Origin of the sequence: Streptomyces corchorusii, from assembly GCF_001514055.1 — a bacterium.
GTDB lineage: Bacteria > Actinomycetota > Actinomycetes > Streptomycetales > Streptomycetaceae > Streptomyces > Streptomyces olivaceoviridis.
Genome location: NZ_KQ948377.1, coordinates 56666 through 109059 on the forward strand (window position 1 = coordinate 56666; position 52394 = coordinate 109059).

A 52394-nucleotide genomic window follows, 5' to 3' on the forward strand; every position below is an offset into this window, starting at 1 on the left:
GAGGCACGGAACCGCGACGAGGAGTCGGCCGGGGATCCGGAGAAGCGCGAACCGGCTGGTGAAGGAGCCGGCGGGGCGCCCAGCCATGCCGCCGGGGTACGCACTGAAGTGGGCGGGGTACGCACCGAAGCCGCCGCGGCAGGTACGGAGGCCGCCGAGGCACGCACGGAAGCCGCCGAGGCAGGTACGGAAGCCGGCGAGGAAGCCACCGAAGCTGCCGGCGGCCCCGCCCATGCCGCTGAAGAAGGCGCCGAAGCCCCCGCGGAACCGGCTCCGGACGCCTCCTGGCTGGACACCGAGACCGCTCTCACCCTGCTCACCTCGCCGCTCGCCGGGATGGACGCCGCCGACCTGCGCCGCCTCGGGCGTGCCCTGCGCGAGGAGGAACGGGCCGCCGGGAACCCCCTGCCGCCCCCGTCCGACGTACTCCTCGCGCGGGCGCTCGCCGAGCCCGAGCGCCTGGCCGTGCACGACCCGGCGTACGCGCGCGGGGCGCAGCGTCTCGGCGCGCTGCTCCGCAAGGCACGTGAGCGCCTCGCCGGCGGCGGTACGGCCGAGGAGGCGCTGTGGGACCTGTGGCAGGGCACACCGTGGCCCGGGCGCCTGGAGCGGGCCGCCCGGCGCGGTGGCGCGGCCGGCCGGAACGCCGACCGGGACTTGGACGCCGTGTGCGCGCTGTTCGCCACCGCCGCGCGCGCGGAGGAGCGCTTCGGAGGCCGCGGCGCGCTGAACTTCCTGGAGCAGATCGAGGCCGAGGACATAGCCGCCGACACGCTCGCCCGCCGCGCGGTACGCCCGGACGCCGTCCGCGTCATGACCGCGCACCGCGCCAAGGGCCTGGAGTGGCGGCTGGTCGTCGTCGCCGGCGTCCAGGAGGGACTCTGGCCCGACCTGCGGCGCCGCGGCTCGCTGCTGGAGGCCGACCGCATCGGCCGCGACGGACTCGCCGAGCCGCTCACCCCGGGCGCGCTGCTCGCCGAGGAGCGCCGTCTGTTCTACGTCGCCGCCACGCGCGCGCGTGACCGCCTCGTCGTCACCGCGGTGAAGGCACCGGCCGACGACGGCGACCAGCCGTCCCGGTTCCTCACCGAACTGGGCGTCGAGCCGAGGGACGTCACCGGGCGCCCGCGCCGGCCGCTGTCCGTCGCCGCGCTCGTCGCCGAACTGCGCGCGACCACGGTCGACCCGCGCGCGTCGGCCGTGCTGCGGGAGGCCGCCGCCCGCCGGCTCGCCCGGCTCGCCGCGCTCGCCGACGAGGACGGCCGCCCGCTGGCCCCGTCCGCACACCCCTACCGCTGGTGGGGCATGTTCGATCCGACCGAGAGCAAGGTGCCGCTGCGCCACAAGGACCAGCCCGTGGTGCTCTCCGGCAGCGCCCTCGACCAGCTCGCCAACACCTGCGCGTTGCAGTGGTTCCTGGGCCGCGAGGTGAAGGCGGACGCCCCCGCCACCACCGCGCAGGGCTTCGGCAACGTCGTCCACGTCCTCGCCGACGAGGTCGCCTCCGGCCGCACCCCCGCCGACCTCGACGTCCTCATGGAACGCCTGGACTCCGTGTGGAACGCGCTGGCCTTCGACGCGCCGTGGAAGTCGCGGCAGGAGAAGGACAACGCGCGCGTGGCGCTCGAACGCTTCCTGAACTGGCACGTGCTGGCCCGCGCGGGCCGGACCCCGGTGGCGAGCGAGCACGACTTCGACGTCACCCTCGAAGCGGGCGACTACCAGGTCCGCATCCGCGGCCAGATGGACCGCGTGGAGACGGACGCCGAGGGCCGCGCCTACGTGGTCGACTTCAAGACCGGCAAGCAGGCGCCCACCGCGGGCGAGGTGGAGCGCCACCCCCAGCTCGCCGTCTACCAGCTCGCCGTCCGCGAAGGCGCCGTCGACACGGCCTTCGACGGCGTACGCCCCGAGCCGGGCGGCGCGGAGCTGGTCCACCTCAGACAGGGCGCCGCCAAGCGGGACGGGGGCGACAGCCTGCCCAAGGTGCAGACCCAGGAGCCGCCCACGGGGGAGTGGGTCGGCGAGCTGCTGGCCACCGCCGCAGGAAAGGTCCTCGACGAGCGGTTCACGCCGAGCGCCGGCCAGCACTGCGCGCACTGCGCGTTCCGGGCGTCGTGCAGCGCGCGCCCGGAGGGACGGCACGTGGTCGAGTGACGTGACCCGCGACATGGGTGACGTACGGCACCACAGGGGCTGACCTGCGCTTCTTCCGCCCCGGCCGACCGACCCGGTCTCGATTGTCAGTCCCCGCCGCTAGCCTCTTTCGACATGCCCGCCCGTATCACCGACCCCGAGCAGCTCAAGGAGCTCCTCGGCATCCCGTTCACCCCGGAGCAGACGGCCTGCATCATCGCGCCGCCCGCCCCGCAGGTGATCGTGGCCGGTGCCGGGTCGGGCAAGACTACCGTGATGGCGGCCCGCGTGGTCTGGCTGGTCGGCACCGGGCAGGTGGCCCCCGAACAGGTCCTCGGCCTGACCTTCACCAACAAGGCCGCCGGTGAGCTGGCCGAACGCGTCCGCAAGGCCCTGATCAAGGCCGGCGTCACCGACCCCGATGTCATTGACCCCGACAACCCTCCGGGCGAGCCGGTCATCTCGACGTACCACTCCTTCGCCGGCCGCCTGCTCACCGACCACGGCCTGCGGCTCGGCCTGGAGCCCAGCTCGCGCCTCCTGGCCGACGCCACCCGCTACCAGCTCGCCGCGCGCGTGCTGCGCGAGGCCCCGGGCCCGTACCCGGCACTGACCCGCTCCTTCGCCGACCTCGTCAGCGACCTGCTCGCGCTCGACTCCGAACTCGCCGAACACCTCGTCGACCCCGAGGAACTGCGCGCCTGGGACACGGGCCTGCTGCGCACCCTGGAAGGGGCCAAGCTCACCAACGCCGACCTGCGCAAGGTCCCGGAGACCGCAGCGGCCCGCCGGGAACTCGCCGAGCTCGTCCAGCGCTACCGGGCCGCCAAGCGCGCGCGGGACCTGCTCGACTTCGGCGACCAGATCGCCCTGTCGGCCCGCCTCGCCCGCATCCCCGAGGTGGGCCGCCTGCTGCGCGAGGAGTTCCGCGTGGTGCTCCTGGACGAGTACCAGGACACCTCCGTGGCCCAGCGCGTCCTGCTCGCCGGCCTGTTCGGCGGCGGCACCGGTCACCCGGTGACCGCCGTCGGCGACCCCTGCCAGGCCATCTACGGCTGGCGCGGCGCCTCCGTCGCCAACCTGGACGACTTCCCCGACCACTTCGCGCACGCCGACGGCAGGCCCGCCACCCGGCAGGCGCTCAGCGAGAACCGCCGCAGCGGCGGGCGCCTGCTCGACCTCGCCAACGGCCTCGCCGCCCCCCTGCGCGCCCTGCACGCGGGCGTGGAGGCACTCCGCCCGGCCCCGGGCGCCGAGTACGACGGCACGGTCCGCTGCGCCCTGCTGCCCACCCACGCCGAGGAGATCGACTGGATCGCCGACTCCCTCGCCCACCTCGTGCGCACCGGCACCCCGCCCGGCGAGATCGCCGTACTGTGCCGGACCGCGACCGACTTCGCCGAGATCCAGGGCGCCCTCGTCGCCCGCGACATCCCCGTCGAGGTCGTCGGCCTCTCCGGCCTGCTCCACCTGCCGGAGATCGCCGACCTCGTCGCCGTCTGCGAGGTCCTCCAGGACCCCGGCGCCAACGCCGCCCTGGTGCGCCTGCTGACCGGACCGCGCTGGCGCATCGGCCCCCGCGACCTCGCCCTGCTGGGCCGCCGCGCCCGGCTGCTGGTCGCCCACGCGCGCGTGGACGGCACCGACGACCCGGACCGCCGGCTCGCGAAGGCCGTGGAAGGCGTCGACCCGTCCGAGGTGATCTCGCTCGCGGACGCCCTGGACACCTTCCTGGAAGCGCCCACGGAGGAGGGCGACGACGCCGGGCTGCCGTTCTCCCCGGACGCGCGCGTGCGCTTCGCCCGGCTCGCCGCCGAGCTGCGCGACCTGCGCCGCTCGCTGTCCGACCCGCTGATGGACGTCCTGCACCGCGTCCTCGCCGTCACCGGCCTGGAGGTGGAGCTGTCGGCGTCCCCGCACGCGCTCGCCGCCCGCCGCCGCGAGACCCTGTCCAACTTCCTGGACATCGCCGCCTCCTTCGCCGCGAGCGACAGCGAGGCCACCCTGCTGGCCTTCCTCGGCTTCCTGCGCACCGCCGCCCAGTACGAGAAGGGCCTCGACAACGCCCTGCCCGGCGGCGAGAACACCGTCAAGGTGCTCACCGCGCACAAGTCCAAGGGCCTGGAGTGGGACGTCGTGGCCGTCCCCGGACTCGTGACCGGCACGTTCCCCAGCGCCCAGGGCCGCGAGAAGTGGACCGCGCAGGCCAAGGTGCTGCCGCACGCCCTGCGCGGCGACACCGACACCCTGCCCGACGTGCACTCCTGGGACTCGCGCGGCATGAAGGCCTTCCACGAGGCCATGAAGGAGCACCAGCACACCGAGGAGCTCCGACTCGGCTACGTCACCTTCACCCGGCCGCGCTCACTCCTGCTCGGCTCCGGCCACTGGTGGGGGCCCAGCCAGAAGAAGCCGCGCGGCCCGTCGGACTTCCTCACGGCCCTGTACGACCACTGCGCCGCCGGGTACGGCGAGATCGAGGTGTGGGCGGACCCGCCCGCCGAGGACGAGAAGAACCCGGCCCTGCACGCGGCCACCGCCGACCAGGTGTGGCCGCTCCCGCTGGACGACGCCGCCCTGGCCCGTCGCCGCGCCGCCGCGGAGACCGTCTTCGCCCACCTGGACGCCCTCGCCGCCAAGCCTGCCGACGGGCGCCGGCCGGCCCTGCACGACCCCGCCGGCGCCGAGGACCCGGACTGGCCCGCCCCCCCGGACGACGAACCGTATGACGCCGAGCCGTACGGCGACGACCCGTACGACGAGGAGCCGTACGCGGACCCGCCCCAGGAAGAGGATCTTCCGCACGACGATCCGTTCGGCGACGATCCCCTGTACGCCGAACCCCTCGACGACGACCCGTTCGACCAGGACGCCTGGGGTGCCGAACGGCCCACGGTCCCGCACCAGGCGCCCGCCCCGCAGGACGGCCCCCGTGCCGCCGAACCGCGGCTCACCGCCGCCCTCACCCCGGAGGAGGCCCGCACCATCGCCTCCTGGGACCGTGACCTGGACGCGCTCACCGGAGAGCTGCTGCGCGCCCGGCAGACCGTCACCGAGGTCCCCCTGCCCACCACGCTCACCGCCACCCAGCTGCTGCGGCTCGCCGAGGACCCGGACGGGCTCGCACAGGAACTCGCGCGCCCCATGCCGCGCCCCCCGCAACCGGCCGCACGCCGGGGCACCCGGTTCCACGCCTGGGTGGAGACCCGCTTCGAGGAGCTGGCCCTGCCCCTGCTGGAACCGGACGAGCTGCCCGGCGGCGACGCCGAGATCGCCGACGAACGCGACCTGGAAGCCCTCAAGGACGCCTTCGAACGCACCGAGTACGCCCGGCGCACCCCGTACCGGGTCGAGGCCCCCTTCCAGCTCACCCTCGCCGGCCGTGTCGTCCGGGGCCGCATCGACGCCGTCTACCGGCACGGCGACGGCGACGGGGCGACGTACGAGATCGTCGACTGGAAGACCGGCCGCACCGGCACCGCCGACCCGCTCCAACTCGCCGTGTACCGGCTGGCCTGGGCCGAGCAGCAGGGCATACCGCCCGAGTCCGTCACCGCCACGTTCCTGTACGTACGCAGCGGCGAGGTCGTACGCCCCCAGGGCCTGCCGGACCGGGCCGCGCTGGAGCGGCTGCTCACGGGTGAGACGGAGGGCACACCCAAGGCGAGCTGAGTGTGACGAACCGCCCGCCGAGGATGCCGGCGCGGGCCGATAGGCTCGGGAGCATGAGCCTGACCCCGGACAGTGCCGTCCGCACGTACATCGAGCAGCACCGCGCCGCCTTCCTCGACGACCTCGCCGCATGGCTGCGCATCCCCTCCGTGTCGGCCCAGCCCGACCACGCTCCCGACGTACGGCACAGCGCGGACTGGCTCGCCGCCAAGCTGTCGGAGATCGGCTTCCCGACCGCCGAGGTCTGGCAGACCCCCGGGGCCCCCGCCGTCTTCGCCGAGTGGCCGTCCGGCGATCCCGAGGCACCCACGGTCCTGGTCTACGGTCACCACGACGTGCAGCCCGCCGCCCGCGAGGACGGCTGGGACAGCGACCCCTTCGAGCCGGTCGTCCGCGAGAACCGCCTCTACGCGCGCGGGGCGGCCGACGACAAGGGCCAGGTGTTCTTCCACACACTCGGCGTCCGCGCCCACCTCGCCGCGACCGGCCGCACCGCGCCGGCCGTCAACCTCAAGCTGCTGATCGAGGGCGAGGAGGAGTCCGGCTCCCCGCACTTCCGGGCCCTGGTGGAACAGCGCGCCGGGCGCCTCGCCGCCGACGCCGTGATCGTCTCCGACACCGGCATGTGGTCCGAGGACACCCCGACCGTGTGCACCGGCATGCGCGGTCTCGCCGAGTGCGAGATCCGGCTGTACGGCCCGGACCAGGACATCCACTCCGGCTCCTTCGGCGGCGCCGTGCCCAACCCTGCCACCGCCGCAGCCCGCCTGGTCGCCGCCCTCCACGACGAGCACGCGCGCGTGGCGATACCCGGCTTCTACGACGGCATCGTCGAGCTGACCGACCGCGAGCGCGAACTCTTCGCCGAGCTGCCCTTCGACGAGGAGCGCTGGCTGCGCACCGCCAAGTCCTCCGCCCTCCACGGCGAGGCCGGCTACTCGACCCTGGAGCGCCTCTGGGCCCGCCCGACCGCCGAGGTCAACGGCATGGGCGGCGGCTACCAGGGCCCCGGCAGCAAGACGATCATCCCCGCGACGGCCATGGTGAAGCTGTCCTTCCGGCTGGTCGCCGGCCAGGACCCCGACCACATCGAGAAGGCCGTCCGTGCCTGGGCCGCCGAGCAGGTGCCCGCCGGGATCCGGTACGAGATCGACTTCGGCCCGGCCACGCGCCCGTGCCTGACCCCGCTCGACCACCCCGCGCTCCAGTCCGTGGCCCGCGCCATGGGCCGCGCCTTCCAGGAGCCGGTCCGCTTCACCCGGGAGGGCGGCTCCGGACCCGCCGCCGACCTCCAGGAAGTCCTCGGCGCCCCCGTGCTCTTCCTGGGCATCTCCGTCCCGTCCGACGGCTGGCACGCACCCAACGAGAAGGTCGAGCTGGACCTCCTCCTCAAGGGCGTCGAGACCAGCGCCTACCTGTGGGGTGACCTGGCCCGGAACTGGCGTACCGCATCCTGACCGGCCGGCGCCGTACGGCGGGGCACCGTGCGCGGGGCACACTGGAGGGACCGCCCCGACCGTCCCGCCGCCCCGGCCGCACCCGGCCCGGTGCCCTCCCGCCCTAACGTCCCGCCGAACCGCCCGCCGAAAGAACCGCCGCACTGGGGGAGTTGGAAGCACCCGTGACCATCTGGACCGACCACACAGCCGACCGACCCATCTCACTGACCGCCCCGAGCGGCATCGACCGCGCCGCCCACCACCGGCTGGACGAGGCCTGGCTCGCGGCGGCGTGGAGCCACCCCACGACCCGCTGTTTCGTGGTCTCCGGCGGCCAGGTGCTCATCGACGAGACCCCGGACGGCCGCACCGAACTCGTCATGACGCCGTCCTTCGAGGCCCCGCTCACCGAGGCGCACCGCTACTTCCTCGGCATCGACGAGGACGGTGTCAGCTACTTCGCGCTCCAGAAGGACGCGCTGCCCGGCCGCATCGACCAGTCCGCGCGCCCGGCGGGGCTGCGGGAGGCCGGCCTGCTGCTGTCGCCGCGCGACGTCGGGCTCATGGTGCACGCGGTCGGCCTGGAGAACTGGCAGCGCACCCATCGCTTCTGCTCCCGCTGCGGCGAGCGCACGGTCATCGCGGCGGCCGGCCACATCCGCCGCTGCCCGGCCTGCGGCGCCGAGCACTACCCGCGCACCGACCCCGCCGTGATCATGGCGGTGACCGACGAGGACGACCGCATCCTGCTCGGCCGCCAGGTCCACTGGCCCGAAGGCCGCTTCTCCACGCTCGCCGGGTTCGTGGAGCCCGGCGAGTCCATCGAGCAGGCGGTGCGCCGCGAGGTGTGCGAGGAGGTCGGCGTCACCGTCGGCCCGGTCGAGTACGTCGCCAGCCAGCCCTGGCCCTTCCCGTCCAGCCTGATGCTCGGCTTCATGGCCCGCGCCACCTCCACCGAGATCGACGTCGACGGGGACGAGATCCACGAGGCCCGCTGGTTCTCCCGCGAGGAACTGCGCGCGGCCTTCGAGGCCGGCGAGGTGCTGCCGCCCTACGGCATCTCCATCGCGGCCCGCCTGATCGAGATGTGGTACGGCAAGCCCCTGCCGACCCGCAGCTTCGTCTGAGACGGCGAACGGCGGCTCCCGATCCGGTTCCGGACTCGGGAGCCGCCGTTCGGTGCGGCCCGCGCTTACGCGGCGAGCTTCTGCTTGACCTGGGCCAGCGACGGGTTCGTCAGCGTGGAGCCGTCCGCGAAGAGCACGGTCGGGACGGTCTGGTTTCCACCGTTCGCCTTCTCCACGAAGGCCGCGGAGTCGGGGTCCTGCTCGATGTTGATCTCGGTGTAGGCGATGCCCTCCCGGTCCAGCTGGCTCTTCAGCCGCCGGCAGTAGCCGCACCAAGTCGTGCTGTACATCGTCACAGTGCCCTGCATGTCTCTCGCGCTCCTCAGGCAGCTCGGAAAATGTCGTCCAGGGAGAGAACGTAAGGGACCGGCCCGCCATTCCCGCGCGACTGGGCCGCCGTTCCCGCGCGACTGGGCCACCGTTCCCGCGCGACAGCCTCGTCAGTCAAGCGTGGCGGGGCCGCCGTTCCCGGACGGCCGGTCCGCCGTTCCTCGGACGACCGGTCGGCCCGCCATTCCGGGAGACCAGCCCGCCGGTCCCGGTACGCGCTCCCGGCTGTGACGCCTGCCGCATTAGTACGACTGCGAGCCCCCGCCTGTGGACAACCGGCACAGCCGTCCCGGGCGACCTGGCAGCATGGCGGTGTGACAGCAGCAACGCATTCCACCCTTTTCCCGCAGGGCACCGGTGGCTCCCCCTACGCGGCTCCGCCGAGCGGGGCCGACGCGGTGCTCGAAGGGCTCGACCCCGAGCAGCGCGAGGTGGCCACCTCCCTGCACGGTCCGGTGTGCGTGCTGGCCGGAGCGGGCACCGGCAAGACCCGGGCGATCACCCACCGCATCGCCTACGGGGTACGCGCCGGCATCCTCCAGCCGTCCAGCGTGCTCGCCGTCACCTTCACCAACCGCGCCGCCGGAGAGATGCGCGGCCGACTGCGCCAGCTCGGCGCCCAGGGTGTACAGGCCCGCACCTTCCACTCCGCCGCCCTGCGCCAGCTCCAGTACTTCTGGCCCAAGGCGATCGGAGGGTCCATGCCCCGGCTCGTCGACCGCAAGATCCAGCTCGTCGCCGACGCGGCCGCCGCCCTCGGCACCCGGCTCGACCGCAACGAGCTGCGGGACGTGACCGCGGAGATCGAATGGTCCAAGGTCACCCAGACCGTTCCCGGCGACTACCCGTACGCGGCTGCGAAGGCCGGCCGGGAGGCCCCCCGCGACCCGGCCGAGATCGCCCACCTCTACGCCGCCTACGAGGACCTCAAGCGCGACCGCGCGGTCATCGACTTCGAGGACGTCCTGCTTCTCACCGTCGCCATCCTCCAGGACCGGCACGACATCGCCGAACAGGTCCGCGCGCAGTACCAGCACTTCGTCGTGGACGAGTACCAGGACGTCAGCCCCCTCCAGCAGCGGCTGCTGGACCTGTGGCTCGGCGACCGTGACAACCTGTGCGTCGTCGGGGACGCCAGCCAGACCATCTACTCGTTCACGGGAGCAACGCCCGACCACCTGCTCGACTTCCGCGTCCGCCACCCCGGCGCCACCGTCGTCAAACTGGTCCGCGACTACCGCTCCAGCCCCCAGATCGTCCGCCTCGCCAACGGCCTGCTCGCCCAGGCCCGGGGCCGCGCCGCCGACCACCGGCTGGAACTCGTCTCCCAGCGCCCCTCGGGGCCCGAGCCCGTCCACACCGAGTACACCGACGAGCCCGCCGAGGCCGAGGGCGCCGCCCGCCGTATCCGCGAGCTGATCGACGTGGGCGTCCCGGCCGCCGAGATCGCCGTCCTGTTCCGCACCAATTCCCAGTCCGAGACCTACGAGCAGGCGCTCGCCGACGCCGGGGTGCCCTACCAGCTCCGCGGCGCCGAGCGCTTCTTCGACCGCCCCGAGGTCCGCAAGGCCGGCATCGCCCTGCGCGGCGCGGCCCGCTTCGGCGGCAACGACTCCCTCCTCGACGAGGCCGTGGACCTGCCCTCCCAGGTGCGCGCCGTCCTGTCCGGCGAGGGCTGGACCAGCGAACCCCCGGCCGGCTCCGGCGCCGTCAGGGAGCGCTGGGAATCCCTGGCCGCCCTGGTCAACCTCGCCCACGACCTCGCCGCGGCCCGACCCGGAGTCACCCTCGCCGACTTCGTGGCGGAACTGGACGAACGGGCGAACGCCCAGCACGCCCCCACCGTCCAAGGCGTCACGCTGGCCTCCCTGCACGCCGCCAAGGGCCTGGAGTGGGACGTCGTCTTCCTGGTCGGCGTCGCCGAGGGCATGCTGCCCATCACCTACGCCCGCACCGACGAGCAGATCGAGGAGGAACGCCGACTGCTCTACGTCGGCGTGACCCGCGCCCGGGAACGCCTCCATCTGTCCTGGGCCTTGTCCCGCTCGCCCGGCGGACGCCCCAACCGACGGCCGAGCCGCTTCCTCGACGGGCTGCGCCCCGGCACCACCCCCACCGTCGGCCGCACCGGCGCCGGCGCGGGCGCGGGCGTCGAACGCGGCACCCCGGCGAGCGCCGCCCTCGCCCCCCGGCGCACCCAGCGCACCCCCGCCCGTTGCCGGGTCTGCGGCCGCACGCTCACCGACGCGGGCGAGATGAAGCTGATGCGCTGCGCGGACTGCCCCTCGGACATGGACGAGGGGCTCTACGAACGGCTCAGGGAATGGCGGGCGGTACAGGCCGAGCGCAGCGGCCAGCCGGACTTCTGCGTCTTCACCGACCGGACGCTGATGGCCATCGCGGAGACATGCCCGGAGAGTCCCGCCGAACTCGCCCGCATCCCCGGTGTCCTCAATCGCAAGCTGCGCAGCTACGGAGCCGACGTTCTGGCCATATGCGCAGGTCAAGAACCTGGTGGAGACGACAGCGGCGACTGATGCCAACTCGTCGAAAAAATAGTTTGCGCATGCCCCGCGAATCCCCATAGGTTCTAGGCACGGAAGCAGCGGCCTTCTCCAAGGCGCGGGTTCCGTGATGTACTTGCATATCCGAACGGGACCGGTTCACCCCGGTCCCTTGAGACGCCGAGAGGAGGCGAGTCCAGTGATCAGCATCACCACCAGCACCACCGTCAGCACGGCCAAACTGACCGATCGCTCGACCGTCTCCACCTGCATGCTCGGCGCCTCGAACCAGGGCACCGGTCTGTCCGGCATTCGTGCCGTGCGTCCGGCGTCCTCCCCTGCCCTCGCGGGTCTTCCCGTCCGTGAGCGCAATGAGCGACCGACCAAGGCACTGGAAGCGGTAGTGGCACAGGCGCACGCCTATGCCTTTGCGGCGGCCGGTGCCGGATTCCGGAAGCAGACGACGCAGCACCACCTGATGTGGGCCTTCCGTGGGCCAGAACCCTGGAGTGATCCAGCCTGATCGCCGATCAGGCCGGCGCCTTCAGGGCCGCGGAACCCCATCCGGGATCCGCGGCCCTTCTGTTTTCCCCGAACGGGGACGACGGAGCGAAGGGGCCTCGGGACAGGAAGAGAACCCGGTACCCAGCCGACACCCGGTCAACCGGCCGGACCGACCAGACGAGGAAGACCACCCGTGCAACTCGAAGCGCACGCCCCGTCCGTACCGCCTTCGCAAACCATCCCCCCGCCCGGCCTCACGGAGGACTCCGCCTTGACCCCCCTCACCGCGCTCACCGCGCTCGACGACGCCATCGAGAACCTCGGCGTACCCGTCCCCTGCCGCTCTTACGACCCGGAGGTCTTCTTCGCCGAGTCTCCGGCGGACGTGGAGTACGCCAAGTCCCTCTGCCGCACCTGCCCGCTGATGGAGGCCTGCCTCGCCGGCGCCAAGGAGCGGCGCGAGCCCTGGGGCGTCTGGGGTGGCGAGCTGTTCGTCCAGGGAGTCGTCGTCGCCCGGAAGCGGCCCCGTGGCCGCCCGCGGAAGAACCCGGTCACGGCATGAACACCGCAGGAACGATCGATCGCCCCCTCACGCACGACCCCAAGAAGCAGGCCCCGATGAAGCCGTCCACCAGCGAGCCCGCCGGCTCCGCGACCACAGACTTCACCACCACCGGCGCGACCGAAGCGCGCCAGAACAGGAACCGTGAGATGCAACTCATGCAAGAAGCCCTGGCTCGTGCGCATATGCACGAGCGACTCCATGACGCCGCGCGTGAACGCCGGGCCGTGCGCCTGGCGGTCGCGCAGCGGATGCAGCGGCGAGCCGAGCGCGCCTCGCTGCGCGCCCGCCGCGCGCTCGCCATGGCCGTCATGCAGTAACGAACACACCTGAGCAGCGGTGGCCTCCCGGAACAGGGAGGCGAAGCCTCCCCGCGGGGGCCGGTCCGGCCGAACGGACCGGCCCCCGCGGTGCGTTGCGCACGCCGATCGGCCGGTCACGGGGTTATCGTCACCGGGTGACGAGTCTTCCCGGCGGAAGTGATCAGGGCGGCTCCACCGCGGAGCGCCGCCGCCTGGTGTGCGCCCGCTGCGGCACCCCCGCCGACGGCCCCCAGCCGGCCACCTGGACCTGCTCCGTGGAGAACGGCGTCCGCCAGTACTTCTGTGACGCCTGCTCCCGGGAGAACCTCCGGGCGATCGAGGGACGGCTGGACTCGGCCTGGTGGTGAGATCCCTTCTCCGGGGGGGCCTCCCCCCCCGCCCCCGCCCCCTCCCCCCACCCCCCAGAACTCAGGGCACGCCGATCACGCCCCCTCCGCCGACTCCTCCTCGTCGGTGCCGGTCTCCTCGGGCGCGTCGGCGGCGAAGCCCGGGAGCCATTCCTCCAGTTCGTCGCGGAGGCGTACGTCGGCGCCCAGTTGGCACAGGACCCCGATCGTGCTGAGCGTCACCCGGTGTATCAGCAGATAGGCCGGGGGCAGGTTGAGCTGCTTGCCGAGCTGGTAGGCGGGGGAGCGGGGGTCGGCGATGCGGGCGGCCTGGCTGCGCATCCAGGAGCGGGTGAAGGTGAACGCCTCCACGCGGGCCGGCTCGATGATCGGCAGCAGGTAGTCGAGGACGGCGTCCGGGTCCAGCTCGACGGTCTCCTTCACGAAGCCCTCGGCGCACAGCAGCTCGTAGACCGTCTCCGCCTCCCCGTCCAGCGTCATCCGCAGCGAGATGCCGATCGGGGCCGGCAGGCCGCCGGGGAGCCGGTCGACGGTGCCGAAGTCCAGCACGCCCAGGCGCCAGTCGTCCGGGCCGTCCGGGCCGCCGGGCAGCAGACGGAAGTTGCCCGGATGGGGGTCGGCGTGCAGCAGGCCGGTGCGGGCCGGGCCGGAGAAGAGGAAGCGGGCCAGGAGCTGGCCGGCCCGGTCGCGCTGCTCCTGGGTGCCGTCCGCGATGACCTCGGACAGCGGGATGCCGTCGATCCACTCGGTCACCAGCACCTGGTCGCACTGGTGCACCACCGCCGGGACGACCACGTCCGGGTCGTCCGCGAACTCCTGCGCGTGGACGCTCTGCGCCTGGGCCTCCAGCCCGTAGTCCAGTTCCTCCGAGACGCGGTCCCTCAGCTCCGCGATCAGCGGCTTGATGTCCATGCCCGGGATGAGCGGACCCAACAGCCGGGCGAACCGGCTCAGTTGACCGAGGTCGGAGAGCAGTGCCTCACCCGCGCCCGGGTACTGCACCTTGACCGCGACCTCGCGGCCGTCGTGCCACACCGCCCGGTGCACCTGGCCGATCGAGGCCGCGGCGGCCGGCTTGTCCTCGAACTCCTCGAAGAGGTCGCGCCAGTCCGGCCCGAGCCGTTCCTGGAGCACCGCGTGCACGGTGCGGGTCGGCATCGGCGGGGCGGCCTCCTGGAGCTTGGTCAGGGCCGCGCGGTAGGGGCCGGCGATCTCCTCCGGCAGCGCCGACTCGAAGACGGACAGCGCCTGCCCGAACTTCATCGCGCCGCCCTTGAGCTCGCCCAGCACCTTGAACAGTTGCTCCGCCGTGCGCTGTTGCAGCTCGCGGCCGACGATCTCCGCGGACTCGCCCACGATCCGCTTGCCCAGCCCCCAGGTCGCCCGGCCGGCGAAGCCGAGCGGGAGCGCGGCGAGCTTGGCGGTACGGGTGACCGCCTTCCGGGGAAGATCAGACATGCGCCCTCCAGGTCCCAGTCGGCCGTGCCGCGCCTGCTTCGCGTCGCCGCTTCGTCGACGGCCGTTGCACCGCCATTGTCGCGCGTGTCCCGCCATCGGCTGCGGAGTGCTCCCGTTTCTCTTTGCCGGCCGCCCCGCAGGCGCATTCCGGATGCGGCCGGACCGGTCGGGCGCGCCAGTCCAGACCGGGCAGGGACACCTCCCAGCGAGTGCCGGCGGCGGACGGTGACCCCCCGTCGAGGAAGGTCAGGGCGTGCGCCGCGGCGAGACCGGCCACCGCCGTGGCCAGGGCCAGGTCGCAGGCCCCGACGCGGCGGGACCTTCCGGACCGCCACTGGGTGACCAGCCGGGGCCAGGCCGGGTCCTTGTCCGTGCGGTCGCGGTCCAGGCAGCCGGCGCAGCCCGTCTCGCCGGGCAGGACGAGCGGGCCGACGACACCCGTGCCCTCCACGACCCCGGCGTAGAGATGAGGGGTGCCGGAGGCCATCAGCGGTTCGGCGGTGAACGGGTCCGGGGCGTGCACGGCGACATCGTCGCGGGGCGCGAAGACCACCAGGGAGAGGCCGGGCTCCTCGGCGCCGGAACCCGGGGAGTGGGCGTGGCGCGGTGGACGGTCCGGTGCGGCGCGGCGGACGGCGGACCGGGCCGCCGCGTCCCGGCGGTCGCCCAGCGACTCGGCGGTCAGCCCGCCCGGCGCCACGTCCCACGGCTCCACCCGGCCCACGTCGCACACGTCGACCTCGCCGACGCCGGCGCCCGAGAGCACCGACGCGAGCAGGGCGCCGACCCGGCCCGCGCCGCGCACCCGGACGCGCAGCGCGCGCCGGGCCGCGAGCCGGGCCAGCGCGCCGCCCGGCTCGGCTGTGAGGAGGGACAGTGAGGCGAGGTCGGGGCGCAGCCGTTCGAGGACGTCCGTCTTCTCCCGCAGTGCGTCCGCGGCCGGTCCGCCGCCGCGTGTGTCGTCGAGGAGGCCCGCGTGGGCCAGCCGTTCCACCAGTGCGTCGACGTGGTCGGCCGGCACGTCCGCCCGGCGGCCCTCCTCGCGCAGCAGCGGCAGCCCGCGCGTGCCGTCGAGCAGGTCCAGGAAGCTGCCGGTCGCCGTGGCGACCGGGCCCAGGGTCAGGGCGTGCGCCGGGGTCATCCCGAACTGCACGGTGTTGCGGTCGCGCCAGCCGCGCCGCAGCGCGGGTTTCACCATCGGATGCATGACCGGCCCCCCGTGTCCGTGAATGCGTGTCTGCGCCAGCATGCCCGTGCCGTTGTCCGGGCATCGGGAGTTATCCACAGGCTGGGGGTGTTCTTCATATCAATCAGACGGGGTGAAGTGGTGCAAAAGGGATGCATGGATCGGTCGTACGAATCAAACACATGGTGGGGGATCCGGGGTGAACCGTCCCCGGGCCGGGACTTTGCCCCCGCCCAGCGGGTAACGTCGGGGCGTGCCCGCCGACCCACTGCACCGCGCCGGTGAACCACAGCGCAGCACGACGAGCCAGCCGCCCCGCGGCTCGGGGACGAGCGCGATCGAGGTCCGCAGGAGCGCCCGGCGCCGCCGGACGGTCTCCGCGTACCGCGAGGGCGACCGCACCGTCGTACTGATCCCCGCCCGGATGTCGAAGGCGGAGGAGCAGCGCTGGGTCACCGTCATGCTCGACAAGCTCGCCGCCCAGGAGAGCAAGCGGGTGCTGGGCGACGCCGCGCTGACCGAGCGTGCCGAGCGGCTGTCCGCCCAGTACTTCGACGGCCGGGCCCGGCCCGCCTCCGTGCGCTGGGTCACCAACCAGAACACCCGCTGGGGTTCGTGCACCCCGGCCGAGGGCAGCATCAGGCTGTCGCACCGGTTGCAGGGGATGCCGGAGTACGTCGTCGACTACGTGCTCTGCCACGAGCTGGCGCATCTGCTCGTCCCGGGCCACGGTCCCGACTTCTGGCGGCTGCTGGAGGCCTACCCGCGCACCGAGCGGGCCCGCGGCTACCTCGAAGGAGTGGTCGCCGCCGCCCGGCTGCCGCATGTGCCGGGCGTGCGCGAGGAGCAGGAGACCTGAGCGGACTTCGGGCATCCGGCGTTTCCCCGGGGTGACCGGGAGCCGTCCCGCGAGCCGAGCGCCTTCCTGTGAGCGGCCGGGTGCGGTTGTGTACCGGGTCTGTACCGACCAGCACCCTCGGGGGTCGCTGTCGGTCTTTGCCGTTAGCCTGGCGCGACGCACTCACATTCGGGATGGGGGACGGTCGTAACGCATGGCCAGGGAATTCCAACGCGGCCACAAGGCCAGGATCAGTGACCTCACCGCGGGCACGGATCTGTACGTAGGCGTGCAGATCTCCGGCCCCGGACTGACCTTCGACATCAGCTGCTTCGGTCTGGACGCCGACGAGCGTCTCTCGGACGACCGGTACTTCGTCTTCTTCAACCAGCCGAAGTCCCCGGAGGAGTCCATCCAGCTGCTGGGCGCCCAGGCGGGTGACACGGAGTCGTTCCGGGTCACGCTTGACCGGATCCCCTCGCACATCCGCAAGCTGTCCTTCACGGCGACCATCGACGGCGCCGGACAGATGTCCCAGATCGCTCCCGGATACCTGCGCATCGTGGCGGGCGGCGAGGAGGTCGCGCGGTACTCCTTCAGCGGCGCGGAGTTCTCCACCGAGCGGGCCGTGATGCTCGGTGACTTCTACTTCAAGGACGGGTGGCGGTTCGCCGCCGTCGGACAGGGCTTCGACGGCGGTCTGGAGGCGCTGCTGAGGAACTTCGGCGGCGAGGTGCTGGAGGAGGAGGCGCCCGCCGCCCCGCAGCAGCCCCAGTCCGGCGCGGCAGCACCCGGCTTCGCCCCGCCCGCCCAGACCACGCCCCCACCCGCGTTCGGCGCCCCGGCCCCCGCACCAGCCCCCGTACCCGCTCCGGCCCCCGCACCCGCTCCGGCCCCCGCACCGCAGGGCTTCGCCCCGCCGCCCGGCCACACCCCGCCCCCGGCCCCGGCGCCCGGTCCGAACGTGCACGCCGCGCCGACGGTCGTCGCACCCCTCACCCCGCCCGGGGCCGGCACCGTCCCGCCGCCGGCCCCCGCCCCCGCGCCCTACGGCCAGCCGCCGCAGCAGCCGTCGTACGGCGGCCGGCCCGGCGCGCCGATGCCCCCCGGATACGGTCAGCAGCCCGCCCCCTACGGCGATCAGCCGGCCCCGCCCATGCCCCCGGGCTACGGACAGGTCCCCGGCCCTCAGCCCGCCGCGTACGGAGTGCCGCAGGGCGCGCCCCAGGGCGGTGCCGGGGTGACGGCGGCGCTCCAGGCGTTCAAGGAGACGCCGACCGGGCAGCGCTGGACCCAGCAGAACAAGAAGCTGATCCGCGTCGACCTCGGCATCGGCGGCCAGCCCGTGCTGGCCAAGCAGGGCAGCATGGTGCTCTACCAGGGCAAGGTCGACTTCAGCTACAAGGGCGCCGGGCTCGCCGGGCGGATCGTCGGCAACGCCACCGGCCAGGAGATGCAGCTCATGCGCTGCACCGGTCAGGGCCAGGTGTTCCTCGCCGAGAACTCCACCCATCTGCACCCCGTCGAGCTCCAGGGCGACGCCATCTGCGTGTCCGCGGAGAACGTCCTCGCGTTCGACGAGAGCCTCCAGTACGAGGTCCGCCGCATCGAGGGCCACGGCATCCCCGGCGGCGCGCTGTTCACCATGCAGTTCCAGGGCACCGGCACGATCGTCGTCAAGACGCACGGCACGCCCGTGGTGCTGCCGGTCACGCCGACCACCTTCGCCGACTGCAACGCCGTCGTCGCGTGGTCGGCCGCCTCGCAGGTCATCGTCTCCAGCCAGGTCCGCATGCGCCGCAACGCCTACCCGGGCGACACCGGAGAGAGCGTCAACCTCCAGTTCCGGGGCGCGCCCGGCAACTTCATCGTCGTCCAGCCCTACGAGGTCTAGAGGGAGCCCGTCATGAACCAGCCGCTCGCGGGCTTCGCCCCCGCACCCGTCACCGCCCGCATGGAGAACCACGGCAACCACATGCTGAAGGTCGCCCTCCAGACCGGGAACGACCTCCTCGCGCGCGTGGGGTCGATGGTCGCCTACGAAGGCTTCATCCAGTACGAGCCCAACCCGCCCGCCGTCCGCCAGATCGCCCGCGACTGGGTCACCGGCGAGGGCGCGCCGCTGATGAAGTGCTCCGGCGACGGCCTGCTCTACCTCGCCGACTACGGCGCCGACGTCGTCGTGATCAACCTCGACGGCGACGGCATCTCCGTCAACGCCACCAACCTGCTCGCCTTCGACGCGCACCTCACCTGGGGCGTGGAGCGGGTGAAGGGGCTCGCGAAGTTCGCCGGCCAGGGCCTGTGGAACACGAAGATCTCCGGGCAGGGCTGGGTCGCGCTGACCTCCCGGGGCAAGCCGATCGTCGTGGACTGCGGCGGCGGCGAGGACGAGACGTACGTCGACCCGGACGCGCTCGTCGCCTGGTCGCCGAACCTGAAGGTGAAGGGCAAGCGCAGCTTCAAGGCCCAGTCGCTGATCGGCCGGGGCAGCGGAGAGGCCTACCAGATGGCCTTCTCCGGCCAGGGCATCGTCGTCGTCCAGCCCAGCGAGGACAGCACCGACCGCCTCCGGTTCCGGGGCTGAGGGGGAGCCAGAACACCATGCAGAGCCCGCTTTTCGCGCACAACGACATCCAGACGCAGGAGCGCTGGAGCCTGCAGAACGCGCAGATGCTCCGGGTCACCCTGGAGGGCCACGACGACCTGCTCGCACGCAAGGGCACCATGGTCGCCTACCAGGGCCTGGTCGAGTTCGACGCCGAGTACCGCAGCAACGGCCAGGCACGCGCGCGTGCGCACACCGGCGAGGGCCTGGACCTGATGCGCTGTCACGGACAGGGCACCGTCTACCTGGCGAACCTCGCCCAGCACGTCCACATCATGGACGTCGAGCAGGACGGGGTGACCGTCGACAGCTCCTACGTCCTCGCCATGGACTCCTCGCTGCACCACGAGGTCATCGCCGTCGACAGCCTCTACGGCATCTCCGGCTCCGGGAAGTACCAGCTCAACATCACCGGGCGCGGCCGGGTCGCCCTCATGACCTCCGGGGCGCCGCTGCTGATGCAGGTCACGCCCGACCGGTACGTCAACTGCGACGCCGACGCGATCGTGGCCTGGTCCACCGGGCTGCGCGTGCAGATGCAGGCCCAGACGCACTCCTCCGGCGTGTGGCGCCGGCGCGGCAACACCGGTGAGGGCTGGGAGCTGAGCTTCATGGGCACCGGCTTCGCGCTGGTGCAGCCCAGTGAGCTGCTGCCGCCGCAGAACGCGGTGATCGGGCAGGGCCTCGCCGCCCAGTTCGGCATGGGGCAGCAGGGAGCGCGCGGACAGAACCAGGGGAACGTCTGGAGCTGAGCTGCGACAAAGAGACGAGGGGTGACCGCCTGGGCGGCCACCCCTCGCACGCTCAGAGCCGGGCGCGCGTGGCGTCCAGCAGGCGTACGACCGACGCGTCGGCCACGCCCGCCACCTCGTCGTAGGCGTACCAGCGCAGGTCGAGCGACTCGTCGCTGATCTCGTGCACCGCGCCGGGCGGGGCCAGGACCGCGTACTGGACGTCGAAGTGCCAGTGGCACGGCGGCGGCAGCGGATGCCGGTCCAGCCGCACCGGGCCGCCGGGAAGCAGCGTCAGCCCGGTGATCCCGGACTCCTCGGTCGCCTCCCGCAGGGCCGCCGCCTCAAGCGTGGGGTCGTCCGGCTCGCAGTGGCCGCCCATCTGGAGCCACATCCGCAGCTTCCGGTGCAGCGTCAGCAGCACCCGGCCGCGCTCGGGGTCGACCACCAGGGCGCTGGCCGTGAGGTGACCCGCGTGACAGGCCTTCCACAGGCCGTCCGGGTGGGCCGCCAGATGGTCCAGGTAGGCCTGGCGCAGCTCTTCCTGGCCCTCGTACCCCTTCAGGACGAGGACCGCGTCGTCGTACAGGCTCACTCGGCGTCGTCGCCCTTGCCGTCGTCGCCCTTCTCGCCTTCGCCTTCCCTCTTGCTCAGGTCGGGCTTGCCCGCGGAGCCGCCCGCCGCCTCGCCGAGCATCTTGTCCAGCTCGGAGAAGTCCAGCTGCTCGCGGTGGACGAAGCCGTCCGGGTCGTCCAGGTCGGTCGCGGTCGGCAGCATGTCCGGGTGGGCCCACAGACCGTCCCGGCCGTCGACCCCGCGCGCGTCCGTGAGCGAGGCCCACAGCCGGGAGGCGTCGCGCAGCCGGCGCGGGCGCAGCTCCAGGCCGATCAGCGTGGCGAACGTCTGCTCCGCCGGGCCACCGGTCGCACGGCGGCGGCGCAGCGTCTCGCGCAGGGCGTCGGCGGACGACAGGCGCGGCTTCGCGGCGGCGTGGACCACCGCGTCCACCCAGCCCTCCACGAGCGCCAGAGCGGTCTCCAGACGGGCCAGGGCGGCCTTCTGCTCGGGCGTGTCCTCCGGCTGGAACATGCCCTGCTGGAGCGCGTCCTGCAACTGCTCGGGGTTCTGCGGGTCGAACTGGCCGACCACGTCCTCCAGCTTGGCCGTGTCGACCTTGATGCCGCGCGCGTAGCCGTCGACCGCGCCGAACAGGTGCGAGCGCAGCCACGGCACGTGCGCGAACAGCCGCTGGTGCGCGGCCTCGCGCAGCGCCAGGTACAGCCGCACCTCCTCCCGCGGAACGCCCAGGTCCTTGCCGAACGCCTCCACGTTGGCCGGGAGCAGCGCGGCCTTGCCGGCCGGGCCCAGCGGCAGGCCGATGTCGGTCGAGCCGACGACCTCGCCCGCGAGCACGCCCACGGCCTGCCCGATCTGGGTGCCGAACATGGCGCCGCCCATCGAACGCATCATGCCGATCAGCGGGCCCGCCATGGCCTGCATCTCCTCCGGCAGCACGTCGCCCATGGCCGCGCCGACCCGCTCGGCGACCGGGTCGACCAGCTCCTGCCAGGCGGGCAGGGTCGCCTCGACCCACTCCGCGCGCGACCAGGCCACCGCCGAGCCGGAGCCCGACGGCAGGGACGTCGCGTCGTCCAGCCACAGGTCGGCGAGGCGGACGGCCTCCTCCACCGCCTTGCGCTCGGCGGGGCCGACGCTCGCGTCCTTCGTGCCGTCCGACGTGCCCTGGGCGACCGTCTGGCGGGCGATCTGCTTGGCCATGTCCCAGTTCACCGGGCCGCCCTCGTACGAGAGCATCTGGCCGAGCTGCTGGAACGCGGCGCCCAGGTCGGTGGGGTTCAGGGAACCGAACATGGCAGCGAGCGGGTTGTCGGAGCCGGGGCCGCCAAAGCCGCCGGCTCCGGGCAGGCCGCCGAAACCGAACGGATTGGCCGGTCCCTGCCCACCACCGCTCTGCTGGTCCTTCTTCTTGCCCTCGTCGCCGTCTTCCGGCTCCTCCGGCGGAAGGCCGAAACCGAATGGGGTGTCACTCACGGGATTCCTCGGCTGGTAAGGCCACCGGTTTCGCTCCGGCGGCGCGGCTGCCCGACAACACCACCCAGCGTAGACACCTCGACCCGATCGGGCCTCGGTGCTTCGCCCACGGAACGCCTGCGGCAGGATGGATGCACCTGGTACGTACGCGTCACTCGCGCCCGTACTGAAGACAACCGCTGGAGACGCCCGGTGAGTTCCCCAGATCCGCAGGTTCGCGCAGCGCGAAACCGCTCAACCTCTCCCGCCGTGCGCGGGCCCGTCGTCGCGGTGACCGGCGCCGCCACCGGGGTCGGCGCCCTGCTCACCGAGCGACTCGCCGCGTCGGACGAGATCAGACAGGTACTCGCCATCGACGAACGGCGCGGCGAGTGCGCCGACGCGCAGTGGCACATCCTCGACGTCCGCGACCCCGCCATCGCGGACAAGCTGCGGGGCGCCGACGTCGTCGTCCACCTCGCGCTCGACCTCGACCTGGAGACCGATCCGGCGGCGCGCACCGCTTACAACGTCCGGGGGACCCAGACCGTCCTGACCGCCGCCGCGGCGGCCGGCGTGCACCGGGTGGTGCTGTGCACCTCCGCGATGGTCTACGGCGCGCTGCCCGACAACGAGCTGCCGCTGTCGGAGGACGCCGAGCTGCGCGCCACCGCCGAGGCGACCGGCGTCGGGGACCTGCTGGAGATCGAACGCCTGGCGCGGCGGGCCCCGCGCGCGCATCCGGGCCTGAACGTCACCGTGGTGCGGCCGGCCGTCCTGGTCGGCGGCACGGACACCGCGCTGACCAGGTACTTCGAGTCGCCGCGGCTGCTGGTCGTGGCCGGGTCGCGGCCCGCGTGGCAGTTCTGCCACGTCGAGGACCTGTGCGGCGCCCTGGAGTACGCCGTGCTGGAGAAGGTCGACGGGGAGCTGGCCGTCGGCTGCGACGGGTGGCTGGAGCAGGAGGAGGTCGAGGAGCTGAGCGGCATCCGGCGGATGGAGCTGCCCTCGGCGGTCGCGCTCGGCGCGGCGGCCCGGCTGCACCGGATCGGGCTCACCCCGTCCCCGGCGGGGGACCTCGCCTACACGATGTACCCCTGGGTGGTCAGCGGAAGCCGGCTGCACGATGCGGGCTGGCGGCCGAAGTGGACCAACGAGGAGGTGCTCGCCGAACTGCTGGAGGAGGTGTCCGGCCGGCACACGGTGGCCGGGCGGCGGCTGGGGCGGAAGGACGCGACGGCCGCCGGTGCGGCGGGGGCGACGGTGGCCCTGCTGGGCGCGGCGGCTGTCGTACGGCGGGCCCGGAAGGCCCGGCGACGCGTCTGACCTGCGGGAGCGGCCGATGCGGAGGCCGTGCTGTAGGAGCCTCCAAGCTTCCCACGCGCGTGCCTGCGGAAACTCGTATTCCGCGTTGTCACACCCGTGGGGCACGATGGGGGCATGGCGCATACGAACGATCACCCCGGTGAGCAGGCGGCTCAGGACCCCATCAAGCTGATCGGCATCCGGGAGACCCCGCTCTCCGTGGACGAGGTGTTCCAGGCCGTCGGGGACGACGCGGCCGGGGGCGTCGCGCTGTTCGTGGGGACCGTGCGGAACCACGACGGGGGTGCCGACGTGGACGCGCTCGGGTACTCCTGCCACCCGAGTGCCGAGGCCGAGATGCGGCGGATCGCCGAGAAGGTCGTCGCGGACCACCCCGTGCGGGCGCTGGCCGCCGTCCACCGGGTGGGGGACCTCCGGGTCGGGGATCTGGCCGTCGTCGTCGCCGTGGCCTGCCCGCACCGCGCGGAGGCCTTCGACGCCTGCCGCAAGCTGATCGACGACCTCAAGCACGAGGTGCCCATATGGAAGCACCAGAAGTTCTCGGACGGCACGGAGGAGTGGGTCGGCGCCTGCTGACTGGGGGCGACGCCTGTTGACGGGGGCACGAGCCTGCTGACGGGGGCACGAGCCTGCTGACTGGGGGCCCGCGCCTGTTCACGGGCGGGCCGACGCCCGCTGGCTCCCTGACCGCCGCCCGCATCCCGGCGCGGGCGCCTGCTGATCCGGCCGGAGCCCGGATGCCGCCTGCCGATCCGGGCTCGGCGTCCCCTGACTCCCGGCCGGCGCGCCCTGGCGCCTCCCGGCTGCGGCCCGGCGCCCGCTGGTGCCAGCCCGTACAACCTCGGCCCGACACGCGCGGCCCCTGCCCGACAAGCGCGGCCTCCGCCCGACGCCCGCGGCCCCCCCCCGACGCCCACGGCCCCCTGCCCGCAGCCCAGCTCCCGGCCACTCGCCAACCCCGCCCGGTGCCCTCCAGCCCCGCACCGCCCCCGTCCGCTGATCCGCCTGGTCTTCGGGGGGTCCCCCGAAGGAGTCACAGCCGGCACACGCTTCCCTCCGGTTGCGTAACCGGCCCCCTAGCGTGAGCGTTGTCCGTGCAGGCGGTTAATCTGCTGATCAGTCATTTGCGGACGCTCATGGCGTATGGGAGGTCGGCATGGGGGTGCTTGTCTGGCTGCTGATCCCGCTGGTGGCCGCGATCGGCGGTGGGCTGTGGGGGACGTGGGCCAATAGGACCCGCAAGACGCGGGGTGACGGCCCTGAGCTGGACGGATACGCCCGGTTCCGCGAGGCCATGGAGAAGTCCCACACGGGTGCCCGCGGCGCCTGACGGGGGTGCCCTGACGGTGTGCTGACAGAGGCGTCCCGTACTGTCGTGGCATGCCACGCCGCACCGCGACGATGCTCGCCTCGACCCTGATGCTGATCGCGCTCCTGTGCGCGGGAGTCCTCATCCCCGTGCCGTACGCGGAGATGTCTCCCGGCCCGACCGTGAACACGCTCGGGGAGCACGACGGCGAGCCGGTGTTGCAGATCTCGGGGCACAAGACCTATCCGGCGGACGGCCATCTGAACATGACCACCGTCCGGGTCACCAGCGCCGACTACCGGATGAACCTGGTGGAGGCCGTCTACGGCTGGCTCGCCCACGACAGCAAGATCGTCCCGCACGACACGCTGTACCCGGACGGCAAGACGGAGGAGCAGTCCACCCAGGAGAACGCCGAGGAGTTCAGCCAGTCCCAGGAGAGCGCCAAGGTCGCCGCCCTGAAGGAGCTGGGCGTCCCGGTGAAGTCCTGGGTGATCGTCTCCACGGTCGTCAAGGGTTCCCCGGCCGAGGGCAGGCTGCACGCCGGTGACGTCATCAAGGCCGTCGACGGCACGGCGGTCAAGCAGCCGTCCGACGTCGCCAAGCTGGTCACCAAGCACAAGCCGGGGCAGAAGGCCGTCTTCACCGTCGTGCCCGCCAAGGAGCAGGCCGCAGCCGAGAAGGCGAACACGGCGGCGACCAGGACGCAGGACGTCACGATCACGACGGCGACCTCCCACGACACCGGGGCCCGGCGGGCCGTCGTCGGCATCTCCGCCGGGACCGACCACACCTTCCCGTTCACCATCGACATCAAGCTCGCCGACGTCGGTGGTCCCAGCGCCGGCCTGATGTTCGCCCTCGGCATCTACGACAAGCTCACCCCGGGCAGCCTCACCGGCGGGAAGTTCGTCGCCGGCACCGGCACCATCGACGACAACGGCACGGTCGGCCCGATCGGCGGCGTCGAGATGAAGACGGTCGGCGCGCGCGACCGCGGCGCCCGGTACTTCCTGACCCCCGCCGACAACTGCGCGGCGGCTGCCAAGGACACCCCGGGCGGGCTCACCCTGGTCAAGGTCAAGACCATCGGCGACGCGCTCGACGCGCTGAAGGACATCCGCAGCGGGGACACCGCCGCCCTGCCGAAGTGCACCACCAAGGGCTGAACGGACCGTGACACGGCTGGGGGCGCCCCTGACCGGCAGGGGCACCCCCAGCGCCGTACCCCCCGAGGGGAGGGATCAGTCCGCGAACGTCGCCGCCAGCGCGTCCGCCAGGCCCGGCACCAGGTCGGGGCCGGTCAGGACCTCCGTCGAGGAGTCCTTCTCCCGCAGCCGCAGCGCCGACTCGCGGCTGCCGTCGCGCAGCACGGCCACCGTCATCCGGACCTCCTGGCGCTCGGGGTGCTCGGCTACCCACCTGGCCAGCCCGGCCTCGTCGAGACCGGAGGGGACCTGGGCCTCGGCGGACGGCGGCAGCATCAGGCGCTCCACCGCGAGCGCGCAGCCGGTCACCGCGTCGGGCCAGGCGATGGTGCCGAGGAACTCGTCGAGGGGCTTGCCGGACGGGAGCTCGTCCTGCTCGATCGGGGTGAGACCGACGGTCTCGGACTCGTCCTGCAGGCCGAGCTGGGCCGCGAGCGAGGGTTCCTGAGCCCGCAGCCGTGCGGTGTCTACGAGGGCGAAGAGGCGAGCGGGCTGGTCCCAGCCGAGGCCGGAGACGTACTCGTCGATTTCGAGTACGGCCCGGGTGAGCGGGCTCGCTGCCATGGGAGTGTTGGACATGGTCACAATCCTGCCTCGTTCAGGGCCGGAATCGGGAACCGAGTAAACCGTGAGTAAGTTGCATAGGTGTGGGCCCGCGATCACGGGGGGCCACGGCGGGCCCGCGAACCCGAGGGTCTGACGGATCGACAGCGAACTTCGAGGTGCGCACCTTGGCTTTCCAGATGCCGGACCGCGGCGGAGGCCCGACGGGGCCACGGATCAGAGCGGGCCGCCCGTCCCGGAGGGTGAGGGCCCTGCTCGTGACACTGGGCGTCCTCGCCGTGCTCGGCATGGCGTTCACCATGTTCGCGGGCTTCTGGACGGACTGGCTGTGGTACCGGTCGGTGCACTACTCGTCCGTGTTCACCACGACCCTGTCGACCAAGATCGGGCTCTTCTTCGTCTTCGGTCTGCTGATGGCGGTCGCGGTCGGTCTCAACATCTGGCTCGCGCACCGGCTGCGGCCCCCGCTCAGCGCCATGTCCATGGAGCAGCAGAGCCTCGACCGCTACCGCATGGCCATCGCGCCGTACAAGAAGTGGCTGCTGCTCGCCGTCACCGCCCTGGTCGGGTTGATCGCGGGCGCCTCCGCGTCGAGCCAGTGGCGGACCTGGCTGATGTGGGTGAACGGCGTGCCCTTCCACCAGAAGGACCCGCAGTTCCACCTCGACGTCTCCTTCTACGCCTTCGACCTGCCCTGGTACCGCTTCCTGCTGGGCTTCGGCTTCGCCGCCGCCATCCTGTGCCTGATCGCCGCCGCGCTCACGCACTACCTGTACGGCGGGCTGCGCGTCACCAGCCCGGGCGCGCGCGCCACCGCCGCCGCGACCGGACACCTGTCGGTGCTGCTCGGCATCTTCGTCGCCCTCAAGGCGGTGGCCTACTGGCTCGACCGGTACGGCCTCGCGGTCAAGTCCAGCGACTTCAAGGCGACCGGCAACTGGACCGGCCTGCGCTACGTCGACGCCAACGCCTATCTGCCGGCCAAGACGATCCTGTTCTGCATCGCCGTCATCTGCGCGCTGCTGTTCTTCGCCACCCTGTGGCGGCGCACCTGGCAGCTGCCGGTCATCGGCTTCGGCCTGATGGTGCTGTCGGCGATCCTGATCGGCGGCCTGTACCCGGCGATCGTGCAGAAGTTCCAGGTCCAGCCGAACGAGCAGGCCAAGGAGGCGCCGTACGTCCAGAAGAACCTGAAGGCGACCCGCGAGGCGTACGGCATCGACCAGGCCAAGGTGACCGAGTACCCGGGCAAGTCCACGACCCCGGACAAGACGAAGCTGCGCGACCAGGTCGACGCCACGGCCAGCATCCGCATCATGGACCCGAACGTCGTCTCGCCGACGTTCCAGCAGCTCCAGCAGATCAAGGCCTACTACGGATTCCCGACCAACCTCGACGTCGACCGGTACCCCAAGGACGGCAAGGAGCAGGACACCGTCATCGGTCTGCGCGAACTGAACCTGGACGGCATCCCGAAGAACAACTGGATCAACGACCACTTCCGCTACACGCACGGTTTCGGAGTGGTGGCCGCCAAGGGCACCGAGGCCGACTCCGAGGGCCGGCCGGTCTTCACGGAGAAGAACCTGCCGTCCCAGGGCGACCTCGGGACGTACGAGCAGCGGATCTACTACGGCGAGAAGACCACCACGTACTCGATCGTCGGAGGCCCCCAGAAGGAGGTCGACTACTCCGACAACGAGCGTGAGATGACCACCAGCTACCAGGGCAGGAGCGGGGTCAACCTCGACAACCCGGTCAACCGGGCCGCGTACGCGGTGGCGTTCAACGAGCCGCAGATCCTGTACTCGGGCGCGATCGGCAAGGGCTCGCGGATCCTGTACAACCGCACGCCCAAGGAGCGCGTGGAGGCGGTCGCCCCCTGGCTGACCATCGACGGCGACGCGTACCCGGCGGTCGTGAAGGGCCGCATCCAGTGGATCGTCGACGCGTACACGACGTCGAACGGCTACCCGTACGCCTCCCGTACGACCCTCGGTGACACGACGGCCGACTCGCTGACCGCGACGAACAACTCGCGCGCGGTGGTGGCCCAGCAGAACCAGGTCAACTACATCCGCAACTCGGTGAAGGCGACCGTCGACGCGTACACCGGCGAGGTCAAGCTGTACCAGTGGGACACCCGGGACCCGGTGCTGAAGACCTGGATGAAGGCCTTCCCCGACACGGTGGAGCCGCGCAGCGCGATCTCCCCGGAGCTGATGGACCACCTGCGCTACCCGCAGGACCTGTTCAAGGTGCAGCGCGAGCTGCTCACCCGCTACCACGTGACGGACGCGCAGACCTTCCTCACCGGCAGCGAGGTGTGGGAGGTCCCGGACGACCCGACGAACAACTCGGGCAGCGCGGTGCCGCCGTACTACCTGAGCATGAAGATGCCCGGCCAGAGCGCGCAGGCGTTCTCGCTGACGACGACGTTCACGCCCAACGGGCGGGACAACCTCAGCGCCTTCATGGCCGTCGACTCCGATCCGCGCACCAGCGACTACGGCAAGATCAGAGTCCTGAAGCTGCCGACGAACACGACCGTCGACGGCCCCAAGCAGGTCCAGAGCCAGTTCAACTCCGAATCGGCCATCGCCGAGACCATCAGCCTCCTCAGCCGCGGGCACTCGAAGGTCGAGTACGGCAATCTGCTGACCGTGCCGCTGGACGGGGGCCTGCTGTACGCGGAGCCCGTCTACGTCCGCGGTGGCTCGCTCAAGTACCCGTTGCTGCGGAAGGTTCTGGTCACCTACGAGGGCAAGACCGCCTTCAAGAACACCCTGGACGAGGCCCTCGACGAGGTGTTCGGGGTGAAGGGTTCGACCAGACCGCCGGAGACCGGCGGCACCACCCCGCCCAGCACCGGCAACCCGACGGTCAAGCAGGCGCTGGAAGACGCGCAGAAGGCGTTCGACGCCGGGCAGCAGGCGCTGAAGAACGGACCGGACTGGGATGCGTACGCCAAGGCGCAGAAGGACCTCCAGGACGCGCTGAAGCGGGCCGATGCGGCCCAGTCCAAGACGGACGGCACCGGCGGCAAGAACGGGGACAAGAGCAGCGACACGAGCGCTGGCAAGAACAGCGACGAGAAGCGGAGTTGATCAAGAACCCCTCGCGCCGTGGTACGGTTGACACACAACGGCGCGGGGTGGAGCAGCTCGGTAGCTCGCTGGGCTCATAACCCAGAGGTCGCAGGTTCAAATCCTGTCCCCGCTACTGAAGTCGAAGGCCCGGATCCAAAACGGATCCGGGCCTTCGTGGTGTGCGAACTCATGTACTGAGGGGAGGGACCGGCCGCGCCGCCGTGGGGAGTTGGGCGGTGTGTGTTTGACTTGTCTCTCTGTGGGCATGTCGACAAAACGCTCAAGTGACCTCACGGGCTGCGGTATACCGGGTGTACCCAGGTTGCAGGTGGTGCGACGATGGACGTTATGGGGGACAAGGCAACTCTGTTCGAGTCAGGGCGATTTGTGCAGCCTTACGACGCGGAGCCGGCCCGCGACGAGTTGGCGGACATGGGGGAAGCCGGCGAGGAGACGCGCCTCGCGCTCGCCGCGCAGAGCGGTGACGCCGAGGCGGCGAGCGTCCTCGGGGCCATGCTGCTGCGCCGCGGCGACCTCGACGGAGCCGAACCCCACCTGCGCGCGGCCACCGCGGCCGGTGACCGGGCCGCCGCCAACAACCTGGGCGTCCTGCTGCACCAGCGGGGCTACCCCGAGGAGGCGGCCGGCTGGTGGCGGATCGCCGCCGTCGCCGGTTCCGCCGCCGCCGCGCACGCGCTCGGCCGCCACCACCGGGAGCGCGGGGACGAGCCGGCCGCCGAGTACTGGCTGCGCCAGTCCGCCGAGCAGGGTCATGTCCTCGGCGCCTACGCGCTCGCCGACCTGTTGGAGCACCGCGGGGACGTCGGCGCCGAGCACTGGATGCGGGCCGCGGCCGAGCGCGGGCACCGGGAGGCCGCCTACCGGCTGGCACGCGCGCTCGACCGCGCGGCCGGACACGGGGAGGAGGCCGGGGGGGACAGCGGTGCCGCCGAGGCCGAGCAGTGGTACCGGCAGGCCGCCGCGCGCGGACACCGGCGGGCCGCGCTCCAGCTCGGGGCGATCCTGGAGAAGCGGGGCGAGCTGAAGGAGGCCGGGCGCTGGTACCTGACCTCCGCCAAGGACGGCGAGCCGCGGGCCGCCTGCGCGCTCGGCTTCCTGCTGCGCGACGCCGGCGACAGCGAGAGCGCGGCCGTGTGGTGGCTGCGCGCCGCCCAGGACGGCGACGGCAACGCGGCCAACGCGCTGGGCGCGCTGCACGCCGAGCGCGGCGAGCCCCAGACCGCCGAGCGGTGGTACCGGGCCGCGCTGGCCGCCGGTGACGACAACGGCGCCTACAACCTCGGGCTGCTCTGCGCCGAGCAGGGCCGCACCGCGCAGGCCGAGCAGTGGTACCGGCGGGCCGCGTACGCCGGGCACCGCGAGGCCGCGAACGCGCTGGCCATCCTGCTGCTCCAGAACGGCGACACGAGCGGGGCCGAGCCGTGGTTCTCCAAGGCCGCCGAGGCCGGAAGCGTGGACGCCGCGTTCAACCTCGGCATCCTCTATGCCGGGCGCGGCGAGGAGGAGATGGCGCTGCGCTGGTACGAGCGGGCGGCGGCGGCCGGGCACGCCGAGGCCGCGCTCCAGGTCGGGATCGCCCGGCTGCGCGAGGGCGACGAGCAGGAGGCCGAACGGCATCTGCGCTGTGCGGCGGGCGGCGGCAGCGCGGAGGGCGCGTACCGGCTGGCCGCCCTGCTCGACGCGCGCCGGCCGCCGGAGCCCGCGCACGAGCTGGGGGAGATCGTGCAGGAGAAGACCGAGTGCGAGGAGTGGTACGAGCGTGCCGCCTCGCAGGGGCACCGGCGGGCGCAGGTGCGGGTCGGCATGCTCGCGGCGGCGCGGGGCGATGTGGTGGAGGCGGCGCGGTGGTACCGGGCGGCGGCCGAGGCCGGGTCGCGCAACGGCGCCTTCAACCTGGGGCTGCTGCTCGCCCGCGAGGGGAGCGAGCCCGAGGCGGCGGTGTGGTGGGCCCGGGCCGCCGATGCCGGGCACGGGCGGGCGGCGCTGCGGCTGGCCCTCGTCTACGCGCGTCGCGGCGAGCTGGCGGAGGGGCAGCGGTGGGCCGACAGGGCGGTGGCGCTGGGGCCGGCGGAGGTGTCCGAGCGGGCGGGACGGCTGCGGGACGCGCTGCGGGAGGAGCTCTCGGCGTGACGCCGGACACTCCGGCTCCTACTGATTTGCTTCTCGATGCTCCCCTCACGTAGTGTCGTGTTCACCGACGCGGGGTGGAGCAGCTCGGTAGCTCGCTGGGCTCATAACCCAGAGGTCGCAGGTTCAAATCCTGTCCCCGCTACTGAAGGCCGAGGGCCGGAATCCAGAGATGGGTTCCGGCCCTCGGCGTTTTCGCGCATGGTGCCGTACACGGCAACGGTCGTGCGCGAAGAGCCCCGGCGGATGCCGGGGCTCAGGGAAGCGGGTGGGTCCTACGCGCCCGCGCAGTCCGGGCACAGCCCCCGGTACGTCACCTCGACGTCCGACACCGTGAAGCCGAAGCGCTCGGTGTCGGGGAGGTCGGCGAGGGGGTTGCCGGTCGGGTGCACGTCGCGGATCGCTCCGCACCGGGCGCAGACCAGGTGGTGGTGCGGCTGGTGCGCGTTCGGGTCGTACCGCTTGGCGCGCTTGTCCGTCGTGACTTCCAGCACCTCGCCGAGCGAGACCAGTTCGCCCAGCGTGTTGTAGACGGTCGCCCGGGAGATCTCGGGCAGCCTGGCGACAGCCCGTGCGTGGACCTCGTCGGCCGTCAGATGGACGTGCTCGCCGTTCAGGACCTCGGCCACCACGCGTCGCTGCGCGGTCATCCGCCATCCGCGTCCACGCAGCCGTTCCAGAAGGTCGCTCATGGCCACCAGCCTAGCAGGAGGAGTCCCCAGATCGGGAACAGGTGTGATTTTGGATCGTCAGTTGACTTAGACAATGTCCATTGTAGGATCGGGACCGGCTTTGGCCACAGGACAGGACTAGTCAGTGATGACGCAGGAGGCGTACGTGACGCAGGGACCGCTCACCACGGAGGCCGGTGCCCCGGTCGCCGACAACCAGAACAGCGAGACGGCGGGCGTCGGCGGGCCGGTCCTCGTCCAAGACCAGCTCCTGCTGGAGAAGCTGGCGCACTTCAACCGCGAGCGCATCCCGGAGCGCGTGGTGCACGCCCGTGGCGCCGGCGCGTACGGCACCTTCACCGTGACCGCCGACGTCACGCCGTACACCCGCGCCGCGTTCCTCTCCGAGGCCGGCAAGCAGACCGAGGTCTTCCTGCGCTTCTCGACCGTGGCCGGCAACCTCGGCGCGGCGGACGCCGTCCGCGACCCGCGCGGCTTCGCGCTGAAGTTCTACACCGAGGAGGGCAACTACGACCTCGTCGGCAACAACACCCCGGTCTTCTTCATCCGGGACGCGATCAAGTTCCCGGACTTCATCCACACCCAGAAGCGCGACCCGTACACCGGCAGCACCGAGGCCGACAACGTGTGGGACTTCTGGTCGCTCTCCCCGGAGTCGACCCACCAGGTGACCTGGCTGTTCGGCGACCGCGGCATCCCGGCGTCGTACCGGCACATGGACGGCTTCGGCTCGCACACCTACCAGTGGAACAACGCGGCCGGCGAGGTCTTCTGGGTCAAGTACCACTTCAAGACCGACCAGGGGATCAAGAACCTCACCGCCGAGGAGGCGGAGGTCCTCGCGGGCAAGGACCCCGACTCGCACCAGCGCGACCTGCGTGAGGCGATCGAGCGCGGGGAGTTCCCGAGCTGGACCGTGGGCGTGCAGATCATGCCCGCGGCGGACGCGGCGACGTACCGCTTCAACCCGTTCGACCTGACCAAGGTGTGGCCGCACGCGGACTACCCGGTCATCGAGATCGGCAAGCTGGAGCTGAACCGCAACCCGCAGAACATCTTCGCCGAGGTCGAGCAGTCGATCTTCTCGCCGGCGCACTTCGTGCCCGGTATCGGCCCCTCGCCCGACAAGATGCTCCAGGGCCGGCTCTTCGCCTACGGCGACGCCCACCGCTACCGCGTCGGCATCAACGCCGACCACCTGCCGGTGAACCGCCCGCACGCCACCGAGGCGCGCACCCACTCCCGTGACGGCTTCCTCTACGACGGCCGGCACGGCGGTGCGAAGAACTACGAGCCGAACAGCTTCGGCGGGCCGCAGCAGACCGGCCGTCCGCTCTGGCAGCCGTTCGACGGCTTCGCGCCCGGCACCGGCAACCACCCGACCCCCGTGCACGCCGAGGACGACGACTTCGTGCAGGCGGGCAACCTCTACCGGCTGATGTCGGAGGCGGAGAAGGAGCGGCTGATCGCCAACCTCGCGGGCGCGATCTCGCAGGTCTCGCGCGAGGACATCGTCGAGCGGGCGATCGGCAACTTCGCGAGCGCCGACGCCGACTTCGGCAAGCGACTGGAGGCGGCGGTGCGGGCGCTGCGCGGCTGAGCCGGCGGCCCGCGCGGCCGGGCGGGCCGGACCCCACGGTGCTCGGGGTCCGGCCCGCCTCGCATGTCACAGCGCGGGCGTGGGCTCGCGGGCCGGGAGCCAGCGGCGGACGATGTCGCGGACCGAGACGATCCCGGCCACGTCGCCGCGGTCGAGGACGACGAGGTGCCGGAAGCCGCCGTGCGCCATGGCGCGGGCCGCCTCCTCCAGGGTCCAGGTGGGGGCGGCGAAGACGACGTCGGTGGTGGTGTGGGCGTGGGTGCGCTCCGCGTCCGGGTTCTGTCCGAGCCCGACGGAGTCGAGGATGTCGCGTTCGGTCAGGATGCCGATGCCGCCGGCGTCCGGGTCGAGGACCACGGCGGCGCCGACGCGGCGGGCGGACATCAGGGCGGCTGCCTGGCGCAGGGTGTGGGCGGGGCCGAGGGTGAGAATCACCGTGCTCATGGCGTCACGGACGAGCATGGACGGACCACCTCCTAGGAATCCCCGGGAACGGCTCAGGGATTCACAAGTTCACAAGTGGGGGTGGGCTCAGAGTGCCAGGTAAAGGGAGGGTCAACAAGGGGGCGCGCGGCGCCAGTTGAGGGCGCAGCGGGAGTACGCCCGCTCCCCTCCCCGCTCCTCACGGGCGCGGGTTGAGGTACCCCAGCAGCTCGTCGTGGAGGAGGCCGTTGGACGCCGCCGCGTCGCCGCTGTGCGGACCCGGGCGGCCGTCGAGGCCGGTGAAGGCGCCGCCCGCCTCCGTCACGATGATCGCGTTGGCCGCCATGTCCCACAGCGACAGCTCCGGCTCGGCGCAGATGTCCACGGAGCCCTCGGCGACCATCATGTACGGCCAGAAGTCGCCGTACGCGCGCGTGCGCCACACCTGGCGGGACAGCTCCAGGAAGCCGTCCAGGCGGTCGCGCTCCTCCCAGCCGGAGAGCGAGGAGTACGCGAAGGAGGCGTCCGCGAGCTTGCCGACGCGCGAGACGTGGATGCGGGTCGCGGAGGCGAGGTTGCGGCCGGTGAAGGCGCCGTGGCCCTTCGCGGCCCACCAGCGGCGGCCGAGCGCGGGGGCGGAGACCACGCCGACGACGGGCTGGTAGCCGCCCTCGCCCGCCTCCATCAGGGAGATCAGGGTGGCCCAGACCGGGACGCCCCGCACATAGTTCTTCGTCCCGTCGATCGGGTCGATCACCCAGCGGCGGGGGCCCGTGCCCTCGACGCCGTACTCCTCGCCGAGGACGGCGTCCCGCGGGCGGGCGCGCTGGAGCTGGCCGCGGATGAGTTCCTCCGCGGCCTTGTCCGCCTCGCTCACCGGGGTCATGTCCGGCTTCGTCTCGACCTTGAGGTCGAGGGCCTTGAAGCGGGCCGTGGTGGCGGCGTCGGCCGCGTCCGCGAGGACGTGGGCGAGGCGGAGGTCGTCGAGGTAGTCGGGCATGTGAGGAACGGTATCCGGCGGGGACGGTACGGGGCCACCGGGGGCGGTGGGAGTGTCCCCGAGGGACGCGGCGCACCGCGCGACCGCCAGGGCGGGCCCGCGCCGGGAGGACAGCCGGGACGCACCCCGTGCTCCCTCCCCAACCCTTGACAGTGCATACAAGCGCGTCAAATCTGGGCGCAGAGTCGGTGTGGTCCAGGGAGGCGAGGATGCCTGCTGCCCGGGAGTCGCTGTTGGACGCCGCGTACACGGCGCTCGCGCGCCGGCCGTGGTCCGCCGTGCGGATGGTCGACGTGGCCGCGTCGGCCGGGGTGTCCCGGCAGACCCTGTACAACGAGTTCGGCGGCAAGGACGGCCTCGCCCGGGCACTGGTGCGGCGGGAGGCCGACGGGTACCTCGCCGGCGTCGAGCGGGCCCTGGCCGGCCCCGCCGGGGCGCGGGACCGGCTCACCGCCACCGCCGAGTGGACGGCCACCGCCGCCCGGGACAACATGCTGGTGCGGGCCATGCTCACGGGCTGCTGGACCGAGCGGCTGCCGAGCCCGCCGCTCACCGCCGTGCCCTCCACCAGCGCGGTACCGGCGCAGCGCCGGGCGGACGGGCCGCTGCCCGAGCCCCGCGACTTCGTGCGGATCGTCCGGGACCGCGCGGCGACCGCGCTGGCCGGCCCCGGCGCCGACCCGGCCGGCACCGCGGAACTGCTCCGCTCCTGTGAGCTCGTCGTACGCCTCGCCCTGTCCTGTGTCGCGGCGCCGCCGGGGGAGGGCGGGATGGCCGAGCTGGTACGGGCGGTGCTGCCGCGGCACCTGGTGTGAGGCCGGCCTCAGACACCGTCTTCGTAGGGACCGCCCCGGAAGTACAGGGCTCCGTGGTGGCGGGGCCGGTCCCCGCGTTCGTGCGCGGCGTCGGAGCGGTCGGCGGGCGCGGAGCGCCGGGCCAGGGCCCGCAGCCGGTCCAGGCCGGCCAGCACCTCGGCACGGTGGCCGGACTCCTTCATCCACCGGGGCAGCCGCGCGAACATCGCCATGGTGGGACGCGCGGGGCCCCGCTCGCGCAACGTGGCACCGACGTAGGCGGCCAGCGCTTCGAGATGCTCCTCGTTGCAGGCCCACAGCACGCGGCTGAGGCACCGGGTCTGGAGCCACAGGGGCCGCCGGAAGAAGGGATCCTCGGTGCCGCCCGGCTGGGCCCCGACCAGTCCCCGGCCGCGCAGGTCCGCCGTCCAGTGGGCGATCACGCCGCAGCCCGCGCAGGTCAGCCGGCGAGGCAGGAACAGCAGTTCGCTGAAGTACGGCGGCGGAGGCAGGTCCGGCCGGGGGGTGACCAGCGCGCGGCCCCCGCAACCCGGGCAGACCACCAGCACCCGGCCGGTGTACTGGACCAGCCAGCGGCCCGTGTCGTGGTGCCGGAACGGATCCGTGCCCCCCATGCCGCGCCCCCTAGTGCGCCGACCCCGACAACTGAAGCCCGATCACCCCGACGATGACCAGGCTGATCGACACGATCTTCAGGGTGGAGACCAGGTCGCCGAGGAAGACCATGCCGTAGATGGCGGTGCCCGCCGCGCCGATGCCGGTCCACACCGCGTAGGCGGGGCCGACGTCCAGCTTCCTCAGGGACAGGGTGAGCAGACCGAAGCTGCCCAGGGCGAACGACGCGAAGGCGATCGTCGGCCACAGGCGCGTGAACCCGTGCGAGAGCTTCAGGCACACGGCGAAGCCGGTCTCCAGTATCCCGGCCACTATGACCAGCAGCCACGCCATGTGCGGTCCTCCCGTTGATCCGGATCTCCGGTTCGGTGCGATTATGCACTTACCGGCCACGCACCCCGGCAAACAACGCGAGGCTCAGTCGCCTTCCTTGCGCTCCCTGGTGGCCAGCAGCCGGCGCAGCGAGTACAGCCGTGCCGGGTCCGCGTGCCCCTCGGCCACCCACGCGTCCAGCGCGCAGTCCGGCTCGTCGTGGCTGCACGCGCGCGGGCAGTTCGCCGTACCGGGTTCGAGGTCGGGGAAGGCGTGGATCACCCGGGACGGGTCGATGTGCGCGAGCCCGAAGGAGCGGACCCCCGGGGTGTCGACGACCCAGCCTCCCCCGTCGGCCAGCGGCAGGGCGAGGGCGGAGGTGGTGGTGTGCCGGCCCCGGCCGGTCACCGCGTTGACGTGCCCCGTCAGACGCCGGCGTTCCTGCGGCACCAGCGCGTTGACCAGCGTCGTCTTGCCGACGCCCGAGTGCCCCACGAACGCGGTGATCTTGCCGTCAAGGTGTTCGCGGACCCGGTCCGCAGCGTCCCCGTTCTCCAGTTCCCCGCGGCTGGTGACGACGTACGGGATGTCGAGGGTGCCGTACAGCTCCAGCAGCTTGTCCGGCGGGGCCAGGTCCGACTTGGTCATCACCAGCAGCGGCTCCAGACCGCCGTCGAAGGCCGCGACCAGGCAGCGGTCGATCAGCCGGGGGCGGGGCTCGGGATCGGCCAGGGCCGTCACGATCGCCAGCTGGTCGGCGTTGGCGACGACCACCCGCTCGTACGGATCGTCGTCGTCGGCCGTGCGGCGCAGCACCGACGTCCGCTCCTCGATGCGGACGATCCGCGCGAGCGTGTCCTTCATGCCGGACAGGTCGCCGACCAGGGCCACCCGGTCGCCCACCACGGCCGCCTTGCGGCCCAGCTCGCGCGCCTTCATCGCCATCACGACCCGGTCCTCGACCAGGCAGGTCAGCCGCCCCCGGTCGACGGTGAGGACCATGCCCTCGGCCGCGTCCTCGTGCTTGGGCCGGATGTTCGTCCGCGGCCGGTTGCCCTTGCGGTTGGGACGGCTGCGGATGTCGTCCTCGTCGGTGTGCTTGCCGTAGCGGCGCATGGCGTACGTCCCTACTGCCCGAGCATCCCGGTCCACAGCTCGGGGAAGTCCGGAAGGGTCTTCGCCGTCGTCGCCACGTTCTCGATCCGCACGCCCGGCACGGCCAGGCCGATGATCGCACCGGCGGTCGCCATGCGGTGGTCCTCATAGGTGTGGAAGGTCCCGCCGTGCAGCGCGCGCGGGCGGATGTGCAGGCCGTCGGCCGTCTCCGTGACGTCACCGCCCAACTCGTTGATCTCCTTGGTGAGCGCGGCCAGCCGGTCCGTCTCGTGCAGCCGCAGATGGGCCACGCCCCGCAGGGTGGACGGCGAGTCGGCGAGCGCGGCCACCGCCGCGATGCCCGGGGTCAGCTCGCCCACGTCGCCGAGGTCCACGTCGATGCCGTGGATCGCCCCCGAACCGGTGAACTCCAGGCCGTACTCGGTCAGTTCGCAGGAACCGCCCATCTCGGTGAAGATCTCCCGCAGCCGGTCACCCGGCTGGGTGGTACGGGCCGGCCAGTCCGGGATCACCACCTTGCCGCCGGTGACCAGGGCCGCCGCCAGGAACGGCTGCGCGTTGGACAGATCCGGCTCGATCGTCAGGTCCCGCCCGAGCAGCGCGCCCGGCGTCACCCGCCACACGTTCGGCTCGCCGCCCGACTCCGGGGTGTCCACCTGGGCGCCGACCGCGCGCAGCATGTCCACCGTCATCCGGATGTGCGGCATCGAGGGCAGGCTGGCACCGGTGTGGCGGACCTCCACGCCCTGGTTGAACCGGGGGCCCGACAGCAGCAAGGCCGACACGAACTGCGAGGACGAGGAGGCGTCGATCGACACCGGGCCGCCGTCCAGGGCCCCGCCGCCGTGCACGGTCAGCGGCAGCGTGCCCCGGCCGTCGTCGTCGATCCGGGCGCCGAGCACCCGCAGCGCGTCGATCACGCCGTTCAGGGGACGCTCGTACGACCGCGGGTCACCGTCGAACCGGACCGGGCCGTCGGCCAGCGCGGCCACCGGCGGCAGGAACCGCATCACCGTGCCCGCGTTGCCGACGTCGACCGTGGCCGGGCCGGACAGGCCCGTGGGCAGCACCCGCCAGGCCTCGCCGGTGCCGTCCGGGCCCACCCCCTCCTCGATCTCCACGCCCATGGCCCTGAGGGCACCGGCCATCAGCAGGGTGTCCCGGGACCGCAGCGGGCGGCGCAGCCAGCCGGGCTCGGAGGCCAGGGCCGCGAGGACGAGGGCGCGGTTGGTGACCGACTTGGACCCCGGCACGTGGACCGTCGCGTCGACGGCTCCGCTCGCGTGCGGGGCGGGCCAGAGGGCGGTGGAGGAGGTGTTCGGGGCCATGGGGCCACTTTATAAGGAGGCCGCGCCGTCAACCTTCCAGCAGCCAGCGGCCCCCGCCGATCAGCGAGCACAGCGACACCGCGTGGAACAGGAACAGCCACAGGCCCGCCGGCACGTGCGTCAGCCGGGACAACTGGTCCGCGTCCGAGTCCCCCGCCCCCGACCGGGACCGCTTGGCCTGGAGCTCGAACGGCGGCCGTACCCCGCCGGACAGCAGGAACCACACCACCGCGTACGCGAACGCGGCCTGCACCTGCGGACCCGCCAGCCAGGACACCAGCACGAAGGCCCCGCCCGCGACGACCACGGTCAGCACGCCGTACGCGTTGCGGATCATCACCAGCATCACCGCCAGCAGGGCCGTGGCCGCCCACAACAGGAGGGTGATGCGCCCGGCGGCCAGCAGCGCGGCCCCGCCGAGACCCAGCAGCGAGGGGGCCGTGTAGCCCGCGGCGGCCGTCAGGATCATGCCCAGCCCGTACGGCTTGCCCCGGCTCACGGTGAGCCCGCTGGTGTCCGAGTGCAGCCGGATCCCGGTGAGCTGCCGGCCGGTGAGCAGCGCGACCAGACCGTGACCGCCCTCGTGCGCGATGGTGATCGCGTTGCGGGATATCCGCCACACCGGGTGCGGGACGACCACGGCGAGCGCGGCGGCCAGGGTGGCCAGCACCACCCACAGGTCGGGATCGGGCTGGGTGCCGGTGAGCCGGTCCCAGAGGTCGGGCAGCGCGGTGGCGGCGAGGCTGTCCATCGGTCGGAGTGGCTCCCTGTGCTGGTACGGAATCTGGCAGTGTGGCACGTATGTGCGGACGGTATGCATCGAGTCGTAGGCCCGAGGATCTCGCGGGAGTCTTCGGGGTCGAGATGGGGGTCCCCCCAGGGCGAGCGGAGTCAAGCCACTGGGGGAGGGAGCCCGAGGAGACCTTGGAGCCCGACTACAACGTGGCGCCGACCAAGGAGGTCTACGCCGTCCTGGACCGCCCCCTGAAAGACGCGGACTCCCCGCGTCCGGTTCGCCAGCTGCGCAGGCTGAGGTGGGGCCTGGTCCCGTCCTGGGCCAAGACCCCGGAGGGCGGCGCCCGGATGATCAACGCCCGCGCGGAGACCGTCCACGAGAAGCCCGCCTACCGGCGCGCCTTCGCCGCCCGCCGCTGCATCCTGCCGGCCGACGGCTACTACGAGTGGGTCACCGGCGCGCAGGAGCGCGACCTGGAGGTGGAGGGGAAGAAGAAGCGGCCGCGCAAGCAGCCGTACTTCGTGCTGCCCGCCGACGGCTCGGTGTTCGCGATGGCCGGACTCTACGAGTTCTGGCGCGACCGGACCCTGCCCGACGACCACCCGCGGGCCTGGTGGGCCACCTGCTCGGTGATCACCACCGAGGCGGAGCAGACCCCGCTGGCCGTGGCCCCGGCCGAGGGCCCGCGCTCCCTCGCCGAGATCCACCCCCGGATGCCGCTGATGCTCACCCCGGACCGCTGGGACGCCTGGCTCGACCCCTCCCGCACCGACCCCGACGACCTGCGCGAGCTGCTCGCCCCGCCCCCGGCGGGCCTGATGCGCGCCTACCCGGTCTCCACCGCCGTCAGCAACGTCCGCAACAACGGCCCGGAGCTGCTGAAGGAGCTGGAGGGCCCTGAAGAGGGCACACTCTTCTGAGGTGGCGAATGTGACTGATGTGACTGATGTGACGGATGTGACCAGCATGGCTCATGCGGCCGATGTGACTTCCCAGACGGTCGCCACGGAGGCCGGGGACGCCCGGATCACCTGGCACACGGCGAAGGAGGCACGGCTGGTGCTGGCCGTGAGCCATGGCGCCGGCGGCGGCATCGAGGCACGCGACCTCCGGGCGCTCGCGGCCACGCTGCCCGCCGACGGCGTGACGGTCGCCCTCGTCGAGCAGCCCTGGCGGGTCGCCGGCAAGAAGGTGGCTCCCGCGCCGAAGACCCTGGACACCGGCTGGCGGTGCGTGTGGCCCGCGCTCACCGGGCCGGGCCTGCCGGTGATCTCCGGGGGCCGCAGCGCCGGGGCCCGGGTCGCCTGCCGCACGGCGGCCGAGCTGGGCGCGCACGCCGTGCTCGCGCTGGGCTTCCCGCTGCACCCGCCGGGCAAGCCGGAGAAGTCCCGGGCGGACGAGCTGCTGGGGGCCGGGGTGCCCACGCTGGTCGTCCAGGGCGGCAACGACCCCTTCGGGAAGCCGGCCGAGTTCCCGGAGGGTGATTTCCGGCTCATCGAGGTGCCGCACGGCGATCACGGGTTCGCCGTCCCCAAGCGCGCGGAGCTCACCCAGGAGCGGGCGCTGGAGATCATCACCGGCGCGGTACGGGAGTGGATCGCGTCACTCGGGTGACCCGGGAATGTTGTGCGGTGGGCCGCTGTTGATCGGGACGGAAGTGCCGACGGGTTCGGCACCGACGTCGAGGGAGAGGAAGTCCGCCGCATGGGTTCGACCATCTGCCCGGCCCGCAGCAGCCGCACCGACCTGGACTGGTCCGTGCTGCATGCGGCCAAGATCGCTCCTATTCGAGCGGCGGCAGGCACGGGTCGTGTTCTATCCTCCGAATCGAGTGGGATCGGTTTCGGTCCCACCCGGGATCTTGAGGAGGTGGGTCCGGTCACCGGTACCGACGCAGGGACCGACAACGGCCAGGCGGAGCTGCCCGAGGGCCAGGGCGTCAGCGCGGACGCGTCCGATGAGTCGACCGCGGAGCGCAGCGCGCGCTTCGAGCGGGACGCGCTCGAATTCCTCGACCAGATGTACTCGGCCGCGCTGCGCATGACGCGCAACCCGGCCGACGCCGAGGACCTGGTGCAGGAGACGTACGCCAAGGCGTACGCGTCCTTCCACCAGTTCCGCGAGGGCACCAACCTCAAGGCGTGGCTGTACCGCATCCTCACGAACACCTTCATCAACTCCTACCGCAAGAAGCAGCGCGAGCCCCAGCGCTCCGCCGCGGAGGAGATCGAGGACTGGCAGCTCGCCCGTGCCGAGTCGCACATGTCGACGGGTCTGCGCTCCGCCGAGTCGCAGGCGCTCGACCACCTGCCCGACTCGGACGTGAAGGCCGCGCTCCAGGCCATCCCCGAGGAGTTCCGCATCGCCGTCTACCTCGCGGACGTCGAGGGGTTTGCCTACAAGGAGATCGCGGACATCATGGGGACACCCATCGGTACGGTGATGTCCCGGCTGCACCGGGGCCGCCGTCAGCTGCGCGGCATGCTGGAGGACTACGCCCGTGAGCGCGGGCTGGTCCCGGCCGGCGCCGGAGAGTCGAACGAAGCGAAAGGCTCGGGCTCATGAGCTGCGGAGAGCCGCACGAGACGGACTGCAGTGAGGTCCTGGACCACCTGTACGAGTTCCTCGACAGCGAGATGCCGGACGTCGACCGCGACAAGTTCCAGCACCACTTCGAGGAATGCTCGCCGTGCCTGGAGAAGTACGGCCTGGAGCAGGCCGTGAAGAAGCTGGTGAAGCGGTGCTGCGGGCATGACGACGTGCCCGCCGACCTGCGGGCCAAGGTCATGGGGCGGATCGATCTGATCCGCTCCGGGCAGACGGTCCCGCAGCACGACGTGGCCAAGGCCCCGGCGGCACCGCAGGAGTCCTGACACGCCGGGGCATATCACCCGAACGTGCTAATCCTCAGGTCATAGGCCCCACACCCCCCGATGTCCGCCCTAGGCTCCGAGCCTTGAGGAGGCACGGTCGGGGAGGGGCGTGATGGACGCGGTACCGGCAAGGGCACGCGGCTACGTCGCCGCCGTCGCCCTGTCGGCCGTCCTCTGCCTGCTGCCCCTGCCGGCGACGCACACTCCCTGGGGGGCGTCGACGCTGCTCGCCGCGCTCTACGCGGCCTGCGAGCACGCCGTGCGCCGCCGCTTCGGCGGCACCTTCTACCCCGTGCTGCTCGCCGGTGCGTTCCTGCTGCCCCCGGCCGCCGCCGCGCTCGTCCCGGTGCCCGCCGCGCTGCTCTCCCCGGTCGAGCACCGGCCCGTCCTGCTCCGGCGGGTGTGGCGGGCCGCGCAGCCCGCGCTCGCCGTGTGGGCCGCCGCCCGCACGCACTGCGCGCTCGGCGGCGAGGACGCCGTCGTCGGCTCCGACTTCCCCTCCGCGCTGCTGCCCGCGGGCGCGGCCGTCCTCGTGTTCTGCCTCGTGCTCACCGCGCTCGACGGCGGCCTGCGCGCGGCGGCCGGGCTGCTGCCGCTGCGGCGGGCCTGGCGGGGGCAGCTGGCGCGCACGCCGGCCCCGGTCGCGGTGCACGGACTCGCCGGGCTGATGATGGCCGTCCTCTGGCGCAGCCCCTACGGCCCGGTCGCCGCGCTGCTCGTGCTGCTGCCGATGGGCGTCTCCTGGTGGGTCTTCGCCCTGTACCACCGCGAACGCGCCGCCCACCAGGCCACCATCCGCGCCCTGGTCCAGGCCGTCGACATCAAGGACGGCTACACCCGCGGCCACAGCGAACGCGTCGGACACGCCTCCGTGCTGATCGCCCGCGAACTCGGCATGGACGACGACCGCGTCGAGGTGCTGCGCTTCGCCGGCATCCTGCACGACGTCGGCAAACTGGGCGTGCCCACCCGGCTGCTGCGCAAGGAGGGCCCGCTCACCCCGCAGGAGCGGCGGATCATCGAGCTGCACCCCGAGTACGGCCACGAGATGGTCCGCGGGATCTCCTTCCTCGGCGAGGCCCGCGCGGCCATCCTCCACCACCACGAACGGCTCGACGGCAGCGGCTACCCGTACGGCCTGGCGGGCGGCCAGATCCCCGAGTGCGCCCGGATCGTCGCCGTCGCGGACGCCTTCGACGCCATGACCTCCACCCGCTGCTACAGCAGGGCCCGCCCGGTCGAGGCCGCCATCGCCGAGCTGGAGCGCTGCGCCGGGGCGCACTTCGACCCCCGGATGGTCGGCGCGCTCGTCCGCGCCCTGCGCCGCTCCGGCTGGCACCCGGCGGTCACGGCCGACGAACCGGCGTACGGCACCCCGCCCGCCGAGCGGACCCCCAGCACCGGGGCGCCCCGATGACCGCCCTGCGGCTGATCCACGGCGCCGCCGCCCTCGTCGCGGCCGGCTCCCTCGCCGTCACCCTCTGGACCGGCCTGCACGACCGGGGCGTCGCACTCGCCTTCGGCGTGCTCATAGCCGTCGGCGAACTCACCCGCTGGAGCGACGAGCAGGGACAGCGGCAGGCCGCGCCCCTCGGTGCCGCCGGCGCCCTGGCGTACGCCCTGCTGGGCGCCGACGCCGGACGGCCCGGCCAGCACGGAGCCGCCCAGGTCGTCACCGTCGTCCTCGTCGCCACCGTCCTCGGCGCCGTCCCGCACATCTGGTCCGGCCGCAGCCCCACCACCGACCACCTGACCCGCCGGACGCTCACCGTCGGCTTCGCCGCCGTCTGCTTCCAACCGCTCTACAGCCAGGGCGTCTTCGCCCACTGGGTCGGTCCCGCCTACGCCCTCCTGCTGCTCACCCTGCTCGCCCTCTCCTCGCTGTGCGGGGCGGTCCTGGCCGCCGCGCTCGCCCACTGCCGCACCCGCTGGCCGTTCGGCCCGCTGCTGCGCGAGGAACTGCGCGGCCTGCTCGGCATCGGCTCGGCCATCTGCGCGACCGGCGCCGTGATGGCGCTCGCGGTCGCCGTCGTCGGCCTGTGGGCGCTGCCCGTGTTCTGTCTGCCCATGCTGCTCGTCCAGCTCTCCCTGCGCCGGTACGCGGCCGTCCGCGCCACCTACCGGCAGACCATCGCCTCCCTCGCCCGCGCCACCGAGATTGCCGGCTGCACCCCCGCCGGGCACGCCCACCGCGTCGCCGCGCTCAGCCTCGCCGTCGGCCGGGACCTCGGCCTGACCGGCCCCGGCCTGACCGTCCTGGAGTACGCGGCCCTGATGCACGACATCGGCCAGCTCAGCCTGGTCGACCCGGTCCCGGCCGGCGCCACCGCCGGCCTGCCCGCCGCGGAGCAGCGGCGCATCGCCCTGCTCGGCGGTGCCGTCGTCCGGCAGACTGGCGTGGACGCGGCCGTCGCCGTCGTCGTGGAACGGCAGGCCGACCCCTACCGGGAACAGCCGCTCGCCGCCCGGATCGTCCGGGCCGTGAACGCCTACGAGGAGAAGACCCGGGACGCCGGCCCCGAAGGCCCGCTGCGCGCACTGGAGGAGCTGCGGCTCGGCACCGCCGGGGACTACGCTCCCGAGGTCGTGGAGTCGCTCGCCCGGGTACTGGCCAGGCCCCCCGGGGTGCGGGAGCGGGTGCCAGTGCGACGAACCGGGCTGTCTGACCCCGCGCCCGGCTGGGTAACCCATGGGTAATGAGCGCCTTTCCCGCGGCACGTGGTTGGATGCGAGGGAGAGGGTGTCCGGGGGCACAAGCCAGCCCACAGCGGGAAATGGAACTGGCAGGCGGGAATCGTGAGGATCTTCGGCAAGGGACGGCACCGGCCCTCCGCCTCCTGGCGGCAGGCCACCGACCGGGCGTTCACACTCATCGGCGACGGCCGGTACGAGGACGCGGGCGAGCTGCTGACACGCGCCGCCGATCTGGAACCCTGGCTGTCGGAGTCCTGGTTCAACCTCGCGCTGCTGCACAAGTTCCGGCACGACTGGGAGCAGGCGCGCGCGGCCGGACTGCGCGCGGTCGCCCTGCTCGACCGGGAGACCGGGGCGCCCGACTGGTGGAACGTCGGCATCGCCGCGACCGCCCTCCAGGACTGGCCGCTGGCCCGTCGCGCCTGGCAGGCGTACGGGCTGAAGGTGCCCGGGGGCGCCGCGGCCTCCGCGGAGCCCGTCGGCATGGAGCTGGGCAGCGCGGCCGTACGGCTCTCCCCGGAGGGGGAGGCCGAGGTGGTCTGGGGCCGCCGGCTGGACCCCGCGCGGATCGAGGTGCTGTCGATCCCGCTGCCCTCCTCCGGGCGGCGCTGGGGGGAGGTCGTGCTGCACGACGGCGTCCCGCACGGTGAGCGCACCACGTCGGCCGGGCACTCCTACCCGGTCTTCGACGAGATCGAGCTGTGGGCGCCGTCGCCCGTGCCCACCTGGGTGGTCCTGCTGGAGGCGGCCACCGAGGCCGACCGGGACGCGCTGGAGCAACTGGCCGCGGACGCGGGGTTCGCGGCGGAGGACTGGTCGTCGTCGGTACGGCTGCTGTGCCGGATGTGCAGCGAGTCCCGCATGCCGTCCGACGAGGGCGAGGGGGTGCACCTGGACCCGCACGACCACAGCGAGCCGGGTCACCCCGGGCCGCTCGGCCACCGGACGGACGGACAGCTCTGGGTGCCGGAGCGGGAGTGCGGCATCGCGGCCCCGGCATCGCTCGTGCGGGGGCTCCTCGACGGGTGGGTCGCGGACAGCCCGGATTCGCGGGACTGGCGCGATCTGGAAGAGGTCTGCTGACCAGGCGCCGTACCCTGTATCAGCAACATCTCTCCCCTGTTCTTTGAGGAAGGCGTACGTCGGTCATGGCGCAGCAGGACACCGATCAGCAGCACGCGGGCGTGCTCCCCGTCGACGACGAGGGCTATGTCGTCGACACGGAGGACTGCGAGGAGCGCGAGAGTGCCTGGCGTGAGCGCGGCACCTCCCGGCCGATCACGGTCGTCGGCAACCCGGTGCTGCATAAGGAGTGCAAGGACGTCACCGACTTCGGCGAGGAGCTCCAGCAGCTCGTCGCCGACATGTTCGCCAGCCAGCGCACCGCCGAGGGCGTGGGCCTGGCCGCGAACCAGATCGGTGTCGACCTGAAGGTCTTCGTCTACGACTGCCAGGACGACGGGGGCGTCCGGCACGTCGGTGTGGTCTGCAACCCGAAGCTGGTCGACCTGCCCGCCGAGAAGCGCCGGCTGGACGACAGCAACGAGGGCTGCCTGTCCGTGCCCACGGCGTACGCCTCGCTCGCCCGTCCCGACTACGCCGAGGTGACCGGCCAGGACGAGCAGGGCAACCCGATCAAGGTCCGCGGCACCGGCTACTTCGCACGCTGTTTGCAGCACGAGACCGACCACCTCTACGGCTACCTGTACATCGACCGGCTGTCGAAGCGGGACCGCAAGGACGCGCTGCGGCAGATGGCGGAGAACGAGCCGCGCTACCCCGTGGTCGCCAACGACTGAGCGACGCCGCGCACTTGGGCGCCCCGTCCGGGATCCTTCCCGGGCGGGGCGCCTTCGTGTTGGCGCACTTCGCTCGTGCGTGCGTCGTACAACCGGTCCCTTCCGCGCCCCTGGTGATCCTCAACCAGTCACACAGGGGGAGATTCGCGGCACCTTGGGGTGGCGAATGAAGCAAATCCGTTCCCACGGCCATCAGTTGTGGTGCTGAATGGAAGTGCGGGATACGCAACGGCGCACGCCCGGCACAACGGGAGGGGTGTGCGCTCCTGGCGGCTGAGAGGGGTTTGTTCGTGCAAGCTCTCCCACGCAGCACCACATCGACGCAGACGGTGGTCGTCGTCCCACCCTCACTGGCACTCCCGGTGATCGAGTCCGCCTTTCCCCGGCAACTGCATCCGTATTGGCCACGACTCCAGGAGAAGACTCGGCTCTGGCTCCTGGAAAATCGGCTCATGCCGCCGGCCAAGGTTCGTGAATATGCCGATGGCCTGTGCTACACCGACCTCATGGCGGGCTACTACACCAGTGCCCCCGACGAGGTCCTCCAGGCCATAGCCGACTACAGCGCCTGGTTCTTCGTCTGGGACGACCGCCACGACCGCGACATCGTGCACGGCCGGGCGGGCGACTGGCGGCGGCTGCGGCACCGGCTGCACGCGGCTCTGGACGCACCCAGACACCACCAGCACCACCCCGACCCCCTGGTGGCGGGCTTCGCGGACAGCGTGCTGCGGCTGTACGGCTTCCTGTCGCCCGCCTGGAACCAGCGGTTCGCCCGGCACTTCCACGCGGTCATCGAGGCCTACGACCGTGAATTCCGCAACCGCACCGAGGGATACATACCCGGCGTCGAGGAATACCTCGCGCTGCGCCGGCTCACCTTCGCGCACTGGATATGGACGGACCTGCTCGAACCCAGTGCCGGATGCGAACTCCCGGACGCGGTGCGGAAAAACCCGGCGTACCGCCGTGCGGCCCTCCTCAGTCAGGAATTCGCCGCCTGGTACAACGACCTCTGCTCGCTTCCGAAGGAAATAGCGGGCGACGAGGTGCACAATCTCGGAATCAGCCTCATCACCCACCGGGGGATGACCCTGGAAGAAGCGGTGGACGACGTCCGGCGGCGCGTCGAGGAATGCATCGGTGACTTCATCGGTGCCGAGCAGGACGCCCTGAGGTTCGCCCGCGAGATCGACGACGGAACGGTCCGCGGAAAAGAGTTGAGCACCGCTGTCCAGACCTGTGTCGGCCATATGCGCAACTGGTTCAGCTCCGTCTACTGGTTCCACCACGAGTCCGGCCGGTACATGGTCGACAGCTGGGACGACCGCTCCACACCCCCGTACGTCACGAACGAAGCGGCAGGTGAGAAATGACCGTCGAGTCGGTACAGTCCGCGAACCCCGGGACGCCCGAGAACCCCGAGACGCCCGACCTGCGTGAGCCGCCCCTGGCCGGAGGCGCCGTACCGGTTCTCGGCCACGGTCTGAAACTGGTCCGCGACCCGCTCGCCTTCATGTCCGGGCTGCGCGACCACGGAGACGTCGTCCGCCTGAGGCTCGGCCCCAAGACGGTCTACGCCGTCACCGCTCCGGCGCTCACCGGAGCACTGGCCCTGAACCCCGACTTCAAGATCGACGGCCCGCTGTGGGAGTCCCTCGAAGGACTGCTCGGCAAGGAGGGCGTGGCCACCGCGAACGGCCCCCGGCACCGCCGGCAGCGGCGCACCATACAGCCCGCGTTCCGGCTCGACGCGATACCCGGCTACGGCCCGGTCATGGAGGAGGAAGCGCACGCCCTGACCGACCGCTGGAAACCCGGCGGCACCATCGACTGCACCTCCGAGTCCTTCCGGGTCGCCGTCCGCATCGCGGCCCGCTGCCTGCTGCGCGGCGACTACATGGACGAGCGCGCGGAACGGCTCAGCCTCGATCTGGCCACCGTCTTCCGTGGCATGTACCGCCGGATGGTGGTCCCGCTCGGCCCGCTCTACCGGCTGCCGTTCCCGGCCAACCGCGCATTCAACCGGGCGCTGGCCGATTTGCATCTGCTGGTGGACGAGATCGTCGCCGAGCGGAGGGCATCCGGTCAAAAGCCGGACGATTTGCTGACAGCATTGCTGGAGGCGAAGGACGACAATGGCGACCCCATCGGGGAACAGGAGATCCACGACCAGGTCGTCGCCATACTCACCCCCGGCAGCGAAACAGTCGCGTCCACGATCATGTGGCTGCTCCAGGTCCTCGCCGCCCACCCGGAACACGCCGAGAAGGTACGGACCGAGGTCGAATCCGTGACCAGTGGTCGACCGGTCGGATTCGAGCACGTCCGCTCTCTCACGCACACCAACAATGTCGTCGTCGAGGCCATGCGCCTGAGGCCCGCCGTATGGATATTGACGCGGCGCGCGGTGACCGACACCGCGCTCGGCGGCTATCGCATTCCGGCCGGGGCGGACATCGTCTACAGCCCGTACGCCATCCAGCGCGACGCCCGCTCCTACGCCCGCCACCTCGACTTCGACCCCGACCGCTGGCTGCCCGAGCGGGCCAAGGAGGTGCCGAAGTACGCGATGAGCCCGTTCAGCGTGGGCAACCGCAAGTGCCCCAGCGACCACTTCTCCATGACCCAGCTGAGCCTGATCACCGCGGCGATCTCCGCGAAGTACCGCTTCGAGCAGGTCAGCGGGTCCGACGACACCACCCGCGTGGGCATCACGCTCCGCCCGCAGAACCTGCTGCTGCGGGCGATGCCCTGGTAGGCCGCCTGGTACCGGCGCGCGCTCAGGCGGCCTCCGGGCCCCGGAACGCGCGCCGGTAGGCGTTCGGGGTCGTACCCAGCGCCCGGACGAACTGGTGGCGCAGCGCGGCAGCCGTACCGAACCCGGTGCGCCAGGCGATGGCGTCCATGGTCTCGTCCGTGCCCTCCAGCAACTCCTGTGCCAGCAGCACCCGTTGGCGGAGGATCCACCGGTACGGCGTGGTCCCCGTCTCCTGCTGGAAACGCCGGGCGAAGGTGCGCGGCGCCATGTGGGCGCGGGCGGCGAGCTGTTCGACGGTCACCTCCTGGTCGAGGTGGGCCTCCATCCAGGCGAGCACCTCACCGACCGTGTCGCAGGGCGCCTTCGGCAGGGGCCGCTCGATGAACTGCGCCTGCCCGCCGTCCCGGTGCGGCGGCACCACCATCCGACGGGCGATCTTGTTGGCCACCTCCGGCCCCTGCGCCTTGCGCACGATATGCAGACAGGCGTCGATCCCGGCGGCGGTGCCGGCGGAGGTGATCACCGGGTCCTCGTCCACGTACAGCACGTCCGGCTCGACCGTGAGCCGCGGATAGCGCCGGGACAGCTGCTCGGCGTGGTGCCAGTGCACCGCACACCGCCGCCCGTCCAGCAGCCCCGCCGCGGCCAGCACGAACACCCCGGAGCAGACGCTGAGCACCCGGGTGCCCCGGTCCACGGCCCGCCGCAGCGCCGCCAGCAGCTCCTCCGGATACTCGCGCTCCGCATAGGTCTCACCGGCCGGTACGGCGATCAGATCGGCCTCTTCCAGCCGCTCCAGGCCGTACGGCGTGGACACGGTGAACCCGCAGTGGGTGCCCAGCTCGGGCCCTTCCGCCGACACCACGGCGAAGTCGTACCCGGGCAGCCCGTCGTCGCTGCGGTCGATGCCGAACACCTCGCACACGACACCCAGCTCGAAGGGATGCACCCCGTCCAGCAGCACGGCGGCCACGTTCTTCAGCATGCTGCCAGTGTGCCTCGACAGTGGCAGTAATTCGAGGCTCTACGGCAGTCCTGCCACTCCCGGTAAGGGGTGTCCGGCGCGACAGTGGTGTCCATGAACGGAAACCAGATCGAAGGACTGATCGGAATGCTCGCCACCCTCGGGATCCTGGTCCTCCTGGCCCTCCCGTCCGTGCTCGGCATCGTGCGCGACCGGCGCATCGACCGCCAGCTCAGGGCGGCCGAGCGGCCGGCGACCCCCAGGCCCACCGAGCCGGCGGTAGAGCCCGAGCCCCGCAGGAGGCGCCACGGCGCGGCCCGCCCCGCCTGACGGAAACCGCGTGTGGGACCTGTCCGCCCGCTGTGTAACCTCTCCCTCCACACCACAAGGGGAGGGACCATGCGAGGCAGAACGACTCGAACGGCCTGGGCGTTGGCGGGCGGGGCCGCGGCCCTGACGCTGCTGACCGCGACCGGCGCCCACGCGGAGGGCAGGGGAGACATCCGCGTCGTGCAGACCGTCGTCAACAAGGGCGGGAACGTGATCGTCGGGACGACGAAGAAGGTCACGTTCCCCATCGCCCTCACGATCAAGGACAACTCGGGCGTGAAGGGCGTGAGCGATGCCGACACCTTCAACACGGCCTACGGCTGGGGCTTCTTCGAGCGGGCCGGGACCTCGTGCGTGAAGAAGTCGCACACCACGTCGGTGTGCACGGTCACGATGACGGTCGACCCGGCCTGGATCCGCCAGAGTGACGACATGGACAGCAACAAGCTGGCCGGCGTCTGGCAGGTCGACGCCACCGTCAAGGCGAACGACGGCGACTACTGGATCTCCGACCGGATCGCCGAGTACAAGGTGAAGCGTGCCTCGCGGCTGACCACGGACGCCTCGCCCGAGCCCGTCGCCAAGGGCGCCAAGCTCACCGTCACCGGCAAGCTGTCCCGGGCGAACTGGGAGGACCTGAAGTACCACGGGTTCACCGGGCAGGACGTGCGGTTGCAGTTCAAGGCGGCCGGCGCCGCCCACTACAGCACGGTGAAGACCGTGCGCACGGGCGATGCCGGAAAGCTCAGCACCAAGGTCACCGCCACCTCGGCGGGCAGCTGGCGCTGGTACTTCCCCGGCACGACGACGACCGCGCGGGTCGTGTCGGCCGGGGACGCGGTGAAGCTGAAGTAACGGCCGGTCAGAAGTCCTCGTCCAGGTCGACCGTGCCCTCC

General features: G+C 72.3%; 48 protein-coding genes and 2 tRNA genes (1 of these 50 cut by a window edge). 35 read left to right on the forward strand and 15 right to left on the reverse strand.

Translation table 11 applies throughout. The features are described 5' to 3' along the window. The 4 genes from AQJ11_RS41790 to nudC form a co-directional block, all read left to right on the forward strand. Positions 1-2157 carry the 3' portion of an ATP-dependent helicase gene (locus tag AQJ11_RS41790; protein ID WP_107120963.1) on the forward strand. The gene continues 1386 nt to the left of window position 1, outside the view, so 2157 of the gene's 3543 nt are visible here — the last part of the coding sequence; its start codon lies beyond the left edge, outside the window; it ends in the stop codon at positions 2155-2157. 114 nt (positions 2158-2271) lie between these two features. After that, a complete protein-coding gene (locus AQJ11_RS41795; RefSeq protein ID WP_059266948.1) occupies positions 2272-5808 on the forward strand; it encodes an ATP-dependent helicase in 3537 nt (1178 codons plus the stop codon). 53 nt (positions 5809-5861) lie between these two features. After that, positions 5862-7265 (forward strand): dipeptidase, encoded by a 1404-nt coding sequence (locus AQJ11_RS41800; RefSeq protein ID WP_059266949.1) that lies wholly within the window; start codon positions 5862-5864, stop codon positions 7263-7265. A gap of 164 nt (positions 7266-7429) precedes the next feature. After that, a complete protein-coding gene (gene nudC / locus AQJ11_RS41805; RefSeq protein WP_014674854.1) occupies positions 7430-8374 on the forward strand; it encodes an NAD(+) diphosphatase in 945 nt (314 codons plus the stop codon). Between the two features lie 65 nt (positions 8375-8439). On the opposite strand, the gene AQJ11_RS41810 is transcribed toward nudC, so the two are convergent. Then, positions 8440-8682: a mycoredoxin gene (locus AQJ11_RS41810; protein ID WP_014674855.1), complete on the reverse strand. Its 243-nt coding sequence runs from the start codon at positions 8680-8682 to the stop codon at positions 8440-8442. Positions 8683-8931: 249 nt separating this feature from the next. Here AQJ11_RS41810 and AQJ11_RS41815 point away from each other — a divergent pair, with 249 nt between their 5' ends. The 5 genes from AQJ11_RS41815 to AQJ11_RS49570 all read left to right on the forward strand — a co-directional run bounded on the left by AQJ11_RS41815 (position 8932) and on the right by AQJ11_RS49570 (position 12944). Beyond that, positions 8932-11241 (forward strand): ATP-dependent DNA helicase UvrD2, encoded by a 2310-nt coding sequence (locus AQJ11_RS41815; protein ID WP_279616983.1) that lies wholly within the window; start codon positions 8932-8934, stop codon positions 11239-11241. Between the two features lie 166 nt (positions 11242-11407). Continuing rightward, positions 11408-11731, forward strand: coding sequence for a hypothetical protein (locus AQJ11_RS47650; RefSeq protein ID WP_014674857.1), 324 nt, complete (start codon positions 11408-11410; stop codon positions 11729-11731). A 174-nt stretch (positions 11732-11905) separates the two neighbouring features. Continuing rightward, entirely contained in the window at positions 11906-12274 is a 369-nt protein-coding gene (locus AQJ11_RS41820) for a WhiB family transcriptional regulator (RefSeq protein ID WP_041665490.1), read from the forward strand. Further along, positions 12271-12594: a hypothetical protein gene (locus tag AQJ11_RS41825; protein ID WP_014674859.1), complete on the forward strand. Its 324-nt coding sequence runs from the start codon at positions 12271-12273 to the stop codon at positions 12592-12594. The genes AQJ11_RS41820 and AQJ11_RS41825 overlap by 4 nt, the downstream gene beginning before the upstream one ends. Positions 12595-12731: 137 nt before the next feature. Beyond that, on the forward strand, positions 12732-12944 hold the full coding sequence (locus tag AQJ11_RS49570) for a hypothetical protein (protein WP_148282094.1): 213 nt from the start codon (positions 12732-12734) through the stop codon (positions 12942-12944). Between the two features lie 75 nt (positions 12945-13019). Here the strand turns inward: AQJ11_RS49570 and AQJ11_RS41830 are convergent, their stop codons facing one another. Both AQJ11_RS41830 and AQJ11_RS41835 read right to left on the reverse strand, forming a co-directional pair. Then, a complete protein-coding gene (locus AQJ11_RS41830; protein ID WP_059266951.1) occupies positions 13020-14402 on the reverse strand; it encodes an ABC1 kinase family protein in 1383 nt (460 codons plus the stop codon). Beyond that, positions 14395-15609 carry a TOMM precursor leader peptide-binding protein gene (locus AQJ11_RS41835; protein ID WP_059266952.1) on the reverse strand — a complete coding sequence of 405 codons (1215 nt, stop codon included), beginning with the start codon at positions 15607-15609 and terminating at the stop codon, positions 14395-14397. The genes AQJ11_RS41830 and AQJ11_RS41835 overlap by 8 nt, the downstream gene beginning before the upstream one ends. A 232-nt stretch (positions 15610-15841) precedes the next feature. Between AQJ11_RS41835 and AQJ11_RS41840 the strand changes: the two genes are divergently transcribed. The 4 genes from AQJ11_RS41840 (at position 15842) to AQJ11_RS41855 (ending at position 19786) form a co-directional block, all read left to right on the forward strand. Beyond that, complete coding sequence (locus AQJ11_RS41840; protein WP_059266953.1) at positions 15842-16447, forward strand: M48 metallopeptidase family protein; 606 nt, start codon at positions 15842-15844, stop codon at positions 16445-16447. A 193-nt stretch (positions 16448-16640) separates the two neighbouring features. Next, entirely contained in the window at positions 16641-18320 is a 1680-nt protein-coding gene (locus AQJ11_RS41845) for a TerD family protein (RefSeq protein WP_059266954.1), read from the forward strand. A gap of 12 nt (positions 18321-18332) precedes the next feature. After that, positions 18333-19013 carry an AIM24 family protein gene (locus AQJ11_RS41850; protein ID WP_014674865.1) on the forward strand — a complete coding sequence of 227 codons (681 nt, stop codon included), beginning with the start codon at positions 18333-18335 and terminating at the stop codon, positions 19011-19013. A gap of 17 nt (positions 19014-19030) precedes the next feature. Further along, positions 19031-19786 carry an AIM24 family protein gene (locus AQJ11_RS41855; RefSeq protein WP_059266955.1) on the forward strand — a complete coding sequence of 252 codons (756 nt, stop codon included), beginning with the start codon at positions 19031-19033 and terminating at the stop codon, positions 19784-19786. 52 nt (positions 19787-19838) lie between these two features. Here AQJ11_RS41855 and AQJ11_RS41860 read toward each other — a convergent pair whose 3' ends face one another. Together AQJ11_RS41860 and AQJ11_RS41865 are read right to left on the reverse strand one after the other, a co-directional pair. Then, on the reverse strand, positions 19839-20360 hold the full coding sequence (locus AQJ11_RS41860; RefSeq protein ID WP_059266956.1) for an NUDIX hydrolase: 522 nt from the start codon (positions 20358-20360) through the stop codon (positions 19839-19841). Further along, positions 20357-21817, reverse strand: a complete 1461-nt coding sequence (locus tag AQJ11_RS41865) for a zinc-dependent metalloprotease (RefSeq protein WP_059266957.1) — start codon at positions 21815-21817, stop codon at positions 20357-20359. The genes AQJ11_RS41860 and AQJ11_RS41865 overlap by 4 nt, the downstream gene beginning before the upstream one ends. A gap of 192 nt (positions 21818-22009) precedes the next feature. On the opposite strand from AQJ11_RS41865, the gene AQJ11_RS41870 reads away from it, so the two are divergent. The 4 genes from AQJ11_RS41870 to AQJ11_RS41880 all read left to right on the forward strand — a co-directional run bounded on the left by AQJ11_RS41870 (position 22010) and on the right by AQJ11_RS41880 (position 25600). Next, entirely contained in the window at positions 22010-23122 is a 1113-nt protein-coding gene (locus AQJ11_RS41870) for an SDR family oxidoreductase (RefSeq protein WP_051009725.1), read from the forward strand. 114 nt (positions 23123-23236) lie between these two features. Beyond that, entirely contained in the window at positions 23237-23698 is a 462-nt protein-coding gene (locus tag AQJ11_RS41875; RefSeq protein WP_014674870.1) for a molybdenum cofactor biosynthesis protein MoaE, read from the forward strand. 580 nt (positions 23699-24278) lie between these two features. After that, positions 24279-24452, forward strand: a complete 174-nt coding sequence (locus AQJ11_RS50205) for a hypothetical protein (protein ID WP_014674871.1) — start codon at positions 24279-24281, stop codon at positions 24450-24452. Positions 24453-24502: 50 nt separating this feature from the next. After that, entirely contained in the window at positions 24503-25600 is a 1098-nt protein-coding gene (locus tag AQJ11_RS41880) for a YlbL family protein (protein WP_208616749.1), read from the forward strand. 75 nt (positions 25601-25675) lie between these two features. On the opposite strand, the gene AQJ11_RS41885 is transcribed toward AQJ11_RS41880, so the two are convergent. Then, on the reverse strand, positions 25676-26218 hold the full coding sequence (locus AQJ11_RS41885; RefSeq protein WP_059266958.1) for a PPA1309 family protein: 543 nt from the start codon (positions 26216-26218) through the stop codon (positions 25676-25678). A 164-nt stretch (positions 26219-26382) separates the two neighbouring features. On the opposite strand from AQJ11_RS41885, the gene AQJ11_RS41890 reads away from it, so the two are divergent. The 4 genes from AQJ11_RS41890 (at position 26383) to AQJ11_RS41905 (ending at position 31585) form a co-directional block, all read left to right on the forward strand. Further along, entirely contained in the window at positions 26383-29310 is a 2928-nt protein-coding gene (locus AQJ11_RS41890) for a UPF0182 family membrane protein (protein ID WP_208616751.1), read from the forward strand. 41 nt (positions 29311-29351) lie between these two features. Continuing rightward, a tRNA-Met gene (locus AQJ11_RS41895) sits at positions 29352-29425 on the forward strand. 206 nt (positions 29426-29631) lie between these two features. Continuing rightward, positions 29632-31443, forward strand: coding sequence for a tetratricopeptide repeat protein (locus tag AQJ11_RS41900; protein WP_175252264.1), 1812 nt, complete (start codon positions 29632-29634; stop codon positions 31441-31443). 68 nt (positions 31444-31511) lie between these two features. After that, a tRNA-Met gene (locus AQJ11_RS41905) sits at positions 31512-31585 on the forward strand. A gap of 130 nt (positions 31586-31715) precedes the next feature. Here AQJ11_RS41905 and AQJ11_RS41910 read toward each other — a convergent pair. After that, a complete protein-coding gene (locus AQJ11_RS41910; RefSeq protein ID WP_078611815.1) occupies positions 31716-32132 on the reverse strand; it encodes a Fur family transcriptional regulator in 417 nt (138 codons plus the stop codon). Between the two features lie 145 nt (positions 32133-32277). Between AQJ11_RS41910 and AQJ11_RS41915 the strand changes: the two genes are divergently transcribed. Continuing rightward, on the forward strand, positions 32278-33732 hold the full coding sequence (locus AQJ11_RS41915) for a catalase (RefSeq protein WP_041665989.1): 1455 nt from the start codon (positions 32278-32280) through the stop codon (positions 33730-33732). A 66-nt stretch (positions 33733-33798) separates the two neighbouring features. Here AQJ11_RS41915 and AQJ11_RS41920 read toward each other — a convergent pair whose 3' ends face one another. Both AQJ11_RS41920 and hisN read right to left on the reverse strand, forming a co-directional pair. Continuing rightward, entirely contained in the window at positions 33799-34194 is a 396-nt protein-coding gene (locus AQJ11_RS41920; RefSeq protein ID WP_014674878.1) for a CBS domain-containing protein, read from the reverse strand. Positions 34195-34354: 160 nt separating this feature from the next. Continuing rightward, positions 34355-35155 carry a histidinol-phosphatase gene (hisN, locus tag AQJ11_RS41925; RefSeq protein WP_014674879.1) on the reverse strand — a complete coding sequence of 267 codons (801 nt, stop codon included), beginning with the start codon at positions 35153-35155 and terminating at the stop codon, positions 34355-34357. A 209-nt stretch (positions 35156-35364) separates the two neighbouring features. On the opposite strand from hisN, the gene AQJ11_RS41930 reads away from it, so the two are divergent. After that, positions 35365-35970: a TetR/AcrR family transcriptional regulator gene (locus AQJ11_RS41930; protein ID WP_058081846.1), complete on the forward strand. Its 606-nt coding sequence runs from the start codon at positions 35365-35367 to the stop codon at positions 35968-35970. An 8-nt stretch (positions 35971-35978) separates the two neighbouring features. Here the strand turns inward: AQJ11_RS41930 and AQJ11_RS41935 are convergent, their stop codons facing one another. The 5 genes from AQJ11_RS41935 to AQJ11_RS41955 form a co-directional block, all read right to left on the reverse strand. Further along, positions 35979-36584 (reverse strand): hypothetical protein, encoded by a 606-nt coding sequence (locus AQJ11_RS41935; protein ID WP_059266959.1) that lies wholly within the window; start codon positions 36582-36584, stop codon positions 35979-35981. Between the two features lie 10 nt (positions 36585-36594). Continuing rightward, positions 36595-36918, reverse strand: coding sequence for a DMT family transporter (locus AQJ11_RS41940; RefSeq protein ID WP_014674883.1), 324 nt, complete (start codon positions 36916-36918; stop codon positions 36595-36597). 84 nt (positions 36919-37002) lie between these two features. Further along, positions 37003-38013 carry a ribosome small subunit-dependent GTPase A gene (gene rsgA / locus AQJ11_RS41945; protein ID WP_058081848.1) on the reverse strand — a complete coding sequence of 337 codons (1011 nt, stop codon included), beginning with the start codon at positions 38011-38013 and terminating at the stop codon, positions 37003-37005. Positions 38014-38024: 11 nt separating this feature from the next. Further along, the gene (aroA, locus tag AQJ11_RS41950) at positions 38025-39341 is read right to left on the reverse strand and encodes a 3-phosphoshikimate 1-carboxyvinyltransferase (protein ID WP_014674885.1); all 1317 of its coding nucleotides are present in this window, start codon (positions 39339-39341) and stop codon (positions 38025-38027) included. Between the two features lie 28 nt (positions 39342-39369). After that, a complete protein-coding gene (locus AQJ11_RS41955) occupies positions 39370-40092 on the reverse strand; it encodes a M50 family metallopeptidase (protein WP_059266960.1) in 723 nt (240 codons plus the stop codon). Positions 40093-40142: 50 nt separating this feature from the next. On the opposite strand from AQJ11_RS41955, the gene AQJ11_RS41960 reads away from it, so the two are divergent. The 10 genes from AQJ11_RS41960 to AQJ11_RS42005 all read left to right on the forward strand — a co-directional run bounded on the left by AQJ11_RS41960 (position 40143) and on the right by AQJ11_RS42005 (position 50204). Then, positions 40143-40997: an SOS response-associated peptidase gene (locus AQJ11_RS41960; RefSeq protein ID WP_059266961.1), complete on the forward strand. Its 855-nt coding sequence runs from the start codon at positions 40143-40145 to the stop codon at positions 40995-40997. A gap of 46 nt (positions 40998-41043) precedes the next feature. After that, entirely contained in the window at positions 41044-41691 is a 648-nt protein-coding gene (locus AQJ11_RS41965; protein ID WP_059266962.1) for an alpha/beta hydrolase family protein, read from the forward strand. Between the two features lie 255 nt (positions 41692-41946). Beyond that, positions 41947-42642: an RNA polymerase sigma factor SigR gene (gene sigR / locus AQJ11_RS41970; RefSeq protein ID WP_014674890.1), complete on the forward strand. Its 696-nt coding sequence runs from the start codon at positions 41947-41949 to the stop codon at positions 42640-42642. Beyond that, the gene (gene rsrA, locus AQJ11_RS41975; protein ID WP_014674891.1) at positions 42639-42950 is read left to right on the forward strand and encodes a mycothiol system anti-sigma-R factor; all 312 of its coding nucleotides are present in this window, start codon (positions 42639-42641) and stop codon (positions 42948-42950) included. The genes sigR and rsrA overlap by 4 nt, the downstream gene beginning before the upstream one ends. Positions 42951-43062: 112 nt before the next feature. Further along, positions 43063-44367 carry an HD-GYP domain-containing protein gene (locus AQJ11_RS41980; RefSeq protein WP_059266963.1) on the forward strand — a complete coding sequence of 435 codons (1305 nt, stop codon included), beginning with the start codon at positions 43063-43065 and terminating at the stop codon, positions 44365-44367. Further along, on the forward strand, positions 44364-45647 hold the full coding sequence (locus tag AQJ11_RS41985; protein ID WP_059266964.1) for an HD-GYP domain-containing protein: 1284 nt from the start codon (positions 44364-44366) through the stop codon (positions 45645-45647). The genes AQJ11_RS41980 and AQJ11_RS41985 overlap by 4 nt, the downstream gene beginning before the upstream one ends. Positions 45648-45746: 99 nt before the next feature. Next, positions 45747-46727 (forward strand): hypothetical protein, encoded by a 981-nt coding sequence (locus tag AQJ11_RS41990; protein ID WP_014674894.1) that lies wholly within the window; start codon positions 45747-45749, stop codon positions 46725-46727. A gap of 65 nt (positions 46728-46792) precedes the next feature. Then, entirely contained in the window at positions 46793-47443 is a 651-nt protein-coding gene (def, locus tag AQJ11_RS41995) for a peptide deformylase (protein ID WP_058081854.1), read from the forward strand. A 290-nt stretch (positions 47444-47733) separates the two neighbouring features. Further along, positions 47734-48819 (forward strand): epi-isozizaene synthase, encoded by a 1086-nt coding sequence (gene cyc1 / locus AQJ11_RS42000; RefSeq protein WP_203349019.1) that lies wholly within the window; start codon positions 47734-47736, stop codon positions 48817-48819. Next, positions 48816-50204: a bifunctional albaflavenone monooxygenase/terpene synthase gene (locus AQJ11_RS42005; RefSeq protein WP_059266965.1), complete on the forward strand. Its 1389-nt coding sequence runs from the start codon at positions 48816-48818 to the stop codon at positions 50202-50204. Before cyc1 ends, AQJ11_RS42005 begins: the two co-directional genes overlap by 4 nt. Positions 50205-50226: 22 nt before the next feature. Here the strand turns inward: AQJ11_RS42005 and AQJ11_RS42010 are convergent, their stop codons facing one another. Further along, on the reverse strand, positions 50227-51189 hold the full coding sequence (locus AQJ11_RS42010) for a GlxA family transcriptional regulator (protein ID WP_059266966.1): 963 nt from the start codon (positions 51187-51189) through the stop codon (positions 50227-50229). 84 nt (positions 51190-51273) lie between these two features. Here AQJ11_RS42010 and AQJ11_RS42015 point away from each other — a divergent pair, with 84 nt between their 5' ends. Both AQJ11_RS42015 and AQJ11_RS42020 read left to right on the forward strand, forming a co-directional pair. Continuing rightward, positions 51274-51498 carry a hypothetical protein gene (locus tag AQJ11_RS42015; protein WP_059266971.1) on the forward strand — a complete coding sequence of 75 codons (225 nt, stop codon included), beginning with the start codon at positions 51274-51276 and terminating at the stop codon, positions 51496-51498. A gap of 69 nt (positions 51499-51567) precedes the next feature. Beyond that, complete coding sequence (locus tag AQJ11_RS42020) at positions 51568-52353, forward strand: hypothetical protein (RefSeq protein ID WP_244218636.1); 786 nt, start codon at positions 51568-51570, stop codon at positions 52351-52353. Positions 52354-52394: the final 41 nt, after the last annotated feature.

Excerpts from the sequence above, each read along its gene's own strand:
- AQJ11_RS41795 (WP_059266948.1), top strand. The coding sequence starts at position 2,272 with ATGCCCGCCCGTATCACCGACCCCGAGCAGCTCAAGGAGCTCCTCGGC.
- AQJ11_RS41800 (WP_059266949.1), top strand. The coding sequence starts at position 5,862 with ATGAGCCTGACCCCGGACAGTGCCGTCCGCACGTACATCGAGCAGCAC.
- AQJ11_RS41810 (WP_014674855.1), bottom strand. The coding sequence starts at position 8,682 with ATGCAGGGCACTGTGACGATGTACAGCACGACTTGGTGCGGCTACTGC.
- AQJ11_RS41825 (WP_014674859.1), top strand. The coding sequence starts at position 12,271 with ATGAACACCGCAGGAACGATCGATCGCCCCCTCACGCACGACCCCAAG.
- AQJ11_RS41830 (WP_059266951.1), bottom strand. The coding sequence starts at position 14,402 with ATGTCTGATCTTCCCCGGAAGGCGGTCACCCGTACCGCCAAGCTCGCC.
- AQJ11_RS41835 (WP_059266952.1), bottom strand. The coding sequence starts at position 15,609 with ATGCATCCGATGGTGAAACCCGCGCTGCGGCGCGGCTGGCGCGACCGC.
- AQJ11_RS41845 (WP_059266954.1), top strand. The coding sequence starts at position 16,641 with ATGGCCAGGGAATTCCAACGCGGCCACAAGGCCAGGATCAGTGACCTC.
- AQJ11_RS41850 (WP_014674865.1), top strand. The coding sequence starts at position 18,333 with ATGAACCAGCCGCTCGCGGGCTTCGCCCCCGCACCCGTCACCGCCCGC.
- AQJ11_RS41855 (WP_059266955.1), top strand. The coding sequence starts at position 19,031 with ATGCAGAGCCCGCTTTTCGCGCACAACGACATCCAGACGCAGGAGCGC.
- AQJ11_RS41875 (WP_014674870.1), top strand. The coding sequence starts at position 23,237 with ATGGCGCATACGAACGATCACCCCGGTGAGCAGGCGGCTCAGGACCCC.
- AQJ11_RS50205 (WP_014674871.1), top strand. The coding sequence starts at position 24,279 with ATGGGGGTGCTTGTCTGGCTGCTGATCCCGCTGGTGGCCGCGATCGGC.
- AQJ11_RS41880 (WP_208616749.1), top strand. The coding sequence starts at position 24,503 with ATGCCACGCCGCACCGCGACGATGCTCGCCTCGACCCTGATGCTGATC.
- AQJ11_RS41885 (WP_059266958.1), bottom strand. The coding sequence starts at position 26,218 with ATGTCCAACACTCCCATGGCAGCGAGCCCGCTCACCCGGGCCGTACTC.
- AQJ11_RS41890 (WP_208616751.1), top strand. The coding sequence starts at position 26,383 with ATGCCGGACCGCGGCGGAGGCCCGACGGGGCCACGGATCAGAGCGGGC.
- AQJ11_RS41900 (WP_175252264.1), top strand. The coding sequence starts at position 29,632 with ATGGACGTTATGGGGGACAAGGCAACTCTGTTCGAGTCAGGGCGATTT.
- AQJ11_RS41910 (WP_078611815.1), bottom strand. The coding sequence starts at position 32,132 with ATGAGCGACCTTCTGGAACGGCTGCGTGGACGCGGATGGCGGATGACC.
- AQJ11_RS41920 (WP_014674878.1), bottom strand. The coding sequence starts at position 34,194 with ATGCTCGTCCGTGACGCCATGAGCACGGTGATTCTCACCCTCGGCCCC.
- hisN (WP_014674879.1), bottom strand. The coding sequence starts at position 35,155 with ATGCCCGACTACCTCGACGACCTCCGCCTCGCCCACGTCCTCGCGGAC.
- AQJ11_RS41930 (WP_058081846.1), top strand. The coding sequence starts at position 35,365 with ATGCCTGCTGCCCGGGAGTCGCTGTTGGACGCCGCGTACACGGCGCTC.
- AQJ11_RS41935 (WP_059266959.1), bottom strand. The coding sequence starts at position 36,584 with ATGGGGGGCACGGATCCGTTCCGGCACCACGACACGGGCCGCTGGCTG.
- AQJ11_RS41940 (WP_014674883.1), bottom strand. The coding sequence starts at position 36,918 with ATGGCGTGGCTGCTGGTCATAGTGGCCGGGATACTGGAGACCGGCTTC.
- rsgA (WP_058081848.1), bottom strand. The coding sequence starts at position 38,013 with ATGCGCCGCTACGGCAAGCACACCGACGAGGACGACATCCGCAGCCGT.
- aroA (WP_014674885.1), bottom strand. The coding sequence starts at position 39,341 with ATGGCCCCGAACACCTCCTCCACCGCCCTCTGGCCCGCCCCGCACGCG.
- AQJ11_RS41955 (WP_059266960.1), bottom strand. The coding sequence starts at position 40,092 with ATGGACAGCCTCGCCGCCACCGCGCTGCCCGACCTCTGGGACCGGCTC.
- AQJ11_RS41960 (WP_059266961.1), top strand. The coding sequence starts at position 40,143 with ATGTGCGGACGGTATGCATCGAGTCGTAGGCCCGAGGATCTCGCGGGA.
- AQJ11_RS41965 (WP_059266962.1), top strand. The coding sequence starts at position 41,044 with ATGGCTCATGCGGCCGATGTGACTTCCCAGACGGTCGCCACGGAGGCC.
- rsrA (WP_014674891.1), top strand. The coding sequence starts at position 42,639 with ATGAGCTGCGGAGAGCCGCACGAGACGGACTGCAGTGAGGTCCTGGAC.
- AQJ11_RS41980 (WP_059266963.1), top strand. The coding sequence starts at position 43,063 with ATGGACGCGGTACCGGCAAGGGCACGCGGCTACGTCGCCGCCGTCGCC.
- AQJ11_RS41985 (WP_059266964.1), top strand. The coding sequence starts at position 44,364 with ATGACCGCCCTGCGGCTGATCCACGGCGCCGCCGCCCTCGTCGCGGCC.
- def (WP_058081854.1), top strand. The coding sequence starts at position 46,793 with ATGGCGCAGCAGGACACCGATCAGCAGCACGCGGGCGTGCTCCCCGTC.
- AQJ11_RS42005 (WP_059266965.1), top strand. The coding sequence starts at position 48,816 with ATGACCGTCGAGTCGGTACAGTCCGCGAACCCCGGGACGCCCGAGAAC.
- AQJ11_RS42010 (WP_059266966.1), bottom strand. The coding sequence starts at position 51,189 with ATGCTGAAGAACGTGGCCGCCGTGCTGCTGGACGGGGTGCATCCCTTC.
- AQJ11_RS42020 (WP_244218636.1), top strand. The coding sequence starts at position 51,568 with ATGCGAGGCAGAACGACTCGAACGGCCTGGGCGTTGGCGGGCGGGGCC.